The sequence below is a fragment of the Pseudomonas sp. 37 R 15 genome (assembly GCF_900004865.1).
Taxonomy (GTDB): Bacteria; Pseudomonadota; Gammaproteobacteria; order Pseudomonadales; family Pseudomonadaceae; genus Aquipseudomonas; species Aquipseudomonas fluorescens_AM.
The window spans coordinates 81,967-138,596 of record NZ_CVTV01000057.1; the positions used below are offsets into that span (position 1 = coordinate 81,967).

Sequence of the window (56,630 nt, forward strand, 5' to 3'; positions counted from 1 at the left end):
CGAGGTGCCGAGTGGTGGGGCAAGAGCCTTTTTGGTTACTTTTGGGGCTCTTTTCCAAAAGTGACCCGCTGTAAAAGCGGAACCGCCAGCCGCCATTACCGCAGAAACGGATATGTACTCGGGTCCAATCCAACATCCTGGTCGGCCCAGAGGCCGCCATCGGGGGCAAGCCCCCTCCCACATTGGACCGAGGCGTGTCAGTGAGTAGCTGTCGGCTGGGAGGTCGCCATCGGGGGCAAGCCCCCTCCCACATTGGATCGAGGCGTGTCAGGTGGGTAGCTGCCGGCTGGGTTGCCGCCATCGGGGGCAAGCTCCCTCCCACATTGGATCGAGGCGTGTCAGGTGGGTAGCTTCCGGCTGGGTGGCCGCCATCGGGGGCAAGCCCCCTCCTACAGGGATTCAGGCCGCATTGCGGATCTTGTGCAGCGAATCGGCCACCCATTTGCCAAACGCATCCACCGGCCCCTGCAGGTTGCCAAGGAAGTGCGGATAGACCAGCCATAAATCCATCACCGGCTTGAAATCCTTCAGCGGCATCACTGCCAGTTGCTCTCGATGGGCACTGCGCTCGAGCAGCGGACGCGGTACCAGGCCCAGGCCCAGCCCATCCGCCACCAGCCCCAGTTGCAACTCGGTGCCAAAGGTTTCCAGGTTGACCCGCAAGGCCAGCCCCTGATCCGCCAGGGTGCGCTGCAAGCCGGCACGGAAGCCACACCCGTCCGGGTTGAGGATCCAGCCGTTCTGGTACACGTCGGCCAGCTTGCACGGCTTTTTCGGCAGTTGCGCCTTGGCGCACACCACCACCAGTTCCATCTTGCCGATGGACTCACCGACGATAGTGTCCGCAAAGATCTTGCCCGCCGGGAACAACGCCACCGCCGCATCCAGCTCGCCGCGTTCGATCTTGCCCACCAACTGGCTGCCCCAGCCCGTGGCCACCTGGGCGCGCAGGTCGACGTACTCGGTGCGCAGGTGCTTGAGCGCATCGAGCAGCACCACGTCGCCGATGGTCTGCGGCACGCCCAGGCGCAACACGCCGCTAGGCGGTGCATCGGTGGCGACCAACTCGCGCAGCGCGTCCATCTCACGCAGGATCAGCCGGCACTGCTCATACACCCGGGTACCGATCAGCGTGGGCTTGAGGGGTTTGGTGTTGCGGTCGAACAGCTCCACCCCCAGTGCCTGCTCGAAGTTCTGCACGCGGCGGGTGATGGCCGGCTGGGTCAATTGCAACGACTCGGCGGCATGGCTGATGGACTGGCAACGAATCACTTCGACAAAGGCATCGATATCGTCAATTTTCATTTGGGCCGCACATAGAGAACAGTCATTAAGATGTGTCGCAAGCATAGTGGGCGCAACCCGGTCTGGATAGCCCGCGCAGTGATCGATAACGTCTAATGCTATGCAGCGCGGTTCTAAATTACTTGCAGCTATAAGCTAATCATTAAAAAATAGCATATTAACCATCAACATTATGCTTAGATAAACCTATCAAAACCGCCTATGGAATGTTCATGAGCCAGGCCCGACACCCCGAGAGACTGCGCGCCTTTATTGGCGCCTTGGCTGAGCTGATCGACGGCAACCCGCGCGAAGGCGACCTGCTGCACCGTGGCGGCAAGCTGCTGGCGCAACTGGTCAGCCACGACGACTGGCTGCCCGAGGAGTTCGCCCAACCCGACCCCGAGCGCTACCAGCAATTTCTGCTGCACGCCGATTCGCGCCAGCGCTTCAGCATCGTCAGTTTTGTCTGGGGGCCGGGGCAGCGCACGCCGATTCACGATCATCGGGTGTGGGGGCTGATCGGCATGTTGCGCGGTGCGGAGTTTTCCCAGGGGTTTGCCCGGACGGCCGATGGCGCGCTGGTTGCCGAGGGCACGCCGGTGCATCTGCGGCCTGGCCAGGTCGAAGCGGTGTCGCCCAGGATCGGTGATACCCATCAGGTGAGTAATGCTTACGATGACCAGGTGTCCGTCAGCATTCATGTGTACGGCGCCAACATCGGCGCGGTGCGCCGTGCGGTGTATCAAGTCGACGGCAGCGAAAAACTGTTCATCTCCGGTTATTCCAACGCCTACCTCCCGAATATCTGGGACTTGTCCAAAGAAAAGAGCCCTGCCCTATGAGCACCCTATCGACCCGCAGCTTTGCCCAGATTCGCCAGGCCCTGTTGGACCGCGAGGAAGTCGCCCTGGTAGACGTGCGCGAGGAAGCGCCGTTTGCCCAAGGCCATCCGCTGTTTGCCGCGAATATCTCACTGTCCAAGCTGGAACTGGAGGTGTATTCGCGCATTCCACGCCGCGATACCCAGGTCACGCTGTACGACAACGGTGAAGGGTTGGCCGAACGCGCCGCCGAACGCCTGGTTGCCCTGGGCTACACGCGGGTCAGCCTGCTTGAAGGCGGCCTTGAGGGTTGGCGCCAGGCCGGCGGCGAGCTGTTTATCGACGTCAATGTGCCGAGCAAAGCCTTTGGCGAACTGGTGGAAAACCAGCGCCACACGCCGTCCCTGGCGGCCGAAGAGGTCCAGGCGCTGCTCGACAACCAGGCCGATGTGGTGGTGCTCGACGCCCGGCGTTTCGATGAATACCAGACCATGAGCATCCCCACCGGCATCAGCGTGCCGGGTGCCGAGCTGGTGCTGCGCGCCCGTGAACTGGCCCCGGACCCGGCCACGCGCATTATCGTCAACTGCGCCGGGCGTACCCGCAGCATCATCGGCACCCAGTCGCTGATCAATGCCGGCGTGGCCAACCCGGTGTCGGCGCTGCGCAACGGCACCATCGGCTGGACCCTGGCCGGCCAGACACTCGCCCATGGCCAGGCGCGCCGTTTTGCCCCGACCGCTGAGGAACATCGGCGCAGCGCCGCCCAGCAGGCGCGCGGCGTGGCCGACAAGGCTCGCGTCGGCCGTGCAACCCTGGATGATCTGCAACGCTGGCAGCAGGATGGGGCACGCACCACTTACCTGTTCGACGTGCGCACCCCGGAAGAATTCGAAGCCGGCCACCTGCCCGGCGCCCGCTCCACACCGGGCGGGCAACTGGTGCAGGAAACCGACCACGTCGCCAGCGTGCGTGGCGCGCGCCTGGTATTGGTGGACGATGACGGCGTGCGCGCGAACATGTCGGCGTCCTGGCTCGCGCAATTGGGTTGGGAAGTCTTTGTGCTGGACGAGCTGCAAGACGCGCACTTCAGCGCACAGGGCGCCTGGATCGCCCCGGTGCCCGCGCCGCCCCAGGCCGAACTGATCAGCCCGCCGACACTGGCCGACTGGCTCGATCATGGCGACACCGTGGTGCTGGATTTCACCGCCAGCGCCAATTACGTGAAACGCCATATCCCCGGCGCCTGGTGGGTGCTGCGCGCGCAATTGCCCGAGGCCCTGGCCAAGGTGCCCACCGCGCAGCGCTACGTATTGACCTGCGGCAGCAGCCAGTTGGCACGCCTGGCGGTGGCTGAAGTTCAAGCGTTGACCGGCAGGCAGGTGTACCTGTTGCAGGACGGCACCGCCGCCTGGGTCGCTGCGCAACTACCGCTGGAAGCAGGTGAAAGCCATCTTGCCTCACCGCGCATCGACCGCTACCGCCGCCCCTATGAAGGCACCGATAACCCACGCGAAGCCATGCAGGCCTACCTGGACTGGGAATTCGGCCTGGTCGAGCAATTGGCGCGCGACGCCACCCACGGCTTCTACGTGATCTGATCCACCGCTGCACCGTTCCCGGAAATCCGACCCCTTCTCCAGGCGGAGGCATCTTCCCTTACCCAACGCCTGGAGTCTGTCCCATGCTGTCTACTACCCCTTTCAAGCGCCTGTTGCTGGGCGGCGCCCTGGCGCTCGGCCTGCTCGGCAACGTCCATGCCGCCGACCTGCAACCCCTGCGCGTGGCCAACCAGAAGTCGACGATCAAAGCGCTGCTGGAAGCCTCAGGCGAGACCCGAAACGTACCGTACGAAATCAAGTGGTCGGAATTTCCCTCGGCCTCGCCCCTGGGCGAAGCGCTGAATGCCGGTGCGGTGGATGTCGGCGCCTTGGGCGATGCGCCCTATGTGTTCGCCCTCGGCGCCGGTGCGTCGCTCAAAGTGATCAGCATCATCCACGCCGAAGGGCGTAACACCACCGCCCTGCTGGTGCCGCAGGGTTCGCCGATCAAGACCGCCGCCGACCTCAAGGGCAAGAAAATCGTCACCGGACGCGGCTCCATCGGGCACTACCTGGCGATCAAAGCCCTGGCCGGCGCAGGCCTGACCTCACAGGATGTGCAGTTCATCTTCCTGCTGCCCGCCGAATCGCGGCTGGTGCTGGACAACGGCACCGCCGATGCCTGGGCCACCTGGGACCCGTACACCACCGTGGTCACCTCGCAAAGCAACGCCCGTGTGCTGGTCAGCGGCAAAAACCTGTTGAGCAACCACCTGTACTTCGCCGCCACCGACAGCGCCATTGCCGACAAACGCGTGCAACTGGACGACTTTGTCGCCCGCGTTGACCGCGCCTATGCCTGGGCCAACCACCACCCCGACGAATACGCCGCCGCCCAGGCCAGAATCACCGGCCTGCCGCTGGCCGTGCACATCGAAGTGGCCAAGGACACCCGCCTGTCCCCGGTGCTGATCGACGACGCCGTGATCAGCGGCCTGCAAGCCACCGCCGACACCTACCAGAAAGAAGGCCTGCTGAGCCGGCATATCGACGTGTCGCAAGGCTTCGACAAAGCCTTCAACGCCCTGCGCGCCCCCAATTCCCAAGCCTCACGCTAAGGAGCAGCCCATGAGCAAGCCACGTCAATTGAAACTCGGTGCCATGGTGCACGGTGTCGGCCACGGGTGGGGCGAATGGCGTCACCCGCAGGCGCAGCCCGACGCCCGTACGAATTTCGGCTTTTACAAGCAGCAGACCGAATTGGCCGAAGCCGCCCGGTTCGACTTCGTGTTCATCGCCGACAGCCTGCATATCCACGCCAAATCCAGCCCGCACTACCTCAACCGTTTCGAACCGTTGACCACTATCCCCTGTGGGGGGGGGCTTGCCCCCGATGGCGGTGTGTCAGGCGGTACATACCTTGGCTGAACCACCGCTATCGGGGGCAAGCTCCCGCCCACATTTTTAATCGGGTACATGCTTATGACTCAATCGCCTCTACGCGCCGTGGAAGCCGTCGATTTCGACGCCACCCTCGAACGCCTCAGCGCCGAGCTGGCCAGCACCGCACACCTTTACGATGAAAGCGGCGCCTTCCCCCACGCCAACTTCGCGTTGCTGCACGCCCACGGCCTGACCGCGCTCACGGTGCCCAAAACCCTCGGCGGCGGCGGCGCCAACCTGCCCCTGGCGCGCAAAGCCATCAGCGCGATTGCCAGGGGCGAGCCCTCCACCGCGCTGATCCTGGTGATGCAATACCTGCAACACACCCGCCTGCAAGACAGCCAGACCTGGCCCCGGCACTTGCGGGTGCGCGTCGCCGAGGACGCGGTGAAAAAGGGCGCGCTGATCAATGCCCTGCGCGTCGAACCGGACCTGGGCACACCGGCCCGCGGCGGCCTGCCGGCGACCATCGCCGTGCGCAGCGCCGAAGGCTGGCGCATCAGCGGGCGCAAGATCTACTCCACCGGCAGCCATGGCCTGAGCTGGTTCAGCGTCTGGGCGCGCAGTGACGATGCCGACCCGCTGGTGGGCGCCTGGCTGGTGCCCAAGGACAGCCCCGGCGTGAGCATCATCGACACCTGGGATCACCTGGGCATGCGCGCCACCTGCAGCCATGAAGTGGTGCTCGACAATGTGCGGGTGCCGCTGGACCACGCGGTCAGCGTCAGCCCCTGGAGTGCGCCGCAGCCGGAGCTCGATGGCGAGGGATTCCTGTGGATGTCGGTGCTGCTGTCATCGGTGTACGACGCCGTAGCCCAGGCTGCGCGGGACTGGCTGGTGCACTGGCTGGAAGAACGCCAGCCGTCGAATCTCGGTGCAGCGCTGTCGACCTTGCCGCGTTTCCAGGAAACCGTCGGCCATATCGACACCTTGTTGTTTGCCAACCGCAGCCTGCTCGACGCCGCCGCCCACGGCCGTACCCCGGTCGCCAACGCGGCGCAATTGAAGTACCTGGTGACCGGTAACGCCATTCGTGCGGTCGAGTTGGCCATCGAGGCCTCGGGCAACCCCGGCCTGTCACGGCACAGCCCACTGCAACGGCATTATCGCGACGTGCTGTGCAGTCGCGTGCATACCCCACAGAACGACGCCGTGCTGCAAGGCGTCGGCAAAGCGGTGTTCGCCCAACGTCAGAAGGATCGCACATGAGTCAGGTGATTATTGCCAGCCAGTTGGACGAAGACTACAACGACGTGATCCGCGCGCGGCTCGCCACGCTGCATCCCCAGGCCCAGGTGATCGGGGTGCCGGTCGGCGTGCCCAGCGACCTGCCGCCCCAGGCGAATATCCTGCTGCTGCGCCCCATCAACGTGCGCGGTTACACCGCACCCGATACGCCGCCACCGGGCTGGCCCTACGGCGCGCAATGGGTGCATCTGGTGTCATCGGGCATCGACTTCTACCCGCAATGGCTGTTCAACGGCCCGCCGGTGACCACGTCACGGGGCAGCGCCGCCGACAACCTGGCCGAGTTCGCCCTGGCCGCAATCTTTGCCGCGTCCAAGCATCTGCCGGCTATCTGGGTGCAGGATTCGAAGTGGCAGTTCACCGCGTTGCGCCCGCTCAAGGGCACGACCCTGGGCATTCTCGGGTTTGGTGCGATTGGCCAGCGCCTGGCGCAAAAGGCCCTGGCCCTGGGCATCAAGGTCGTAGCGCTGCGCCAAAGCGCGACGCCATTTGGCGTCGACGGTGTGGAGCCGGCCAAGGATATCCACGACCTGTTCGCCCGTGCCGATCATCTGGTGGTGGCGGCACCGCTGACCGACGCGACGCGGCGGATCATCAATCGCGACGTACTGGGCAGCGCCAGGCCGGGGCTGCACCTGATCAATATCGCGCGCGGTGGGTTGCTGGACCAGGAGGCGCTGCTGGAGGCGCTGGATAGCGGCCGTATCGGGCTGGCGTCACTCGACGTGACCGAGCCTGAGCCGTTGCCGGATGGGCATCCGTTGTACACGCATCCGAGGGTGCGGTTGTCGCCGCACACCTCGGCGATCTCCACCCATAGCAAGGAGGAGATTGCCGATACGTTCCTGGCGAATCTGCAGCGGTATGTGGCGGGCCTTGAATTAGCCAACGTCGCCAACGCCTGAGGCCATCCAAACTGTGGGAGGGGGCTTGCCCCCGATAGCGGTGCATCAGTCAAATGATGCATTGGCTGACACTCAGCAATCGGGGGCAAGCCCCCTCCCACAGTTTTATCGGGGTACTGGTGGGTCTCATTTTATGCGGTAGTGAAAGGTGTTGCGCACCGCCGGTACGGCGACGGGCTTGCCGTCGACGATCCTCGGCTGATAGCGAAAGGTATTCGCCGCCGCCAGTGAGGGTCGGATAAACAATGGGTGACAGCCGTCCAGTACCTTGGGGTTTTCCACCCGGCCCTGGGGATTGACGGTGTATTCCACCGAACAGTCGCCTTCAATATTTTTGTCCAGTGCACGCTCCGGGTAGTCCGGGACGGCCTTGCTCAAGGGCTGGTACTGGCGGCTATCGAACGCCGGAGCAGCGGTGGGCGCGGGCACGGCGGCGCGGGCTTTTTCAGCAGCCACACGCTCCTGGTTCAGACGTTGCTGCTCCAGCTCCCGATTGCGTTGCTCGGCGGCCAGGCGCTGCTGTTCGATTTTCTGCGCTTCGACCCGTTTGCGCGCCAGGGCGGCTTTCTCAAGTTTTTGCGCCTGAATCTGCGGGTCAACCGTTGGTTTGGCCGGTACAGGGACAACAACAGGCTCAGGCGCTACGGGAGTAAGCGGGGCTACCGGCTCAGGCGCTGGCGCCGGCATCATCACCAACTGCGTGTGCATCACCCTCGGCGCGTCTGCCTGCGGTTTTTCCGGCGACCAGCCCAGCATCAGCGCCGCCGCTACCGCCACATGCAGCGCCACGGCCAGGCCTGCCGCCAGGCTGTTGCGCCACAGCCCGTCGCTGTCCGGCATCTGCGCCCGCGTCGCACCGTGCATGATCATCGCGGTCATTGGGGGGCCTCGGTCACCAGCCCCAGGTGGGTGACACCCCCCTTTTGCAACACCGCCATGGCGGCCACCACGCGACCGTACCCGGCGTTGTCGTCAGCGCGGATATACACCTGGGTGTCGCTGCGCGCCGCCACCACCTGCATGACCTTGGCGCCCATGTCTTCCAGGCTCACGGCGCTGTCGGTCTGGTGCCGTGTGTCGAGTTCGCCGCCCAGGTTCCAGTAGTAACCGCCGTCCGCCTTCACCGACAGCGTGAGGATTTGCTGGCGGGTGTCGGTGGCCAGCGCCTCGGCGGCGACCTTGGGCAATTCGATCTTCACGCCCTGGGTCAGCATGGGCGCGGTGACCATGAAGATCACCAGCAGCACCAGCATCACATCGATATAGGGCACCACGTTCATCTCGGCCTTGGGCCCGTGTTTGCGTTGCGGCCTGGTCAACATCGGTTCGCTCCTGTTCAGGCGGCCACGGCCAGGTTGATTGAGGTACCGCGCAGGGCGCGATGCAGGCGCACTTGCAGTTCGTTGCCGAAGGCGTAGTAGCGGGTGAGCAGGGTCTGGCTGCGCGCGGCAAAACGGTTATAGGCGATCACGGCCGGAATCGCCGCAAACAGGCCAATGGCCGTGGCGATCAAGGCTTCGGCAATCCCCGGCGCCACCGTGGACAAGGTGGCCTGTTGTACCTGGGACAAGCCCAGGAACGAATTCATGATGCCCCACACGGTGCCGAACAACCCGATATAGGGGCTGACCGAACCCACCGTCGCAAGAAACTGCAGGCCCTTTTCCAGCTCCAGCTCCTGATCGGTGATTGCCACCTGCAGCGCACGTTCCACGCCTTCGAGCACCGCAGGGTCATGGGTGTGCAGGTGCTGGTATTCCTGCATACCGGCGATAAAGATCGGCGCAACACCGTCCTTGCCCGCCTGCACGGCGTCGCGGTACAGCGGCTGTAAGTCCGATGCGACGCGAAAGCGCGCCACGAAATCATTCAATTGCCGCTCCAGGCGCCGCAGCACACTGCCGCGCCGAATGATCAGGTACCAACTGAGCAGGGACGCCAGCAGCAAAGTGATCATCACCGCCTTGACCAACAGGCTGGCATCGCTGATCAAGCTCCAGATCGTCATATGTTCCATCGTCGCGTGCATGGTGAAACTCCTATTCGATTAAAAACGGATGACTGCGTGATGACAGCTCAAGGCAGTTTCAGCGCGCGGGTCACCTCGGCCCAGGGCACGAACTTGAAGTTCTGGGCTTGCTCGGGCATGCGCTTGCGCCCGTCCTGCACCACCAGCATGCCCTGGCTCCACGGTCCGCCCAGGTTGATGGCGGTGGCTTCCAGGCCGTCGGTTTCGGAGGCCCCGTCGATGCCGGCGGCGGCGTTCAAGCCGACGCGAAAGGCACCGTGCACGGCGAACGGCGGTTCGGCATCCAGCACCACGTAGCTGTCATTGCCCTGGCTCGAGATCACCAGGTAATCCCGTGCGACGCTCTGGTACAGCGCCAGGCCTTCGACATCCGCGTGCAGTTGCGCGCCGACCTTGATCACGCTGGTCAGCGTGGCCGGTTGGTCGGCGCGGGCATCCAGCGCCCACACGCCGACGTCCTCCTCCCCCAGGAACAAGCGCTGGCGTTGGTCATCGGCCACACAACCTTCCGGCTGGCTGTCGACCTTGAACTGTCGCACCAGCTCGCCCTGCACACGCCCGGTCGGGGCACTCAGGCGGTATTGCAGGAAGGTGCCGTCCTTGCCGTTGGCTATCGCATACAGCTCGCCGCCGGCGGGCTGGAACAGGCAGATGCCGTAGATCTCTTTGAGCGGCGTCGGCACTTCGCCGGCTTCCTGCAGCTCGCCGCTCTGGCGGTCGATGCTGAACAGGCTCAGGCTGTTGCGATCGCGATTGCTGGCGACGGCGAGGTCGACGGTCTGCGTGCCCAGCTTGAAGTTGGGGCGTACGTCGACATTGTTCAGGCGCCCGACCGCCAGTTCCTGCAGCAGCTTGCCGTTGAGGTCATAGGCGAGCAGGCCGTGCTTCTTGTTGGTGCCCAATACGCGGCTGTGCGTGGGTGTGTGCGGGTGAATCCAGATGGCCGGGTCATCCGCCGCATCGCCCTGGCGACTCACCGGCTCGGTCTGGCGCAGAGCCGTGACCTGCGCCAGCCCCGGGGCGGCCGGTACCGGCGTGGCCTGCCAGTCGAGTTTGCCCTGGTAGAGCTGGCCGCTGTCATCATCGCGTACCAACAGATGCCGGCCGTTGATCGCCAGTTGCTCCGGCTCCTTGAGGCCCGGCAAGGTCAGGCTCGATTGCTCGGCCCAGCGTTCGCCGGTCTGCTGGAACAGATGCAAGCGAGCGGTTTTCGGGTCCAGCGCCACCACCCCACCCGGCATCAGCGCCATGGCGCCAGCTTCGCGCCCGAGATTGTCGAACAGCGCCACGGGCGTGCGTTTCACCTCGGCTTCCGGGTGCGCCGGGTAGGCCCACCAGCCGACGTTTGCTTCGTTCACCAGCAGGCGCTCGGCCCCATCGTCCACCTGACAGAACTGCGCCGACGGCGGCAGCGGCAGGCCGCGCACGCGCTGCGCCTGGGCCAGCAGCGTCGCGCCACTGCCCACCAGCCATTGCTCGCCCTTGCCCTCCTCACCCACCAGGAACACGAACAGATTGCCCGCCGCATCGCGGTACAGGCACAGGCCGTTCACCGGGAAGTCGCGGGTGGGCAGATACAGCGGCTTGCCCCAGGCCTTGCCAGCGACATCAAGGCTGATCAACACGGCCTGCTGGCGGTCGTTGTCGAGGCTGGCGACCAGCGATCGGTTGCCGGCGGTGCGGCTGTCGAGGCTGCTGAAATTGCCGTTGAATCGGGCCAGTTCGGCGCCTTTTTCGTCAAGTAGCAACAGGCCATCGCGGGTACTGGCGACCACAGGGTCGGTGCGGTTGGGCAGGAATGCGACAGCCTCGGCATTCAGGCCCGGCGCCCAGGGGGTCAGGGCCAGGTCAGTGGCGAATGCATTAGCGCTGATGACCAGCGCGATCAGCAGGTACAGCCTGGAAGTTCTCATGAACAGGCAAATCCTTCGAATACGGTGAAGATCCACTGTGGGAGGGGGCTTGCCCCCTCCCACAGTGGGAATGGGTTGAATTCAAAAATGGGTGAAGGTCAGGCCCAGCTTGTAAGTGGGCCCGTACTCTTCGTACTGGCCGTTGTAGCTGCGGTGGCCGGTGTAGACGAAGTACGACTCATCCGTCAGGTTCTGTGCCTCGAAGCTCACTTGCAGGTTTTTGCTCAGCGAATAACGCGCGCTGAAATCGACGAAGGTCTGCGCATCCACATGCAGGTCATGGGCTTTGTCGTTGATCGACGCCAGCTCGTACAGGTAGGCCGACTTGTAGTTGGCGGAGAGGCGCAGGCTGAGTTTCTCGTCTTCCCAGCCCAGCATCAGGTTGCCGACGCTGTCCGACTGGTTGGGCAGGCTGATGTTGCGCTTGCGGTTGCGCCCGCCGGCACTGTCGAAGCCCTCGATGTCCGCGCTGGAGCGGCTGAAGGTGCTGTTGGCGCCGATCAGCAGGCCGTTCCACGGCGCGGGCAGCCAGTCGAATTTTTGTGAGTAGGCCAGTTCCAGGCCATACAGCTTGGCGCTGTCACCGTTGGCAAAGGTGTGGGCCTCGGCGAAGTTGGTCCAGGCGCCCGTGCCAGCGACGTCGGTGTTGTAGACGAAATTCTGGATGTCCTTGTAGAACACGAACGCCGACACGCTACCGGCGCGGCCCATGAAGTGTTCGATGCCCAGGTCCAGGTTGCTCGACTCCAGGGGCTTGAGGTCCGGGTTGCCGAAGGTGGCTTCGTCATCGTCGATCACGAAGCCTGGGGCCAGTTGACCAAAGGTCGGGCGTACCACGGACTTGGTCCAGGCGGCACGCAGCTGGGTGTTCTTGTCGATCTGGTAGCGCGCGTGCAGGCCCGGCAACCAGTGGTGATAACGGCGTTTGGTCTCGGTGGTGCTGAACTGACCGTCCGTGGCGCCGGTGCCCTTGGCGTCGAATTCGGTGCCCTCGTAGCGCATCCCGGCAATGAACCGCCAGTCGTCGATGTCGACGGTGTTCATCAGGTAGCCGGCGTTGATGTCCTCGCGGATTGTGAAGTCGTTGACCCGCGATTCGGTCGGGTCGTAGAAGTCATCACGGTTGAGGCCACCGATCAACTGGCGGATATTGCCCGCGCTGATGCCTGGGCCAAAGCGGCCGAGACGGTAGTCGACGTTGCCCTTCTGGAACTGCGTGAGGTTGAGCTGCTCGTCAGTGAAGCCCTGTTCATCCAGGTCCTTGTAGGCCCAGGCTTGCAGGTCGTTGTCTTTATGACGGCGGCTGACCTTGCCGCCGAACTTGAACTGTGAGGCGTAGCCACTCAGGTCATAGTCACGGGCCAGGTCCAGGCGCAGGTTTTTCTCGGTGTCCTGGGTGTGCTGTTTCTCCCAGTCGACTTTATCGAGGCTGAAATTGCCGGCGTCGTAGAAGCCGCTGCCGATGATCGGGCGTGGCTTGGCCTTGTCGTAGAAACCGCTGCCTGCAAAGTCACCGCCGTCAAAGGTGGCCCCGGCGATATGCACCGGGCTGTCCTCACTGGAGCGGCTGTAACCGGCCTGGCCACTCAAGGTCCACAGGCCGAGCATCCGCTCGCCGCCGAACACGTAGGACTGGATCTGCTGGGTTTCTTCGCGGTTCTTGAGCTTGCGCTTGCCGTCGGCCTCGCCCAGTTCGCCCGGCGCTTGTGGTTCCGCGAATTCGAGGCTGGCGGCGTTGCGCGTTTCGGTGTCCTTGTAGCGGCTGTAGAGGGTGCGCAGGTAGTAGCTGCTCAGGTCATCGGGCTTGTAGTCGAAGTTCAGGCCACCACCGGCGCGTTCGCGGCTGATGTCGTAGTCGCGCTGCTCGAACTCGTTGAGCCTGGCGCCGTTGCGAAAATCCCAGGCGCCGCCGGTTTCGACGTTGTCCGAGCCGAAATCGCGCTTCTGCCAACTGAGGGCCGCAGCCACGCCGAAATTGTCGACACCCTCGCCAAGGCTGAAGCGGTTGCTGGCGGCGCCGGAGAATTTCGGGCTGGTCTGGCGGGTGTTCTTGTCGTAGCTGGCCTCGGTGCTGCCGGTATAGAACAGGCCCTTGTGGTCGAACGCCGACAGGCTTTTTACGTCGACGGTGCCGCCGAGGGAGTTGGCGTCCATGTCCGGCGTCAGCGTCTTGATCACCGACAGCGACTGCACCAGTTCCGAGGGCAGTACGTCGAGAGCCACGGCGCGGCGCTCGCTTTCGGGCGAGGGCACCAGAGTGCCGTTGATGGTCACGCTGTTGAGGTCCGGCCCCAGGCCGCGCACGCTGACAAACCGGCCTTCGCCCTGGTCACGTTCGACGCTGATCCCCGGCAGGCGCTGCACCGCTTCGGCGACGTTTTCATCCGGCAACTGGGCCACACCGTCGGCATGCACCACGCTCTTGATGCTGTCGGAGACGCGTTGCTCCCTGAGGGCGCTGCCAATGGCGGCGGCCTGCCCGACCACATCGACATGCTCGGTGGTGGCCGCTTCGGCGGCGTTGAGCCGCTCGCAGGCGATTGCCAGGGCCAAGGCGGTAAGCGTGAAGCTGACGAGCCCGGTGCGCTTGTACATGAAACCCTCCCCAAGAATCCGTTGGCGCCAGGCAAGGGACCCGGCAACTGGGAGGGCAAGCTAGGGGTGGGGGATGACGGTTCTGTGACAGCGTTGGGTAGCGAGGCCCGTAAACCGGGGCTTTGAACGAACTCTTGGCTCACAATGAGCTGATATGACCGGTGAAAATCCCCTGTGGGAGGGGGCTTGCCCCCGATAGCGGTCTATCAGCCAGCTTATTTGTCGCTGGCACACCGCTATCGGGGGCAAGCCCCCTCCCACATTGTTTGACTTTCATTGCCGGTCAGATGAGCTGATTCGACCCTCCCCCACCGTCATCCAACCGTCACATGCATCTGCTGTGCTGGCGTCCATCGCTTACCTGTCCAAGGACCCGCAGCCATGTTTCGCGTGCTCAAACCCCACCGCTGGAAACTTGCCCTGTTGCTGATCGCGGCCAACCTCGGGCTGATCCTGCACCTGGCCTGCGGCGAGCTCAAAAGCATCAGTGAATGGGTGTGGCTGGATATCGTCGGCGAAGGCGGTTCGGCGCTGCTCGCGCTGATCTGGCTGGGCCTGGTGCTCAAAAGCCGGCCCGCCGGACGGGTCACAAACTACCTGGCACTGGGTTTGTCGTGCATCTTCTTTTCCTGGTGGATCGACAGCCTCGACGAGTTCATCCGCCTGCCCGACAGCATCACCTGGGACCACTGGCTAGAATCGGGGCCGATGCCGGTGGGCATGATTCTGCTGACCATCGGCATCTACCACTGGCACCGCGAACAACTGGCGATCAGCGCGCAGATGGAAAAGCGCGAGCGGCTGTTTCGCGAGCATCGGCTGTTCGACAAACTCACGCCCCTGGCCGGTGCCGACTACCTCAAGCGCCAACTCCAGGAGAGCCTGCACGACAGCCGCGACCAGCAGCAACCGCTGTCGCTGCTGGCCCTGGACCTGGACCGCTTCGCCGCCGTCAACCAGGCCTACGGGCATGCCGAAGGCGATGCGGTGTTGCAGGCGGTCAGCCATGTGCTGCTGCTCAACCTGCGCCGTCAGGATTTGTTATGCCGCCTGGCCGGCGACCGGTTTGTGGTGCTGCTGCCCAACACCGGCGAGCGCCAGGCCCAGGGGCTGGCGCTGGAGTTGCAGCAGGCGGTGCAGAGCCTGGCGCACAAAACCCGGCTACAGGGCGAGCGCCTGCAGCTGGCGGCGACCACGGCGGTGGTGATGGCCCTGGACGAGCCGCCCCACGAACTGCTCAAGCGTCTGAACCTGGCGCTGGCGCGGGCCAAGCAACCCCTGGCGAAAAGCGCCTGAGATGGCGGTGAAAGCCAACTGGTATGAAAGCGACAGCCGCTTCATTCCCGGCCACCACCAACCCGCTACGTTGATCGACCTGGCCTTGTCCCGGGACATCGACAGCCATCGCCTGCTGCGCGGCACCGGGCTGTTCCATGAGGACATCCTGGCCGGCGACGCCCACTTGAGCCCGCAGCAGTTGCTCGGTCTGATCGGCAACAGCCGCAAGCTGCTGGACGCCGATGACAGCAGTTTCCTGTTTGGCCAACGTCTGCTGCCCGGCCACTACGGCGCCGCCAGCCATGCACTGGGACATGCGCAGAACCTGCACCAGGCGCTGGAGATCCTGATCCAGCAGCACGTACTGCTCAGCCCGCTGGTCACGCCGCACCTGGAGCTGGATGAGCACCACGCCTACCTGTACTGGCTGGACAGTTGCGGCGCCGGCGAGCAGTGGCGCTTTTTGCTCGAAGCGAGCATGACCGCGCTGGTTGCCATGAGCCAATGGCTCGGCGGCGAGCGCCTGCCGTGGGTGTGCAGCTTCAGCCATGCCGAGCCGCGGTACGTAGAGCAATACTGGGTGCACCTGGGCGAACAGACGCGCTTCGAACGCCCGCTGGACATGATGTGTCTGCCGCGCGAGTACCTCACCCGCGCCTGGCCCGGCGCCTCGGCCACGGCCGGCCAGGTGGCGCGCCAGCACGCCCGCGGACAGATCGAACAGTTGGGTTTTGCCGCCAGCTTTCTCGACGGCCTTAACGACTACCTGCGCGAGCACGTGCGCCAGCCGCCCAGCCTGGAACAGGCCGCACAGGCCTTCGCCATGAGCCCGGCCACCCTCAAGCGCAAGCTGCACAAGCACGACACCGGCTATCAGCAACAGGTGGACCGGGTGCGCAAGCACATGGCGTTGCACCTGTATCAGGTCAAGGGACTGAGTAACGACGAGGTGGCCGCCTACCTGAACTTCAACGATGCGGCGAACTTTCGGCGCGCGTTCAAACGTTGGACCGGCAGTACGCCCAACCTGATCCGGCAGTTGTTCAGCAGCCGCTAGCCAGGCGTTCGCGCAGGAATTCGACCAACGCCTGCACCGGCCGCGAACTCTGTCGGTGCTGGGGGTACACCGCCGACAACGTCAGGGCTTCGGGGGCGAAGTCGTCCAGTACGCTGACCAGGCGACCATCCTTCAACGCATCGCCGACGATAAAGGTCGGCAGGTAGGTCACGCCCAGGCCGGCAATCGCGGTGTCGCGCAGCAAATCGCCGTTATTGACGCGCATGCGCCCGCTCACATTCAGCGCCTGCAGCTTGCCCTTGAAACGCCATTGCACCTGGCGACCGTGCCCGTAGGGCAGGCAATCGTGATCGGCGAGGTCATCGGGTTTGTGCGGCGTGCCGCGCAGGGCCAGGTAATCGGGGCTGGCGCAGTAGACGCGCGGGATGCTGGCAATACGTCGGGCGATCAAGGTGGAATCTTCCAGGGTGCCGATGCGCAGCACCAGATCGTATCCCTCGCCGATCAGGTCCACCGGGCGGTCGCTGAGGTCGACTTCCACCGCGACGTCCGGATAGCGCTGCAGGAACAGCGGCAGCAGGCAACCCAAATGCGCCATGGCAAACGACAGCGGCGCGCTGAGGCGGATGGTGCCGCGCGGTTCGCTGTTCTGGCCGGCAATGCCCTGCTCCACTTGCTCGACATCACTGAGCAGGCGCAAGGCCGATTCGTAGTAACTCTGGCCCAGCGGCGTGACATCCAGGCGGCGCGTGGAGCGGTTGAGCAGGCGCACGCCCAGGCGGTCTTCCAGCTGGATCAGGCGGCGGCTGACGAACTGCTTGGACAGGCCCAGTTGCTCGGCAGCGGCAGTGAAACTGCCGGACTCCATGACCTGGCAGAACAGGCGCATGTCTTCGAAGGGGTTCATTGTCGCTTCTCGGTGGACGATGGGCTGTTTTATAACCGGTCAGTGGTCACACCACAAACCAAAAGTGTGAGCACAGTCAAATGTGGGAGGGGGCTTGCCCCCGATGGCGGTGGTTCAGACACAGCAACTGTGACTGTTGCACCGCTATCGGGGGCAAGCCCCCTCCCACAGGGATTACCGGTAACGTTGAGACCGGTTTACTTGGCGGTGAACGCCGAGTAGCTGTTCATCAGGTTGCGGTAGTTGGGGATGCGCGGCGACAGCAGGTTGGCCAGGCCTTCCATGTCGTTGCGCCAGTCAACCTGCAGCTCGCAGGCCACGGCGAACCAGTTCACCAGTTGCGCACCGGCGGCGGTCATACGCGCCCAGGCCGCTTGTTGCACGGTTTCGTTGAAGGTACCGGAGGCGTCGGTGACCACGAACACCTCGAAGCCTTCATCGAGGGCACACAGGGTCGGGAACGCGACGCACACATCGGTCACGACACCGGCAATGATGATCTGCTTGCGGCCGGTGGCCTTGACGGCCTTGACGAACTCTTCGTTGTCCCAGGCGTTGATCTGGCCAGGGCGAGCGATGTACGGCGCGTCCGGGAACAGCGCCTTGAGTTCCGGCACCAGTGGGCCGTTGGGGCCGCTTTCAAAGCTGGTGGTGAGGATGGTCGGCAGGTTGAAGAACTTCGCCACGTCGGCCAGGGCCAGCACGTTGTTCTTGAATTCGTTGGGGGAGAAATCCTGCACCAGCGAGATCAGACCGGTCTGGTGATCGACGAGCAGGACAACCGCGTCATCTTTGTTCAAGCGCTTGTAAGTCATGGGTTAACTCCTTGGGTTTTGATTAGAAGGCAAAGCACGAGCAGCCGAACGCACCCCAGAAGCCCTGGAAGTCGCTGACCGGCACGCTGGAAAGACGGGCCTTTTCATGGCTGTGGGCATGCACGCCGCAGGGGCCGCTGCATTGGTGCAACTGGGCCTGCAGTGGCGAGCTTGGGCACCAGTGCCACGGCACCTTGACCACCGGCGACCAGTCCGGCAGTACCGGAACGCGCGGCGGTGCGTAATCGTCGAAGTCGCCGGCGCCATACACCACCTTGCCGCCGACCACGGTCAGTACCGACTCGATCCACTTGATGGCTTCTTCGTCAACGCTGAAGAAATCCGCCGACAACGCCGCAACGTCTGCCAGTTGGCCGACCTTGATCTGGCCTTTCTTGCCCTGCTCGGACGAGAACCAGGCGCTGCCGTGGGTGAACAGCTCCAGCGCGGTGAGGCGCGGCAGGCCCTCGGCGTGCAGTTCCAGGCCACCGACGGTGCGGCCGCTGACCATCCAGTACAGCGACGTCCACGGGTTGTAGCTCGATACCCGCGTGGCATCGGTGCCCGCGCCTACCGGTACGCCTTCGGCGAGCATGCGCTTGATCGGCGGCGTCGCTTCGGCGGCCTTGGCACCGTAGCGCTCAACGAAGTATTCGCCCTGGAACGCCATGCGGTCCTGGATCGCAATACCGCCGCCGAGGGCACGCACGCGCTCGATGTTTTTCGGGGTGATGGTTTCGGCGTGATCGAAAAACCACGGCAGGCCATTGAACGGAATGTCGCGGTTGACCTTCTCGAATACGTCGAGCATGCGCGAGATGGATTCGTCGTAAGTGGCATGCAGGCGGAACGGCCAGCGCTGTTCCACCAAGTGGCGCACCACCGGTTCCAGCTCCTGCTCCATGGTCAGCGGCAGGTCCGGACGCGGTTCGAGGAAGTCTTCGAAGTCGGCGGCGGAAAACACCAGCATCTCGCCGGCACCGTTGTGGCGCAGGTAGTCATCGCCCTGATGCAGGGTGACGCTGCCAGTCCAGTTCTTGAAGTCGCTGAGCTCTTCCTTGGGCTTCTGGGTGAACAGGTTGTAGGCGATGCGCACCGTCAGCTGCTGGTCCCTGGCCAGTTGCTCGATCACCGCATAGTCGTCGGGATAGTTCTGGAAACCGCCGCCGGCGTCGATGGCGCTGGTCAGGCCGAGGCGATTGAGTTCACGCATGAACTGGCGGGTGGAGTTGACCTGATACTCCAACGGCAGTTTCGGGCCTTTGGCCAGGGTCGAGTACAGAATCATCGCGTTGGGCCGCGCCACCAGCATGCCGGTGGGGTTACCGTTGCTGTCACGCACAATTTCGCCGCCCGGTGGGTTCGGCGTGTCCCTGGTGTAACCGGCCACGCGCAACGCCGCACGATTGAGCAAGGCGCGGTCGTACAGGTGCAGCACGAATACCGGGGTATCCGGCGCGGCCTGGTTGAGTTCTTCAAGCGTGGGCATGCGTTTTTCGGCGAACTGGAATTCGTTCCAGCCACCCACCACGCGTACCCATTGCGGCGTGGGAGTACGGTCGGCCTGGTCCTTGAGCATGCGCAGGGCATCGGCCAGGGACGGCACGCCTTCCCAGCGCAACTCGAGGTTGTAGTTCAATCCGCCGCGGATCAGGTGCAGGTGCGAGTCGTTGAGGCCGGGAATCACGGTACGGCCCTTGAGATCGATGACCTGGGTGGCGCTGCCGCGCAGGGCCATGGCTTCACCGTCAGTGCCCACTGCGACGAAGCGCCCGTCACGAATGGCGACGGCGCTGGCGTGTGGGTTTTCCCGGTCCACGGTGTGGAACTGGCCATTGAACAGAATCAGATCGGCGTTCATAGGGTTTCCTTTACAGAGGCTTCGAGCCAGGGAGCGAACAGGCGGGTGGCCGCCGGCATCAGCAGGTAAACCACCAGCAGCACGATGGTCAGGGTGACCAGGAAGGTGGAGACCACGTAGTTGGACAGAAACGGATGCAACCGCAGGATCGGCCCCCAGATAAACGGCAGGAGCAGGGTTTGCGGCAGGATCACAAACAGGCTCACCACCGCCTGCTTCCAGCGCGGCGGCTTGGCGGCGCCGTCGGCCTGGGGGGCGAACCAGAATTCATTGGCACCGCCGATTTCAGTCTGGTCGCCGTCAGCCAGCATCGGCGCGGCTTCGTCGATCAGGGCCTGGCGTTGCGGGGACTCGAGCCACAACTCCAGGGCGGCGGTGGAGCGATAGCGCAGTACGCAGGTAAACAGGGCCATGCCGCTCTGCTGGCTGCGCACGACGTCGACGCCAAGGTGGCCGGGGCGTTCACCGGCGATGCGCACGATGCGGCGCAGCCAGGCTTCGTACTCGGTTTCACGGCCGGGCTTGACCCGGTGCTTGACGACCAGCGTGACGACTTCGTCGGGGCTGGTGTTAGGTGTTGGGTCCATGATGGGTGTTTCCCCCCGGTGCATTGAGCGATGGGGGGAGTTTGCTGGGCAATGGCAGTGGAGAATTGAATGTATGTGCTGTTTGACCCAGCCGTTCGAGGCACGAAAGGAAACCGTTAGGCCCCCTCCCCTGCGACGCTCAGCTTGGCTTTTGGTAGCCGACACCCTGGAATGAGAACTTGAGTTCCTTACTCTCGCCGTTCACTCGAGTCACTTCCAGATCGCCTGTGATCGAATTGCGGAACCGACCATACAAGCCTTCGTTCGTGACGGAGCCCACCGTGATAGTGCCTTTGTCATCCGTCGTAAAGGGCGCGGAAAAACTGCCTGCGGTCGGCGCAATCTGCGAACTGCGATCGATGTCCTTACCGTAGTGTTCAACGAACCCGCTATGCCGTGTGGCCAAGCTGACCTTGCTATCGACGTAAAGGTCTTTGACATGCTGCTTGGGCCCGACTTTATCGGGGTCGGTGACGTCCTGGATATACCCGCTCAGCCGCTGCAGATTCTTCGGGTCTTGCTCCACGGTGAGGTTGTATTTATGACCGAACTTGAAATCCACCGTTGTACTGTTGCTCGCCCCCGGGCCACCATCCGCGTCGGTACTGCCGTGTGGCGCAGTGAAGTGCGACCCGAACCCGGAAAACGGCACCTGCGCCTTGCCATCCGCCCCTGGTTGCAGCCCGATATACCCGTCGCCGAGGGACTTACCCTGTTCGTCATTGATGCCGAACTGCATCGCGTAATAAATCCCCGCAGACTCGCTACTGGTTCTTTGAGCGCCCGCGCCAATACTGATTGGAAAAGTAATGTTGCTCAGCCCCTGGCCTGATCCGGGAACCGAGTAATAAGCGAGGTACATTCCATCGGGCGCTGAAGCCTCCTTCTTAACCTCCAGGCGTGGATCGCTCACCCTGTCCAGCTTTGACGCCTCGACAGTCACCGGGATCGTTCCCTGCGTAGACACAACAGAGCGGGTTGAGCGCGCGAGGCTAGCGCCCGCGGCGGGATGATCATCGCTCGCGGGTAGTTGCACCGGCTGCCGCGACGTCGATGCGGGCGCGTCATGACCCGGCGGCGGTGTAACCGGTGGAATAAACTGTGGCTTCTGAGAGATATACATAGTCGTGACCAGCCCCTGCTTGAAAGTTGACCCATGGTAGGCGGGCCAAACCCAGGCGGGCAGCCGGAAAAAGCGTGCGCACCGTTAGGACTTTGCTGTACATCAAGGCCGGCCAGGTTAAAACGCGTACGGCGCCAGGGCTGAACAGCTAGACCTCCCCGGCCATATGCTGCGCAATCTTTCCCCGCAACCAGCGCTCGGCCGGGTCATTGTCATGCACCCCGCTCCACACCATCGACAGCTCTGCCGCATCAATCGCGAACGGCGGGTCTTCGGCCCGCAGACGGGTGCCCTCGGTCAATGCGCACGCCGCGTAGTCGGGTACGGTCGCGATGATCTGCGAACCCGCCAGTAATGCGCGCAGCCCGCTGAACTGCGGCACCGCCAGCACCACCCGCCGCGACCGTCCGATGCGTGCCAGGTCCAGGTCGATATTGCCGCTCAGGTCGCCCGAGAACGAGACCATGGCATGGGGTCTGGCACAGTAATCGTCCAAGGTCAGTGGCGCCTCGCCATCATCCCCTCGCAGCACCTTGCAGGGAATATCGCGCAGCTTCTTGCGCTTGGCGTTGGCCGGCAGTTCGGTGGTGTAGCTCACGCCTACCGAGATTTCACCACTGGCCAGCAACGACGACATCAACAAGTAATTGGCCCGGCGCACCACCACGATGATGCCTGGCGCCTCTTCGCGCAGGCGACTGAGCAAGGGTGGAAACAGTCCGAACTCCGCGTCGTCGGACAGGCCGATGCGAAACACCGCGCAGCTGGTGGAGGGGTCGAAATCCTTGGCCCGGCTGACGGCGCCCGAAATGGTGTCCATGGCCGGTTGCAGTTCCTTGAGTATCGCCACCGCCCGTGGCGTGGGTTCCATGCCGCGACCGTTGCGCAGCAGCAACGGGTCGTCGAACAAGTCGCGCAGGCGGCCCAGTGCGGCACTCACCGACGGCTGGCCCATAAAGAGTTTCTCGGCGACCCGGGTCAGGTTCTTCTCGAACATCAGGGCTTCGAAAATCACCAGCAGGTTCATGTCGACGCGGCGCAGGTCGTTGCGGTTCATGGCGGTATCCAGACGGTTTGCAGGGGGTCATGGAAGCATGCCCACAACGCGTTGGATTGCATGCCTGTGCTGTCTTTTCCACGCCGGCACCTGGCGAAATTAACAACGATTAACTCGTCAGCCAGGCGGTCCGGCAACAAGATGAACGGCGTCTACACTGCATCCATTCAACGGGAACGCTCCCATCGACTGCGGATATTTGTCATGGCCCGACTCGAGCAATATGCCCCTCGTTTATCCGCCACCGGAGGCCTGTGCCCCCGGCGCGAGCGGATCGCCAAGCAACTGATCCTCGCCAACCTCGGCGAAAGCCTGAGCATCGCCGAGCTGGCCCAGGCTTGCGCGTTGTCGCGCAGCCACTTTTCCCGCGCCTTCAAGTGTTCCACCGGGGTATCGCCCCAGGAGTGGATTCGCCACCAGCGCATCCTGCGCGCCAAGGAACTGATCACCGGCTCTTCCCTGAGCCTCACGCAAATCAGCCTGGAATGCGGCTTTTGCGACCAGGCGCACTTCTGTCATATGTTCACTCGCAGCGAGGGCGTGAACCCGATGACCTGGCGAAACCACCACTCGCGCTCCAAGCCGCAAGTGATCGCGGCCTAGTGGTCTTCAAGCGCCTGGAATATGCTTGCCCATCCGTTACTCTTGAACCTGGGCAGCCATGAATGATTTGAGCGACCAGGCCGTGCACTTCGGCCCCTACCGCATCCATCCGCGCGAGCGCCTGGTGCTGGAGGCCGGTCGCCCGCTGCGCCTGGGACGGCGGGCGGTGGACATTCTGCTGATCCTGCTGGAGCACGCCGGCAATGTGGTGAGCAAGCAGGAACTGATCGCGCGGGTCTGGCCCAAAAGCGTGGTGGAAGACGGCAACCTGCGGGTGCACATGGCCGCGTTGCGCAAGGCCCTGGGCGATGGCCAGGCGGGGCAGCGCTATATCGTCACGGTCGCCCAGCGCGGCTACAGTTTTGTCGCGCCACTGAGCATCGAACCGATGACGCTACCCACCGACGGCGCGCCCCAACGCCCTGGCCACAACCTGCCGCTGCGGCGCACGCGAATGATCGGCCGCCAGGCCCTGATCGATGCGCTGGTGCAGCAACTGCCGCAGCAACGTTTCATCACCCTGACCGGAGCCGGTGGCATCGGCAAGACCACCGTTGCCCTGCGCGTCGCGGAATTGCTGATCGGGCATTACCGCGACGGTATTCACCTGCTCGACCTGGCACCGCTCAGCGCCGCATCGATGATCCTGCCCAACCTCGCCGCCCTGCTGGGCGCCACACCTGGGGAGAATGCGCCGCTGGTCAGCTTCGCCCGCAGCCTGCAGGCACGCCAGCTGCTGCTGGTGATCGACAACTGCGAGCACCTGCTCGACGACATCGCCCTGATCAGCGAAACCCTGTTGCGCCATGCGCCGCACCTGCACATTCTCACCACCAGCCGCGAAGCCCTGCGCGCCGAAGGTGAGTCGGTGCAACGCCTGGAGCCGCTGAGCTGCCCGCCCGCCACCGGCAACCGCGCCCAGGCCCTGGGTTACCCGGCCATGCAATTGCTGATCGAGCGGGCAATGGCCCATCAGGACAGCTTTGCCCTGAGCGATGCTCAATTGCCGCTGGCCATCGATATCTGCCAGCGCCTGGACGGCATTCCCCTGGCGATCGAGCTGGTGGCCGCGCAGATCGAGCGTTTTGGCTTGCCGGGACTGCTGGTGCAGATGGAAGACAACTTCCGCCTGCTGACCCGCGGACGGCGCAACGCCCTGCCCCGCCAGCAAACCCTGCGGGCCACGCTTGACTGGAGCTTTGAGCTGCTCACCGAAGGCGAAAAGATCTGCCTGCGCAGGCTTGCGGTCTTTCGCCGGGGCTTCAGCCTGGTCAGTGCAGCGGCGGTGATCGCCGGGGAACACATCGCCCCGACCGAAGTGCTGGGCTCGATCACGCAACTGGTGGCCAAGTCGCTGCTGAACGTGGACGCCAGCGAGGACGAGATGATCTATCGCCTGCTGGATATCACCCGCACTTACGCCCTGGAAAAGCTCAGCCTGGCGGGCGAGTTGCAGGCCACGCGCGAGCGCCACGCGGCGCGCTGCCTGGCGTTGATGGAACAGGCCCGCGGCGAGTGGGAACTGATCGCCACCCAGCCCTGGATCGAGCGCTACGCACCGCTGCGCGAAGACGTGCGCGCCGCCCTCGACTGGGGGTTTTCCGACCACGCGGGGCATTTGCTGGCGATCCGCCTGACGGTCAGTGCGATGCCGCTGTGGCAAGAACTGTCGTTGCTGCGCGAACATGCCGGTTATGTGGACAAGGCGCTGGCGCTGATCGATCAGGTCGAAGCGCCCTGCACGCAATTGACCCTGCAACTGCAATTGGCCCTGGGCAGCCTCTCCTACCACGCCCTGGGCGCCGCGCCGCAGACCATTGCGGCGTTTGTCGGTGCCGCGCGCCTGGCCGAGGAACGCCAGGACCTGGCCGGCCAGTTGCGTGCGGTCTCCGGGCATATGGCGGTGAACCTGTGTGCCGGGCGCTATGGCCAGGCGCTGCAACAGAGCCTGCAATTCGATCGCCTCGACCCGCGCACCGAGCCACTGCTGGACCTGAGCACCCAGCGCCTGCGCGCCCTGGCCCAGCATTACACCGGCAATCAGGCACTGGCCCGGCACCATGCCGAGCAGGTGCTGCAGCGCATGAGCCACAGCAGCCACGTGAACCGCTTTGCCCAGGGCGTCGGCGTGCAGTACGACCAGAGCGTCGCGTCCCTGACCGTACTGGCACGCATCCTGTGGCTACAGGGCTTCCCCGAGCGTGCCTGGCGCACCGCGAGCCAGGCATTGGACCTGGCGCTGCAGATCAACCACGGCACCTCGATCTGCTACACCCTGGCCCTGGCCGGTGTGGTGATCGCCCGCTACAACGGTGCCGACGACGAGGCACAGGCCATGCAACGCCTGCTGCTTGAGCAGTCGCACAAGCATTCGGTGCAACTGTTCCAGACTTGGGCCGGACACTACGCCGGTATCCTGGGCGACCAGGATCTACAGGGCCTGGGACTGATCGAGGACACCCTGGTCACTTTCGGCATGAGTCAAGTCGATGAGCCGGGTATGCAACGCGCGCGCAGTGGCGCGGCGGGCTGGTGCGCCGCGGAAATCCTGCGGGTGTACGCCGGCCAGGCGGCGCTCCAGGGCGATACCCCCGGCGCTGAAACGCTGCTGCTCGAAGCCCTTGGCCTGGCACGCCAGCAAGGTGCCCTGGCCTGGGAGCTGCGGTGTGCGGGCTGCCTGGCGCAACGGTGGCAGCAACAAGGGCGCAGGCAGGCCGCCAGGGCGTTGCTGGAGCCCATCTACGCTCGATTTACCGAAGGCTTCGCCACCCGCGATCTACTGCGCGTGCGCCGCCTGCTCGACGAGTTGCAGGACAAACGGCCGGCCTGAAAAAGCCCCCAGACACTGCCCGTAGCCGTGCTGCAAACGCTCTACCTGACGCGGATCGCGCAGTTGCGCCAGGGCGTAGCTGCGCACGCAATTGAGCAGGCGATAGCGCGTCGGGCCCAGGCCAGGCTCGGCGGTCAGCAGCGACAGATTGACCAGACGCGCCAGCAGGTAAGACAAATCGGCGTGTTCAAGCTCGGTTCCGGTGACCATTTCACTTAAGGTGGGCAGGGTTACCGCCATCTTGAACAGGCCCAATTGCAGAAACAGCCAGCACTCCGGCAGGCTCAGCCGCTGGTAGCTCCAGTCCAGCGCGGCAGTCAGTGAGTGATGGCGTTCCACCGCCGTGCGACGACCGCGGCTCAGCCCGTGCAGGCCGGTGCGCAATTGCCGCTGCACACCGCCGATACCCAGTGCGTCAACCTGGGCGGCCGCCAGTTCGAGGGCCAACGGGATACCGTCCAGGCGCCGACAAATATCGTGCAGCGGCATCAACTCCTGGGGCCGTAACATAAAACCCTGCTGACTGGCGCGTGCCCGTGTGACGAACAACTGCACCGCGGGACAGGCCATGGCCTGCTCGACACTGCCCAGCGCCGACGGTGACGGCACGCCCAACTGCGGTACGCGCACCAGCCATTCGTCCGGCGCCAGCAAGGCCTCGCGGCTGCTGACCAGCACGCTGACTTCGGGCGCCCTCTGCTGCAGCGCGCGCAGCAGCTTGCGACAGGCACCGAGCAGCAGGTCGGCCCCATCGAGTACCAGCAACAAGCGGCGCGCGGCCAACCGCCGGCACAGCTCATCTAGGCTGTCGCAGCGGTCCAACTGGAAAAGCGTGGCCAGATGCCCGAGCAGTTCGCCCAACGTACGCAGGTTGCCCAGGTCGACCCACCACACCCCGTCGCGATAGCGGGGCAACACACGCTCGGCCAGGGCCAGGGCCAGGGTACTTTTGCCGATACCGGCCACACCGGTCAGGGTCAACAGCCGTTGCCCGGCCATGCGCCGCACCAGCACGCCCACCAGCTCATCGCGACCGACCACCGGGCTGAGCCGCGCCGCCAGGTTGTGCGGTGCCGGCAACGTCGCCAGCGCGCCTTGTACGGGCGCAGCGAAGCAGTAGCCGCGCTGCGGGTGATTGAGGATCAAAGGCTGCACATCAAGGGCGCGACGCAACGCGGCAATGTGCACGCGCAGGTTATTGTCTTCAACGACGCTGTTGGGCCAGACCCGTTCGATCAAGGTTGCCTTGCTGATGAAGTGCCCCGGCGCTTCCAGCAGCACGGCGAGGATATCCAGGGCGCGCCCGCCCAGCGGCACCGGCCAGCCAGCCTTGCTGACCAGACGCTGGTGTCGATGAAATGTGTAGGGGCCGAAGCTCACCGCCGCAGAATGATTCATGTCCGTAACAGCGCTGAAACACCCGTGCTTGAGTGCCTGCGCATCCTTTTTCGTGGGCTCGTCGTTATCTTGCCAGCTAGCGGTGACAGGACAATGCTGGCACGGGGAGCGATACGGACAATCGGGTGCCTCAGACGGACATTGGGTCGTTAACTGAACTGCTGTCGGTATTAGGTAGGGTTCAAGCCGAGCTTTTCACTGAACAGAAAGCGCATATGCCGCACGCTGCCGAAGCCTGAGTGGAACGCCACGGTCTTGAGCGGCAGGTCGGTGGTTTCCAGCAACTGGCGGGCACGGTCGATGCGTGCGCCTTGCAGGAACGCCATGGGCGTCATCTGCACCTCCTTGGCGAACAGTCGCGCAAAGTGTCGCGCACTCATGCCGGCCATTTCGGCCATCGACTCGATCGTAAAAGGTTGGTCGAGATGGGCCAGCACATGGTGCTGCACCCGAGTGACCGCGGTTTCCTGAGGCGCCACGGCGGCGGTCATCGGGCTGAACTGGGCCTGGCCACCCTGGCGTTTCATCACCACCAGCAACACCTTGGCCACGTCCACCGCCACCTGCTTGCCATGGTCCTGGGCGACAATCGAGAGGGCCAGGTCGATACCGGCCGTGACGCCACCCGAGGTGATCAACCGTCGGTCCTGCAGGTAGATGCGATCGGTCTCGACGATGGCGTTTGGGAATGCCTTGATCAAGCGTTCGGTGTAATGCCAGTGGGTGGTCACGCGGTGCCCGTCGAGCAAGCCGGCGTGCCCGAGCACAAAGGCGCCGGTGCAGATCGAACCGAAACGCCGCGCCCGTGGCGCCATCGCCTTCAACCAGGGCAGCAGCGCAGGATGACATTCGTTATAGGCACCCGGACCGCCAGGCACCAGCAGCACATCATAGGCCGCCTGGGCCTGCTCCAGCAGCAGGTCGGTCTGCACCGTGACGCCATTGGACGCGCGCAACGGCCCGGACTCGGTGCCGACAGTCAGGATCCGGTAGTGGTCGGCCACCGGCAGGTAGCGGTTGGCAATCGAAAACACTTCAAGCGGCCCGGCCATGTCGAGCAGCAGGAAGTCCGGGAACAGCGCCATGGCCACGGTTTTCATAAGCGGGAAACGTCCATCGAGAAGGAATGCGACGGGCATTATGGCATGCCTTTTACTGTCAACTCATAGGAGACAGTTATTCAAATTTGATCTTCTTAATGAATTCTCCGCTAACCATTAATCTTCTTCTCAACGCAAGCGCCCTGCCTCTCGCAGCCCGCGCTCACTTGAGGACTGGACCATGCTGACCCTTCGCAAAGCTTCCGAACGCGGCGCCGCCAATCACGGTTGGTTGAAGTCGTTCCACACCTTCTCCTTCGCCAACTACTGGAACCCCAAGGAACAGGGTTTTTCCGACCTGCTGGTGATCAACGATGATCGCGTCGCCGCCGGCAAAGGCTTCGGCCAGCACCCGCACCGCGACATGGAGATTTTCTCCTATGTGCTCGAAGGCGCCCTGGAACACAAGGACACCCTGGGCACCGGCTCGGTGATCCGCCCTGGCGATGTGCAATTGATGAGCGCCGGCAGCGGCGTGGCCCACAGCGAGTTCAACCACAGTCAAAGCCGTGGCGTGCACTTCCTGCAAATCTGGATAGTGCCCAACGAGGCCGGGGCCAAGCCGCGCTATCAGCAGGAGCACTTCAGCGCAGCGCAAAAACGTGGGCGCCTGCAGTTGATCATCTCGCCGGACGGCGCCGACGGTTCGTTGAATGTTCGCCAGGATGCGCGGGTGTATGCCGGGCTGTTCGATGGCGATGAAAGCGCGCAACTGGACTTGCCGCCGGATCGCTACGCCTACATCCATGTGGCGCGCGGCAGCGTCGAGCTCAATGGCCAACGCTTGCAGGAAGGCGACGGCGTGCGCGTACGGGACGAGCGCCAGATTCGCCTGAGCCAGGGCACTGACGCCGAGGTGCTGGTGTTTGACCTGCGCCCCAATGAAGTGCCGCAGATGCCATGACGGTCGCAGTGATGGCCCGTGAGCGGGTCCATCGCTGGCGTCGATAGTCACCATCAGCGCAATGAAGTTCTCTTAAAAACTGCGACGCGTAACATCAAACCCATGCCAAACGGCACCCCACTAAAACACTTGGAGCACACCACCATGAAACGCCAACTCTTGCTTAGCCTCGCTTTTTCGGTACTGGCTGCAAACGCTTTCGCCCACCCGGTAGTCGCTGAAGGCGGCGCCGATCGCATGATTGAAACACGCGTTGCCGAAGGCGGTGCAGATCGCTTGCAGGAACGTGGCCTGGCTGAAGGCGGTGCAGATCGCCTGCAGGAACGTGGCCTGGCTGAAGGCGGTGCAGATCGCCTGCAGGAACGTGGCCTGGCCGAAGGCGGTGCAGATCGCTTGCAGGAACGTGGCCTGGCTGAAGGCGGTGCAGATCGCCTGCTGAGCAACCACGTATAACCCCTGCTGTTGAAGGGAACCCCAAACCGGCCTGATCAGCCGGTTTTTTTTCGTCTTCGATTCAGGCTCTTCAGGCAGGTTTGAAAGGCTGAACGTGCGGGTGTCAGGCACCTCCCTCGCCACAGGCATTCGGGTTGCCCTTACCCTTCGCGCTTGACCTTCAAGTGCCGCGCATACCAGGGTCGTTGCGGCACGCGCTTGAACAGGCCCTTGAGCAGTTCCTCATCGGCGCCAAAGGTGATGCGCAGGGCGAGTTTCATGATTTCCGGGTCCATTTCCATCGAGCGCCCCTGCTGCAACCCCGGCGTGGTGCTGCACCCGTGGGTGTCCGGGCCGAGCCAGGGGTCGCCGACTTCAACCCAGCGTCCCGCTGCAAACCAGGCTACGCCGTTGACCTCAAGCCGGGTGACCTCGCCCGGATGGAACCGCTCGTGGGCGCGAAACCAGTCCTCGATGCGGTCGTCGATCCAGCCGTGGAAGTGCCAGAACACCGGGTTCACGTGGGATGAAAACGGATCGCCGAGGAAGTCGTTCTCCGGGGCGTACCAGCGCGGCGCAAAATCCGCCGGGTCGCGGGCAAACGGCACCGGGGCGCCGTTGGACGGGTCGCGCGGCACCGAGGCCCAACGCATGTGCAGCCAATCGTGCAGGCCCAGCTCCATCTCCGAACCCAATTGGCCCAGGGTCAACCTGGCCAGGTAGCGTGGGTCGCGGTATTGGGATTCCCACACCTGGAAATTACTGTGGTAGGTCTCGGCCGCCTTGATGTCGCTGACCCACTGGGTGTAATCGGCGTCATCCGGCGCCGACCAGCAGGGCGGCAGCGCAAAGCCGTCGTGGTTATCGAAGTAACGCACGAAGCCCGGGCGATCGCGCTCCAGCGCCGGCTGGGGCTCGGGAAAATGCGGCCATGACGGCAGGTCCTGCATGGCGCGGGCAGTGCCGAGCATATGGCGGTGCATGAAGAAAAAGTCGATGCCCGAGCCGTTACGGTCCTTGAGCTTGCCCCGCGCATCGCGCTCCCGACCACGCGGCCCGGGTTGCCAGCCGAGGCCGCGCAGGGCCTCGCGTTTTTCTTCGGACAGCTTGTGCCATTGGTCACGGGTGGCGTGCCAGAGCTGATGAAACAGGCGATGTTCGGGGGCAATCAGCCAGGCCAGCAGGGTCGGGTTGAGGCCGATACGCTGGCGGGCTTCGGGGAACAGCTGTTTGTGGGCGATAAATCGATTGTCGCGCTCGGTCAATGCCAAGGGCCGCTCGAGGTCGAGGACCTGCCCACTGAGGGTGCCGCTGCCGGCATTGCCGAAGTCGGCCCAGACTTCATCGAGGGTCATCTTGAATTCGTAGGCCGGAATGCCCGCCGCCGAATCGCGGTCGATCAGCCGCCAATAGAGCACGGCGCCCTCGCCCGTCACCAGATCGCCCAATACGCGGTAGCGCGGCTCGCCGTCGGCCCGCAGGTTCTCGGCGGTGTCCAGGTAACCGCGCAAGCCGCGGCCACGGGGAGCGATATCCAGCAGCAGCGCCAGGCCCTGCGTCGGCAAGCCCCTGAGGCCGGCATCGCGGCCTTCCAGGCGCAGGCTCCAGACGCCGCGCAAGGTGTTCGCCAGGTGCTGGCCCTGGGTGTCGGCCAGGTCGACCGTGGCTTCGCCGGGGGTGACCGGGAATTCTTCTTCCCGCGTCAACTCGCGATGGGCATAAAAGGCCGCGGGCACCGCCGCGCCGGTCAGCGCCAGGCCTGCGATGAACCCACGTCGAGAGATCGTCATTGTCTACCTTAGGAAACGGCTTAATCAGAGCTAGAACGTTTGCAGCCTGGGGAAATTTACCGCCAGGGCAGCGCCCGCTAAATTTCCCCCGTCATCGCTCGTTCTTCCCTGATAGCAAAGGCCTCAACTGACTGAGATGGCAATGACAAAACCACGTTCGAAAAAGGCGCTGTATATCGGCCTGCCGCTGGCACTGGCGGTCGCTGCCGGGGCCGGCTTTCTGGTCTGGGATCATTGGTTCAAGGGCAACGCCGGCTACCCGCTGGAGGTGATCAAGCAAGCCAATGAAATGCAGGATCGCCTGTTGTCGTTCGACAGCCATATCACCGTGCCCATGGATTTCGGCACCGCCGGCAATGAAGCCGACAAGGATGGCAGCGGCCAGTTCGACCTGGCCAAAGCGGCGCGCGGACGATTATCCGGCGCGGCCCTGACCATTTTCGGCTGGCCGGAAATCTGGAACGGCCCCAACGCCCCGCACAAACCCACCGACGGCTTTGTCGAGGAAGCCCGCCATGAGCAGGAGGTACGCTACAAAATCATCTCCGGCATGGTCCGCGACTTCCCCAACCAGGTGGGCATCGCCTACACCCCGGACGACATGCGCCGTCTGCACGGCGAAGGCAAGTTCGCGATCTTTATCAGCATGCTCAACGCCTACCCGCTGGGTAACGACCTGAACCAGCTGGACCTGTGGGCGGCGCGCGGCATGCGCATGTTCGGCTTCAGCTACATCGGCAATAACGCGTGGTCGGACTCGTCGCGCCCGTTGCCGTTTTTCAATGACACCACCGACGCCCTCGAGGGCCTGTCGCCCATCGGCCAGCAAGCGGTGCAGCGCCTCAATGACCTGGGCGTGATCATCGACGTGTCGCAGATGTCGACCAAGGCCCTGGAACAGGTTGCGCAGTTGAGCCGTACGCCGATGGTAGCGTCCCACTCGGCGCCCCGGGCGTCGGTGGACATCCCGCGCAACCTCAGCGACAAGGAACTGCAACTGATCAAGCACAGCGGCGGCGTGGTGCAGGTGGTGGGCTTTGCTGCCTACCTGCGACCCCTGAGCCAGCCGACCCAGGACAAGCTCAACGCGCTGCGCGCCCGCTTCGATCTGCCGCCGCTGCCTAACCTGGCGATGGCCTTGATGCCGGGCGACGCGATCATCGCCGCGTGGTCCGAACAACGCTTCGGCCAGTACGCCAGCGAGCTGTACGCGATTCTCGAGGAAGAACCCAAGGCGACCCTCAAGGACTGGGGCGATGCCATCGACTATACCGTGCGCAAGATCGGCATCGATCACGTCGGCATCGCTTCGGACTTCAACGACGGCGGCGGCCTGCAGGGCTGGGAGAACGTTGGTGACGCGCGCAACGTCACCGCCGAACTGATCCAGCGCGGTTACTCCGAAGCCGATATCGCCAAGCTGTGGGGAGGCAACTTCCTGCGGGTGTGGGAGCAGGTACAGAAAGCCGCCAAACCCTCGGCGCATCAAGAAGTCAGTCCATGACCGACCGTCGTACATTCCTCAAGCAGGCCGGCGTATTGGCCGCCAGCCTGCCGCTGGGCAACACGCTGATTCCCCAGGCGCTGGCCGCCGCCACGAACGATCCATGGGCGGGATTGAAACAGCTGTTCAACCAGGACCCGGATTACCTGCACTTTTCCAACTTCCTGGTGACGTCGCACCCCAGGCCGGTGCGCGAGGCCATCGAACGCTACCGCGCGCAGATCGACCGCAACCCCGGCCTGGCGATGGACTGGGACCTGCAGGAAACCTGGAAGCGCGAAGGCCAGGTGCGTGAGTGGGCGGGCCGCTACCTGAACGCCACACCGGCGCAGATCGCCCTGACCGGCAGCACCTCCGAAGGGCTGGCGATGATTTATGGCGGGATCAAGGTGCGCGCCGACCAGGAAATCCTCACCACCGAGCATGAGCATTACGCGACGCAGAACGTCCTGGATTTTCGCGTGCGCAGGGAAGGCACCCAGGTACGCCGCATCCGGCTGTTCGACAGCGCCAGCCGCGTGTCCGCCGATGAAGTGCTGGGCAATATACAGCGCAATATCCGCCCCAACACCCGCGTGCTGGGCATGACCTGGGTACAGTCGGGCAGCGGTGTCAAATTGCCCATTGGCGAAATCGGCCAACTGGTCGATGAATACAACCGCAACCGTGACGACAACGACCGTCTCCTCTACGTGGTCGACGGCGTGCACGGCTTCGGTGTGGAAAATCTCGACTTCCCCGCCATGCACTGCGACTTCTTCATCGCCGGCACCCACAAGTGGATGTTCGGCCCGCGCGGCACCGGCCTGGTATGCGCTCGCAGCCCCGAAAACACCTACGTCACGCCGATGGTGCCGACATTCTCCGAAGATACGGATTTCGCCACCACCATGACGCCCGGCGGCTACCACGCGTTCGAGCACCGCTGGGCCGCCGACGAAGCCTTCAAGCTGCACCTGCAGCTGGGCAAGGCGCCGGTGCAAGCGCGTATCCACGCCCTCAACACCGAGCTTAAAGAGCAACTGCTGGCGAATCCGCGGATAGAACTGGTCACGCCGCGCAGTCCAGCACTATCGGCAGGTTTTACCTTCTTTCGGGTCAACGGCCAGAACAGCGATGCCATAGCTGCCTACATGCAGCAAAACCGCGTAGTGATCGACGCGGTGGACCGCGACGTAGGCCCCGTGATCCGCACCTCCCCCGGCCTGCTCAACAGCTCGGATGACATCCAGCGCTTCATGGCGTTGCTGAGCCAGCGGTCGTGACCTTTTTTTCTTTGAACGAGACGCTCACATGACGCCATTTCGACTCAAACCCCTGACAGCCCTGGCGCTGACCGCACTGTGTGGCGCCCTGCTCCCGGGCTTGGCCCAGGCGGCGGCACCACAACCGGGCAAAGTCTTCAAGGACTGCAAGGACTGCCCGGAAATGGTGGTATTGCCTGCCGGCACCTTCACCATGGGCACCCCGGAAGACGAAGTCGGCCGCGAGCCGGACGAAGGCCCGATGCATGAAGTGACCTTCGCCAAACCCTTCGCCATGAGCCGCTTCCACATTACCGCCGGTGAATGGGACAGCTACGTACGCCAGACCGGGGTGAAGATCGCCAATGGCGATGATCGTCCCGGCCGCGAATGCATCGCCAGCAAGCCGCGCTACCCTCAGGGGCCACGCCAGCCAGCGGTGTGCATGGACATGGACGACATCAAAAATTACGTGGCCTGGCTGTCGAAAAAAACCGGCCAGCAGTACCACATGGTCAGTGAAGCCCAGCGCGAATACGCGGCCCGCGCCGGCACCCGCGGGCCGTTCCCCTTCCCGTTCGACGACGGCAAGGGCTACAGCATTGCCAAACACGCCAACACCTACGGCCCGGCGGACGGCTACAGCTATTCGTCACCGGTGGGCAGCTACCCGCCGAACGCGTTTGGCATGTACGACATGCATGGCAATGTGTATGAACGGGTTGCCGATTGTGAACACCCGAACTACATCGGTGCACCAACCGACGGCAGTGCCTGGATGGAACCGAACTGCGAGTCGTACCAGATTCGCGGCAATGACTGGGGCGAGGCGCCAGTGTTTTCCCGTTCCGGCAACCGCAACAACATCTACCCGCAGACCCGCGGTGACTGGATTGGCTTGCGTGTAGTGCGCGACCTCTAAGCCATACACCAACCCAATGTGGGAGGGGGCTTGCCCCCGATGAGGCACTGCCAGTGAATGCATCTGCGCCTGACACACCGCCATCGGGGGCAAGCCCCCTCCCACATTTGAACGCCATGCGTCAGGAGGAATGTATTTACCCGCAGACGCGGCGTGACTGGATTGGCTTCCGGGCAGTGCGCGAGCTCCAAGCCATACACCAACCCAATGTGGGAGGGGGCTTGCCCCCGATGAGGCACTGTCAGTGCATGCATCTAGGCCTGACATACCGCCATCGGGGGCAAGCCCCCTCCCACATTTGAACGCCATGCGTCAGGAGGAATGTATTTACCCGCAGACGCGGCATGACTGGATTGGTTTTCGGGCAGTGCGCGTGCTCCAGGCCATACACCAACCCAATGTGGGAGGGGGCTTGCCCCCGATGAGGCACTGTCAGTGCATGCGTCTGCGCCTGACACACCGCCATCGGGAGCAAGCCCCCTCCCACATTTGAACGCCACGCATCAGGAGGAATGTATTTACCCGCAGACGCGGCATGACTGGATTGGCTTCCGTGTAGTGCGCGACCTCTAAGCCATACACCAACCCAAAGTGGGAGGGGGCTTGCCCCCGATGAGGCACTGTCAGTGCATGCATCTGCGCCTGACACACCGCCATCGGCGGCAAGCCCCCTCCCACATTTGAACGCCATGCATCAGGAGGAATGTATTTACGCGCAGACGCGGCGTGACTGGATTGGTTTTCGGGCAGTGCGCGTGCTCCAGGCCATACACCAAGCCCCTCCCACACTTTGACTTTCATACCACTCGAAGAGTGTACTCAGCCCTTCTGGGCCAACCGCTCGAGGCCTTCATGCAGCGCCGGGAACAGGCTGTTGTTGAAGTTGTTCCAGCGCAGTTCGAGGATGGTGTCTTGCGGCGAAATCTCGGTCTTCAATACGTCGTGGAACACTTCGCCGGAATCAATGCCGTTATCCACATAGTGGAATGACGCACCGGTGAGGTACAGCGGCTCCGAAGGCGTGGTGGCCCTGGTCGCCCAGTCCACCACGGTCTGCCCACGTGCGCCATACAACGCGTTCCAGGTGGCATAGGCACCACGGCGTTCGTAAGGCGATTCGATACGGGTGATACCCGGATGGATGTTCATGATGCGCCGTGCAAACGGCGCGCCTGGGCGCACCAGTTCATCGAGGATCACCAGCAAGCCATCGAGCACCACAATGTCGGCTTTCAACTCGACCAGCACGTCATGCAGGCGTCGTTCGAAATCCTGTTTGCCGGCGATATGCTCGGCGCTGCCCCGAGGCAGGCGACGATAGGTCGACGGCACGTTCAGCAACAGGTCGTTGACCAACTTGCCCTGCACGCGCAGGTCGGCCGGGTACAACCATGGACGGCCAGGCGTGCAGGCGAAACCGTAATCGGCGACCAGCGCCTGATCCCGCGGGTTGTGCTCATCATCGTCGTACACCACCCCGACCAGATTGTAGGCGTCGCCCAGCGCGGTGTCGTTGAGCGAGCCCACCAGAAACTCCAGCACCGACTTCATGTAGCGCTCATGGTCCTTGTAGGCCACCGGCTGCCCGGCCTTGTCGGCGGCGGCATTTCTCAGGGACCAGACATACACCAGGTTCTTTTTCGTCATTGTTTCGCTCTCGCAGAAGGAATACGTACGGCGTGAATACCCGTGCGCCTACACAACAAGAACGAACCAGCCCTCGCGCAATTTATCCAGCGCCGCCACCGCCCGGCACACCGAGCTAAATAGTCGCGCCGACACTTCGTTTGTCATGGGTAAGGGTCTGTGTGCCCAGCCCCTCTTTTCACTCTCCGGGATGTATTTATGACCGACCCCAAACGCGGCGCCTTCAAAGGCTTGCTCGCCCTGCTCCGGCCCTTTCGCACCATTGTGACGGTCTCCGTTGCCCTCGGCATGGTGGGCGGCCTGGCTATTACATTGCTGCTGGCGACCATCAATAACGCGCTGCATTCGGCGGCCGGCATGACCCAGGGCGTGGTCCTGACGTTTGCGGCGCTGTGCGTGGTGGCGCTGCTCAGTTCGATCATTTCCGACATCGGCACCAACTACGTCGGGCAACGGATCATCGCCGCCCTGCGCAAGGACCTGGGCGAGAAGGTGTTATCGGCGCCCATCGGCCAGATCGAACGCTATCGCTCCCACCGCCTGATCCCGGTGCTGACCCACGACGTCGACACCATCAGCGACTTTTCCTTCGCGTTCACGCCGCTGGCCATCGCGGCCACGGTCACCCTTGGTTGCCTGGGCTACCTGGCCTACCTGTCGGTGCCGATGTTCCTGATGATGGTGGTGGCGATCATTATCGGCAGCGCCGTGCAGTTCATCGCCGGCGGCAAAGGCATCCAGGGCTTCGACCTGGCGCGCAGCCATGAAGACGAGTTGCAGCGTTACTACAACGCCATTGCGTCCGGCGCCAAGGAACTGCGCATGCACCGGCCACGGCGGTTTCGCATGAACACCCACCGCATCCAGGAAACCGCTGACCGCATCAGCGATATCCAGGTGCGTTCGGTCAACATCTACATCCTGGCCAAGACGTTTGGCTCGATGCTGTTCTTCGTGGTCATCGGCCTGGCCCTGGCGATGCAGGCGTATAACCCCAACCCGGACCCGACGGTGATCACCGGCTTCGTACTGGTGCTGCTGTACATGAAAGGCCCGTTGGAACATCTGCTGGGTTACCTGCCCGTGGTGGGCAAGGCCAAGATCGCATTTGGCCGCATCAGTGAACTGTCGGAGCGTTTTTCGTCGCCCGAACCGCACCTGCTGATGGACGACAGCGAAGCGCCCAAACCGGTGGTCAACAGCCTCGAACTGCGCGATGTAAGCTACAGCCCGCCAGCGGTCGAAGGCAGCGAGCCGTTCCACCTGGGGCCGATCAACCTGAGTATCCAGCAAGGCGATATCGTGTTTATCGTCGGTGAAAACGGCAGCGGCAAGACCACCCTGATCAAACTGCTGCTGGGTCTTTACCCACCTCAGGGCGGCGAGATTCGCCTGAATGGCGAAGCGGTCACCGACCCTGAGCGCGATGACTATCGCCAGCTGTTCACCACGGTGTTTTCCGACTATTACCTGTTCGACGACCTGGTCCAGGGCAGCGCCACCCAGTCCCTGGACAGCGCCACCAAGTACCTGGAACGCCTGGAAATCGCGCACAAGGTCAGCGTCAAGGACGGCGTGTTCAGCACCACCGACCTGTCCACCGGCCAGCGCAAGCGCCTGGCATTGGTCAACGCCTGGCTGGAAGAACGCCCGGTGCTGGTGTTCGACGAATGGGCCGCCGACCAGGACCCGGCCTTCCGCCGGATCTTCTACACCGAGCTGTTGCCGGACCTCAAGCGCCTGGGCAAGACCATCATCGTGATCAGCCACGACGACCGTTATTTCGACATCGCCGACCAGCTGGTACGCCTGCGCGCCGGTCAGGTGGTACACGAAATGGAGCCCGCGTGAATTTTATTTTCCGGTTTTTCCAGGTAGGAACGTCTCACTAGTGGTAATGAGAATTAACCTCAATAGATACGATAACTGCCCACTTAAAACCTAGAAGAGAAAGCATCCATGCCAGCACGACTCGGTCTGAGCCCCCTGAGCAAAGCGTTATCCATGCGCAGGGCCCTGAACATGAACCTTCTTCCGAGTGCCCTGGCACTGGCAGTGTCGCTGCCGATTGCAGGCTACGTTCAGGCCCAGGAGATCGAGTTGAACATTCCTGCACAGCCGCTGGGGAGCGCGCTGCAGGAATTTGGCCGCCAGACCAATGTGCAAGTGTTGTACAGCCCTGGCGACGTGCAGGGTAAGAACAGTCGCGCAATCAACGGCAAGATGCAGCCGCAGCAGGCCATCGATGCGTTGCTGGCAGGCAGCCAGACCACCTACAGCCTTAACGGCAATACCTTGACGGTGGCCGCCGCCAGCGCAGGTGGCGGGCTGGAACTGAGCCCGACCGAGGTCACCGCCAACTACCTGGGCAACATCACCGAAGGTTCGGGCTCCTACACCCCGGGCACCATCGCCACCGCCACGCGCCTGACCCTGACGCCCCGGCAAACGCCGCAGTCGATCACCGTGGTCACTCGCCAGCACATCGAGGACTTCGGCCTCAACAACATGGATGACGTGATGCGCCACACCCCGGGCATCACGGTGTCTGCCTATGACAGCGACCGTACCAACTACTACTCCCGGGGTTTCTCGGTCAACAGCTTCCAGTACGACGGTATTCCTTCCACCGTGCGCAACGTCGGTTACTCGGCGGGCAATACCTTGAGCGACATGGCGATCTACGACCGTGTCGAAGTGCTCAAGGGCGCTACCGGCCTGCTCAACGGCGCCGGCTCCCTGGGGGCGACCATCAACCTGATCCGCAAGAAACCGACCTCGGATTTCAAAGGGCATGTGCAATTGGGCGCCGGCTCCTGGGACAACTACCGCAGTGAAGTGGATGTCAGCGGGCCCCTGACCGACAGCGGCAATATCCGTGGGCGTGCGGTGGCCGCGTACCAGGACAAGAAGTCGTTCATGGACCACTACTCGCGCAAGACCGAAACCTACTACGGCATTACCGAATTCGACCTGTCCCCCGACACCCTGCTGACCGTGGGCTTCGACTACCAGGACAACGTTCCGCAGGGTTCGAGCTGGTCCGGCTCCTTCCCGCTGGTAAACTCCAACGGCAGCATCAACAAGATGCCGCGCTCCTACAACAACGGCACCACTTGGAGTTCCTGGGAGCAGAACACCCGTACCGCGTTCGCCATGCTCGAGCATGACCTGGGCGACGGCTGGGTGACCAAGTTCCAGCTCGACCACAAGATCAACGGCTACCACGCCGACCTCGGTTCGATTCAGTTCGTCCAGCCGGCAGCCGATGGCACCGCCGAAATCAACGGGCAGAAGTACACCGGCGAAACCAAAAGCACCTCCGCCGACCTCTACGCCACCGGACCTTTCAGCCTGTTCGGCCGTGAACATGAGCTGGTGGTGGGCGGCTCGATCGGCACCTCGCGCTGGCAGGGCAAGGGTTACTGGTCCCCGGAATGGCCGGGCGGCAACAAAGTCGATTTCTATAACTGGAACGGCCACCTCGCCAAGCCTATCTACGGCCCGGCCCAGCAGTACATCGATGACACCATCCGCCAGACGGGTTACTACGTGACCACACGCTTGAACGTGATGGATGACCTGAACGTGATCCTCGGCGGGCGCGTAGCCAACTATCACGTCACCGGTAACAACCCTTCCTACAAGGAAACCGGGCGGTTCATTCCTTATGCCGGGGTGATCTACGACCTCAACGACAACTTCTCGGCGTACGCCAGCTACACCGATATTTTCCAGCCTCAGGAAAGTACCTATAAAGACCGCAACGAAAAACTGCTGGAACCGGACGAAGGACAAAACTACGAGATTGGCCTCAAGGGCGAGTTCTTCGACGGCCGCCTGAACACCAGCATTGCTTACTTCGAAGTGCATGAGACCAACCGTGCGATCTCCGACGATGCGTACAACAACCAGACGCCGACCCCGCAGAACTATGCATTCAAAGGCTCCAAGGCCGTGACCAAGGGCTACGAAGCGGAAATCACCGGTGAGTTGAGCCCGGGCTGGCAAGTGCAAGGTGGCTACACCCACAAAATCGTGCGCGATGACGACGACAAGAAGATCTCCACCTTCGAGCCCGAGCATCAGGTCAACCTGAACACCACCTACAAGCTCAAGGGTGACCTGGACAAGTTCACCATCGGCGGCGGCGTGCGCTGGCAGACCAAGGGCTGGAACGAGATCTGGAACGGGCCACTCGAAACCAATCAGGACATCACCCAGGAATCCTACTGGCTGGTGGACCTGATGACCCGCTACCAGGTCACCAAGAACCTGTCGGCAACGGTCAACTTCAACAACATCTTCGACAAGTCCTACTACACCAACGTCGGTTTCTATAACTCCGCCGCCTACGGCGAGCCGCGTAACGTGATGGTCAGTACGCGTTGGGACTTCTGACGTGATGCCTTGATCACCCCGGTGATCAAAAATAACGCCCGGTGAGCGCAGCACGCGCTCCGGGCGTTTTTATTTGTGCCATGGATGGAGAAGTGTCAGCCACCCACGAGGCGACCGACCCGCAGCCATCGGCGGCATAGGCAGCGACACGGCAGGTGTACTCAACTCGCCTGCACAGCCGGCGTCGCCAATCGATTGCAGCCATACAGCACCATGCCCAGCACAATCAGCGCCCCACCGCGCAACCAGGTATCCAGGCTTTGCTGGCTAAGCAGAATCAGGCACGAAACAATCGCCAGCACCGGCACCCAGCTCGGCACACGAAAATGCTTCTCCTCAATGGTGTCACGCCGCAATACCAGCACCGCCAGGTTGGTACTAAGGAACACGAACAGCAGCAACAAAACCACTGTCTCGTCCAATGCCGCCAGCGTGCCGGTCAATGTCAAGGCGATGGCCACGGCCGTGCTGGCAATGATCGCCAGCCAAGGCGTACGGCGCTTGGCCAGCACGCGCGACAACGGCTCCGGCAACAGGCCCATGCGCGCCATGCCGTAGGTCAGGCGGCTGGCCATGACCATTGTCAACAGCGCGCCATTGGCGACCGCCACCAAGGCGATGAAGGCAAACAATTGCGGTGGAATATTCAGGCCCGAGGCGCTCACCACTTCAAGCAGCGGTGCCGACGTGGCTGTCAGCTTGTCCATCGGCAGCACCACGGAGGCGGCAACACCGACCGCCATATACACGATGCCCGCCACGATCAATGCGGCGAACAGCGCACGCGGATAAACCTTGCGCACACCACGGATTTCTTCCGCCAGATTGGCCGACGTCTCGAAGCCGACGAACGAATAGAACGCCAGTAGCGCAGCGCCGAGCACGGCGAGCATCGGATTGATGCCGGGCTTGAATTCGAACGCTCGCCCCAGGTTGGCTTCGCCGGAGTGGAAACACCAGGCTGCGGCAACCACCACCAACAGCAGCCCGGACAGTTCCACGCACGTCATCACCATATTGGCGCCCAGCGATTCCTTGATCCCGCGGGCATTCAACAGCGCAATCACCAGCAAAAAGACCAGCGCCGCCCAGTGCGGCGGCACGTCAAAGAACGCCGCCAGGTAGTCACCGGCAAACGCCAGGGATAACCCGGCGGCGCTGGTCACGGCGGCTGCAAGCATGCAAAAGCCCACCAGAAACGAAATCAGCGGCGACTTGAACGCCTTTTCGGCGAACACCGACGCGGCGCCTGCATGGGGGTATTTGGTCACCAATTCGGCGTACGAGCCGGCCGTGAGCATGGCGAAGAACAACGCCACCAGCAGCGGCACCCAGATCGCCCCGCCGACCTGGCCGGCGATGGTTCCGGCCAGCGCATACACGCCTGCGCCGAGCACATCGCCCAGGATGAACAGGAACAACATCGGGCCGGTTACGGCGCGGCGCAAGGACGGCTTGGAAGGTTCGGCGTGGCTGAGGCTGGATTCGGTCATGGACGGCTCTGGCGGCGGGTTGCAGTCAGCAATCATCCGGCGCGGGCCGGCTGAAGCGGGGCTATCTGCAATGGAGAATGCCTGCGCGGCCAAAGTTCCGTTATTTGGTCGCGCCTATACCTACCTCTCGGCCGGGGGCTTCGCGAATGGGCTCGTCGATCCGTGCCTGAAGCCCGGGGGCATGTTCCAGCCGCTCCTATTGCCCTTGAGCATGTTCGGGCCTGCTGCTGGGCTCAGCGGAACGTCTGTAAAAATCCCAGGCTGAAACGTGTCAGCCAAGGCATCACCCAAAAATATGCATAAATGCATTTTAGCCCTTGACCCGAGTGAGCCAGTCTTTTAAAGTCGAATCACTGTATATGAATACAGTATTTATCTTACCTTCATGGACGAGGTTTCCTATGAAAAGCACCACTGAAAAATTTGGCAAAACACCCCACCTACCCAGCCTGTGGACCCGCGCCGATGCGCTCAAAGTCCATGCGGACGACCCCACCACCACCCAGCCACTGGTCAGTGCCGACTTCCCGGTGCTGAGCGATAAGGTGTTTATCTGGGACACCATGCCGCTGCGTGACATTGATGGAAATATCACCTCCGTCGATGGCTGGTCGGTGATCTTCACCCTCACCGCGGATCGTCACCCCAACGACCCGCAGTACCTCGATCAGAACGGTAACTACGACATCGCCCGCGACTGGAACGATCGCCATGGTCGGGCAAAGATGTACTACTGGTACTCCCGCACCGGCAAGGACTGGAAACTCGGCGGCCGGGTAATGGCCGAAGGCGTTTCGCCAACGGTGCGCGAATGGGCCGGCACGCCGATCCTGTTGAACGAGCAAGGCGAGGTGGACCTCTACTACACCGCCGTCACACCGGGCGCGACCATCGTCAAGGTGCGTGGCCGCGTGGTGACCACCGAGCATGGCGTCAGCCTGGTGGGCTTCGAGAAGGTCAAGCCGTTGTTCGAGGCCGACGGCAAGATGTACCAGACCGAAGCGCAGAACGCCTTCTGGGGTTTCCGCGATCCATGGCCGTTCCGCGACCCGAAGGACGGCAAGCTGTACATGCTGTTCGAAGGCAACGTGGCCGGCGAGCGCGGCTCGCACAAGGTGGGCAAGGCAGAAATCGGCGATGTGCCGCCCGGTTATGAAGACGTCGGCAACTCGCGCTTCCAGACCGCCTGCGTGGGTATCGCCGTGGCCCGTGACGAAGACGGGGACGACTGGGAAATGCTGCCGCCGCTGCTGACCGCAGTCGGCGTCAACGACCAGACCGAACGTCCGCACTTCGTGTTCCAGGACGGCAAGTATTACCTGTTCACCATCAGCCACACCTTCACCTACGGCGACGGTGTAACAGGGCCGGATGGGGTGTACGGTTTTGTCGCAGACTCGCTGTTCGGCCCTTACGTGCCCTTGATCGGTTCCGGCCTGGTCCTGGGAAATCCGTCCTCCCAGCCCTTCCAGACCTACTCCCACTGCGTAATGCCCAACGGCCTGGTGACTTCCTTCATCGACAGCGTACCCACCGGCGAAAGCGGGACACAGATGCGCATCGGCGGCACCGAGGCACCGACCGTGGGCATCAAGATCAAAGGGCAGCAGACATTCGTGGTCGCCGAGTATGACTACGGTTACATCCCGCCGATGGTTGACGTCACGCTCAAGTAAGCAAGGCAAACGGACGTCGTAGCGTCTATTTCATAAACCACAGGGTAAAAAAGCCACTCGATCGAGTGGCTTTTTTACGCAAGTTACGCACCGGCTACCCGGATAACTCATGCCGGCCGCGACGTGAACGCCAGGCGAACTGCCAGCAATACCAATACGAATGCCAGGCCCCGCGACTGCCACTTTGCGGGCTCGCCTTGGTGGGTAGCGTAACCCCGGATGATTCCCCCCATCAGGCCCAGCACGACGTGAAAAATGATCGCGATCAAGGTTAATACCAACCCCAGGATGACTATTTGCAAGGCGACCGCAGCACTGCCGCGCACAACGAACTGCGGCAAAAACACCATGAAAAACAGCAGCGCTTTCGGGTTGAGCAACGAATTGAGCATCGCACGAATGAACACCGACATCAGCGACATCTGGAGAGTGGCATGCGTTGAACCTCCGGCACGAACCCGCAGGGCGTTCCAGGCCATCCAGAGTAGATAGAACGCGCCGGCCCAGCGGATCAGGTCGAACGAGGGCGGCCACTGAGCTATGGCGGCGGTGAGGCCGGCGGCGGTGAGCGCGGTCAGTACGAGGTCGGCCGCGCCGATGCCCAATGCGGCAGCGACGCCGCCACGCCAGCCGTAGCTCGCGCCGTGCGCAATCACAAAGGCCATATTGGGGCCAGGAGACATCAGTAACAGCAACACGGCCCCTGCGAACAGCAACAGCGTCGATGGCTCTACCATGAGCGCTCCAGATCGCCGTAATAGACGTTGTGAGGCGCGCTGCCATGGGGGGTCGCTGCGTGTTGGATCAGCCAGAGTGGCGCAATCACAGCGTCATGAAAAGCCGCTGCTCGTTCAAGGTCGGTGCACCTGAGCGTAACGTGACTGAACATGCCTCAATCGATTCGACGCCGCTGGAACTGTTGCCTCCTGCGCGCCGGGTTCGCCTCCTTGCTGTATGTGAATGGGAGCCTACGCTCGCCCATCGATACACACAAAGAATTGTCCTGGATACATTCAACCGGACCATTGTCCACGCGCCAGGATCGAGTTGGCGACAGTCCTTTTCGGCTCAAGCGACAGTGCGGTGTTGCGCGGCACCTTGTGGCTGACCAGCCGCGGCCAACCGAGCTGCGCGCGGACAATGACCACGGCTTCCAGGACTTTCTGCGCCCAGCGTACATCCTGCGGATTAACCACGACCACGCGGAACCCATGATCAGCCCCTTCAATCTGCACGCCCTCGGAATCATCAACGTGCAAGTCGATATCGAATGCCGGCGGATACTTCGAAGGCGCATTCGACAACCCATGCCCGGTCAGGGCGCGGTTGTGCAGCACACTGTTAACGACCCCATCGACGCGGATTCCATAGAGCAACAGCCAGCGGCGGATGTAGGACGGTGTGCGGCCGGACGAGGTATAGACCCAGACGCTGCACCCCTGGCGACGCAAATCGCGGATCAGGGAACGTGTACCGATGCGCAACGGCTCACCCAGCCAACGATGCACACAGGCCGGCAGCCAGCTGGTTTCGACAGCGCAGTGGTGGAGCTGGCAGGCCAGCGTGTCATCGATATCAAATGAAATACGCAGGCGTTGACGCTTGAATCTGCGCATCAGTGGCCTCCCTGTCGTTTGGGCAGCGGCGTGCCGCTGAGGAAAAATTTGTTGGGATCAGGCGCCTGGTTCTCCAGGAACGCGGCGTACTTCTTCTTGATTTTGGGCAACTCGTACAACGCCTTGACGCCATGTTTGGCAGAGTTGCGTATCACCGAGGACGGGTTGAAGTAGCCCTCGGCATTTTCAAGCGTCAGCACGAACGGCGGCAAACCTGCACGCATGAGCAGATAGCTGACGATAAGCGACCCACTGCGGTTGTTGCCTTCAATAAACAACTGCGGCTTGCTGAGGATGCGCACATAAACGCCGGCCGCCCGCTTCCAGACCGATTCGCTGCGATACGCGCAGTACCAGTTGAACAGGTCCTTGATGCCGCCTTCGACGTTATTGAAGAAATGCTCCTCGGTGGCCGCAAGGTGCTGCGCGTATTCCACGCGCCGCGCCGGGTCTCGACCGCACAGCACGGTGGCGTTGATTTCCAGCATCAGGTTCAACTGATGAAGATCAAACAGGTCAACGCCGCGTGCGACATAGTCGTCAATCAACGCATAGCCTTCAAGCACATTGAGCAGCACTTCGTCGGTCAAGGGGTCACGCGGCTCGGTGAAGTGACGGCTAAGCTCGGCGAAGCGCTCCTGCACTTCGCGCAATGCGCGTTCGATGGCTGGCAGATCCAGGCGATGCGTTGCAGACATTGAAACTCCTTGGAAACACGAGGTAAAAAATCTACCGGTTCACGCCACATCCATTTGGCGTTTGCACATAGGCGGCGCAGGCCGGACGGTGTTGCTCAGCTGAACTTGCCGCTGATGTAATCTTCGGTCATTTGCTCGCGCGGCTTGCCGAAAATCTGCGCGGTCGGGCCCATCTCGACCAGATACCCCGTGCGCGTGCCCTGAGAAATATCCACCGAGAAAAACGCCGTGGTGTCCGCCACACGGATCGCCTGCTGCATGTTGTGGGTCACCAGCGCGATGGTGTAATCCTTCTTCAGCTCGACCATCAGTTCCTCGACGCGACGGGTGGCAATCGGGTCGAGCGCCGAGCACGGTTCATCCAGCAGCAACACTTCCGGCTCGGTGGCGATAGCACGTGCGATACACAGACGTTGCTGCTGGCCGCCGGAGAGCGACAAACCGCTGACCTTCAACTTGTCCTTGACCTCGTCCCACAGGGCGGCGCCTTGCAGCGCGTGTTTGACGCGGTCGCCCAGGTCGCCCTTGTAACGATTGAGGCGCAGGCCAAAGGCGACGTTGTCGAAGATGCTCATCGAGAACGGGTTCGGCTGCTGGAACACCATGCCGATGTAACGACGCACGACCACAGGATCGACGCCCTTGCCGTACACGTCCTGGCCGAGAAAATGCACATGCCCTTCGAAACGAAAGCCCTTGACCAGGTCATTCATGCGGTTGAGGCTGCGCAGCACGGTGCTTTTGCCACAGCCGGAAGGCCCGATGAAACCGGTGATCTTGTTTTTTTCGATCGGCACGTGGCTGTCACGCACGGCCATGAAGTTGCCGTAGAAAATCTTGTCCAGCTTGCAGTCCATGACCACAGGCGACTGGGTCACAAACGGAGCGGCTATTTGCGCAGTGGATACGTTCAAAATTCAGGTGCTCCCGCTCTTAGTACTTGGGTTTGCCGAAAATACGGCTCACGACATTCACGACCAGCACGATCATCACCAGCACCAGCGAAGCCGCCCACGCGAGTTCAAGCTGATTGTCGAAGGGCATGCCGGAGAAGTTGTAGATCAGCACGGCCAACGAGGCTGTCGGGTTCATGACGGCCAGGTTGCCGTCGTGGTAGATCCAGTAGTTGCTGAACAGCGCGGTGAACAGCAATGGCGCGGTTTCGCCGGCAGCGCGCGCCACGGCCAGCATGACGCCGGTCAGGATCGCCGGCAGGCCGGTGGGCAAGACGATTTTCCAGATCACCTGCGAACGGGTGCAACCCATGCCGTAGGCAGCGTCCTTCATGATCTTGGGCACCATGCGCATCGACTCTTCAGCCGTCAGCACCACGATCGGCAGCATCAGCACGGCCAGCGCCACGCCACCTGCCGGTGCCGAGTAGGTCCCGGTGGTCATCACCACCAGCGCGTAGGCAAACACCCCGGCCAGAATGGACGGCAAGCCGGTGAGCATCTTGGCGGCAAAGCGCGCAGCGTTCGCCAGCTTGCTGTCAGGCCCCAGCTCCGCGAGAAACACCGCGGCCAGGATACCGACCGGCACGGCGATGGCCGCCGCAATGCCGACCATGACCAAGGTGCCGGCCATGGCGTTGCCGAAGCCACCGCCAGTCTCGAAACCGGTCGGCGGCAGCTCGGTGAAGAGCTCCAGGCTCAGGCGCGCACCGCCTCGGGTGATCAGCATATAGAGCACGGAGATCAGCGGTACGCTGGCCAGCAGCGCGCCGAACCAGACCAGCGTGGTCAAGACCAGGCTGCGCAGGGCGCGGCCTTCGAAGCGACGCTGCAGGCTGGGCAGCGCGGCGGCAGGCGTGGTGAGGTTGGTCATTGGCGAGTCCCCCGCTGGGCGTAGAGCATGATCATCGAACCCGCGACGTTGACCAGCAGCGTGATGAACATCAGCACCAGCGCCGCGTACATCAACACCTCGATCTCGTTCGGCCCGGCCTCGGGAAAGTTCAGCGCCAACAAGGCCGCCAGGGTATTGGCCGGTGCAAACAGGGACAGGGAAATGTTGTTTGCGTTACCCACCAGCATCGCCAGGGCCATGGTTTCCCCCAGGGCGCGGCCCAGGCCCAGCACCAGGGAGCCGAAGATACCGGTGGCGGCCGACGGCACCATCACCTTGAGAATCGCTTCCCAGTGCGTCGTGCCCATGCCGTAGGCAGCCTGTTTGGTTTTCATCGGCACTGCGGTGAGCGCGTCCTGGGACACCGCGGCAATGGTCGGCAGGATCATGATCGCCAATACCAGCGCGGCCGGCAGCAGGCCCGGCCCGCTCAGGGACGTACCGAAAAAGGGAATCCAGCCCAGTTCTGTATTGAGCCACGCCGTCAGCGGCCGGATGGCGGGAATGACCACGTAGATGCCCCACAGGCCGTACACCACACTGGGGATTGCCGCGAGCAATTCGACGATGGTGCGAAACACCGCAGCCAGCTTGGCGGGAAGGAAATCCTGGGTGAGGAAAATCGCCATGCTGACGCCAAAAAAGCCGGCGATCAGCAACGCGATGAAGGCACTGTACAGCGTGCCCCAAATCGCCGGCAGAATGCCGTACTTGCCTTGGTTGACATCCCAGACACTGCCCAGCAGCACGTCAAAACCGTGCTTTTCCATGCCTGGAAGGGCCTTGCGCCCTACTTCGAACACCAGCGCGAAGACCAGCGCCAGCACCAGCACCACGCCGATGCGTGCAAGCGCACGGAAGGTGCGATCCATCACGAAGTCCTTGGTGGACGGCGGCTGGCACGCAGAGTCCGGGTTACCCGGTACGACAAAAGGTGTGTTCATGGATTAATTCCGAAACAGGGAGGAAACGCTTCCGACAGGGCTGACCGCCCACGCCGGAAGCGACCTGACACGCCTTACTGGATGTTGGCGGACGCCTTGCGAACCTGCTCGACTACCGAAGGCGGCAGCGGGATGTAGCCCATGGAGTCAGCGATTTTCTGACCTTCGGTCAGGCTGTACTCGACCATTTCACGCATGGCCTTGGCCTTGGCCGGGTTGCCGTTGTCCTTGCGGAAAATCATCCAGGTGTAGGACGTGATCGGGTAGGACTTGGCGCCGTCCGGGTCCGGCAGCCAGGCCACCAGGCTTTCCGGCATCTTCACCGCGGCCAGTGCTTCTGCACCGCTTTCGGCATTGGGCACAACATACTGGCCGGCCTTGTTCTGCAACTGGGCGAAGTCAACCTTGGCCAGTTTGGCGAAACCGTATTCGATGTAGCCAATCGCGCCTGGCGTCTGGCGTACGGTGGCGGTCACACCGTCGTTCTTGGGCGACTTGATGAACTTGTCGGTGGCCGGCCAGTTGACGGTGTTGCCTTCACCCAATGCCTCTTTGAAGCCAGGGTTGATCGCCGCCAGGTGCTTGGTGAATACCGCGGTGGTGCCACTGGAGTCGGCACGCACCACGACGGTGATAGGCGTAGCCGGCAGCTTCAGGTCCGGGTTGGCGGCAACGATCTTCGGATCGTTCCACTGGGTGATCTTGCCCAGGAAGATATCGGAGTACACGTCGCGCGGCAGCTTCAGACCCTTCGGGTTGCCCGGCAGGTTGTAGGCCAGCACGATTTCGCCGGCGGTCATCGGCAGCAGTTGTACACCTTCGGCAACCTTGGCGATGTCTTCGTCTTTCATCGCGGAGTCACTGGCGGCGAAGTCGACGGTTTTGTTCAGGAAGTCCTGTACCCCCGCCCCGCTGCCCTTGGACTGGTAGTCAACCGTGACGCCCGCACTTTTCTTGCTGAAATCCTTGAACCAGGTGAGGTAGATCGGGGCCGGGAAACTGGCCCCGGAACCGGTCAGGCGGATGCTTTCGGCAGCAAACACCGAAGTGGCGCTCAGAGAAACCGCGACGGCGAGTGCAGCAGACTTCATCAAGCTTTTCATTCAGGAACTCCGTGGTGTAATTTCGGGCTCCCGGGACTGTGCAGCAGCTTTGTTACGATTTTATGAAAAATCCATGGCAGACGTGTTTTTGCCCCCTTTTGCCGGTGCAAACTGGCATTTTGCCGTGATTGATTCGTAACAAATTGCGACTAACAGGCGTATTCGTCCCTTTCGGGCGCGAAACGAGACGAAGACGCCCGCCGGCTTACTTGCCGCCCGTCACGTCAAGGAATGTGCCGGTCACAAACGACGCTTCGGCGCCGGCCAGCCAGAGAATGGCCTGCGCCACTTCCTCCGGTTGGCCGCCGCGCCCCATGGGAATCGAGTCCTTGACGCGATCCACGCGGCCCGGCTCGCCGCCGCTGGCGTGCATCTCGGTGTAGATGTGCCCGGGGCGAACACAGTTGACGCGTATGCCCTCGCGCGCCACTTCCTTGGCAAACCCGATGGTAAATGTCTCCAGGGCGCCCTTTGACGCCGCATAGTCGATGTATTCGTTGGGGCTGCCCAGGCGTGCCGCGCCGGAAGACACATTGATCACCACCCCGCCCGGCCCGTTGTGCCGGTAAGCCATGCGCTTGACCGCCTGCTGGGCACAGAGCATCGGGCCGATGGCATTGACCGCGAAGATACGTTGCATGCGTTCAAAGCCAAGATCCTCCAGGCGCGACTGGGTCTGCAGCACCCCGGCGTTATTGACCAGTACATCAATGCGCCCGAACGTGCGGTCGATGGCCGCGAACAACTGCGCAACCTGTTCGGGGTCTGCGCTGTCGGCCCGCACGGCCAGGGCCCTGCGCCCCACTGCCTGCACATCCGCCACCACCGCCAACGCCGCCGCTTCACTGGCCACGTAGCTGATAGCGACGTCATAACCCTTGGCGGCGGCCAGCCGAGCGGTGGCTGCCCCCACGCCGCGACTGCCTCCGGTGATCAGGATCAGGGGTGCCTGTGTGACCTTTTCCATTTCAATGACCTCCTGCGTTATTGGCTGTATCAGCCGATGATAAGCGTGCCGGCTACGATCACGACACACGCCAGGATCCGGCGCACGGTAAGCGTCTCGCCGAGAAACAGGTAGCCGATCAACAGCGCAAACAGCACGCTGGTTTCGCGCAATGCCGATACCGCGCCCAGGGGCGCTTCGTTCATGGCGTAGATAACGATTGCGTAGGCCAGCAAGGAGACCAGCCCGCCGAGCACAGCGGTCAACAGGCCGGGCCGCACGCAGAACAGGCTGCGGGCATCGCGCAGGCCGATGTACACCACCGGCATCAGCACGCCCCACAAGGCGCACATCCATGCAGTGTAAGCCAGCGGCGCGCCGGAGAGCCTGGCACCGATACCGTCGACGACGCTGTAGGCCGCGATGAAGCAGCCGGTGCCCAGCGCATAGGGCAGGCTGGGAACCGACAGGCTGCGCCCCTTGAACGCCAGCGAAATGATCCCGCCAGAGACCAGCGTGATACCCAGCAACTGGCCGGGCGCGATGCGCTCGCCGGCAAACACGGCGGCACCCAGGGTGATCAGGGCCGGCGACGACCCACGCGAAATCGGATAGATCTGCCCCAGGTCACCGACCCGATAGCTGCGCACCAGAAACAGGTTGTAGCCCACATGCAGTAACGCTGAGAGCAGCGCATACCCCCAGCTCTCAGTCGCGGGTATTGGCATGAACGCTGCGGCGACGCTGCAGGTGATGGCGATGGCAATACACATCACCGTCATCGACCACAGCCGGTCGGCACCGCCACGCAGCAGCGCATTCCAGCTGGCGTGCAGGAGCGCGGCGAAAAGAACCAGGCAAACAAGATGGATAGGCATGCGCCATCTTAGGCAGCCCGGCACCGGAACGACAGCGAAGTTTCCTCATCGCGCCATGAACGAATACTCATACCGCTAGTGAGCGGCGTGTTGCACTTTCAGCGCCTCGGCCATCAACCACTGTCGCAAGTCGAGGATGTGCGGCTGTGCCTCGACGCCCTTGGGGCAGACGAAATAGTAGGCCAGCGGCGATGGGAACGGCACATCGAACAGCCGTACCAGACGGCCATCGCTGATTTCGTTTTCCACGTGGCCGCTGCGCACCAAGGCTACGCCCTGGCCGAGCAAGGCGGCCTCGACCGTCATATTGCTGTCACCGAACCTGACACTTTCCCTGAGCGGTGAAAACCCAAGCCCCACGGCTTGAAACCAGGCCTCCCATTTCGGCACCAGTTCGGCGCCATCGCGGGTCAGCAGCGGCAAACGCAACAACTCGGCCGGATCGCGCGGTGTTCCGAGGCGCTGCAGCAAGTCGGGGCTGGCCACCGGAAACACCTGCTCGCCGAACAGGAACTGCGAATACAGGCCGGGATAACTGCCCTTGCCCAGCCGAATCGCGACATCGGCCTGGCCCCCCGAGAAGTGGATGATCTTGTCGGTGGTGTCCAGCGACACCAGCAGCTCGGGGTGCTGACGGGCCAGGCTCGGCAAGCGCGGCAGCAGCCATTTGAGTGCGAACGAATAGGTGGTGCTGACGCTGAGTCGAACCCGGCCTTTTTGCTCGCGCAGATCGCCCAGGGTCGCCTCCAGGCTGATGAAGAATTCGCGCACGATGGGCGCCAGCGTAGCCCCCGCTGCCGTGAGGCGTAGCGGTTGACCGCGTTCAAACAGCTGCAGCCCCCACAGCGTTTCCAGATGCTTGAGCTGGTGGCTGACCGCGCTCTGGCTCACATGCAGTTCCTGGGCGGCGGCTGTAAAGGTCGGATGCCGCGTGGCGGCTTCAAACGCGCGCAATGTGGCGGTCGGCGGCAGGTCTCTCATCGTCAGGGTCTCCGAGCGGACGGGAACAGACTGGGCATGAACTCAGGCTCATGTTACGCCGATCGCCGGGTAATTGTTTCAAACAGGAGGATGGGTGACCGACCGATGCGCGCTCCAGGCCGCTGGCTTTACGCGGGAGCCGGCGCAGTACCTGCGCAACACCCGACTGCGCTAATAAATGGGTGATAGAGTTACGCCAATGCCCAACGATAGAAATGTGCCTGGATATGGAACTGTACATCCGCCCCGCCACACTCGACGACGTGCATGCACTCCTCGCACTGGACGACTACGCCACCGCCCACGCCAGTCGTCGCGTATTTATCCATGACGCCGTGGTGCTCCAGCAATGCCTGGTCGCCGAGGCAGGCGGCCAGTGCACTGGCTACCTGGTGCTGACCGATGATTTCTTCAATCACGACTTTGTGGCGCTGGTGGTCGTGGCGCCGATGCACCAACGCCAGGGAATTGCGCTGCAGCTACTGGCAGGCGCCGAAAAGCTGTGCAAAACGCCCAAGCTGTTTTCCTCGACCAACCTCTCCAATATTGCTTCCCAGGCGATGCTGGCCAAGGCCGGGTTCATACCGAGCGGTCGAATCGAGAACCTTGATGAAGACGACCCGGAGCTGGTGTACGTCAAATTCGTCTGCCGAACCGGGCCGGTCAGCCCTGCACCTGAAACTGCGCCCTGATCAGCGTGCCACCCTCGGCCAGGTTGCTGGCCGTCATGGCGCCGCCATGGGCCTGGCAGATCGCCCTGGCGATGGACAAGCCTAGCCCGCTGCCGCCCGAGTAACGTGCCCTGGAGCGTTCCGCCCGCCAGAAGCGATCAAATACGCGGTATCTACACAACTCTGCAGCGGTCGACGTAACCACGATGCGAAGCGAGCCGCTCTTGATCCTGTCTGCTTTTGATCTCAAGCGCCCCGTTAAACCACGCTGGCCGAACGCAGGCTTGAATCCGTGGGCCGCCGTCAGGGCGGAACCCTAAGTGGCCGTGACCGCAGAAACGGATATGTACTCGGTCTGATCCAGCATCCTGGTCGGCTGTGAGGCCGCCATCGGGGGCAAGCCCCCTCCCACATTTAGGCCAGGATCGACACAAAATCCCGGTCAGCTCCAAGGCCGCAACCGGGAGCAAGCTCCCTCACCACAGATCCGGCGTCGCACCAGAGTTGTGTAGATACCTAGGGTGCTAAGGGCGATCAAGGCAACCTGAAACTCAGTTTCATTTATGCAAAATCGCCCGGTGAATATCCTCCAGCGCCATGATGCGCTGGGCGGCGTTGAGCTTGATCGCCTCCTTGGGCATGCCGAACACCACGCAACTGGCCTCGTCCTGGGCCACCGTGGCGGCGCCGGCGTCCAGCATCTCCTTGAGCCCGCGCGCGCCATCGTCGCCCATACCGGTCATGATGATGCCCGTGGCGTTCCTGCCGGCGAACCTGGCCACCGAGCGAAACAGCACATCCACTGAAGGCCGGTGCCGGTTGACCAGCGGCCCATCGATGACCTGAGCGTGATAATAGGCGCCGCTGCGGGTGACCATCAGGTGCTTGCCGCCAGGGGCGATCAGGGCCAGGCCGGGCAGGATACGGTCATTGTTGCGCGCTTCGCGCACCTCGATTTCGCAAACGCTGTTGAGACGCTCGGCAAACGAGGCGGTGAATTTTTCCGGCATGTGCTGCACGATCACCATGCCCGGGCACACCCGCGGCAGGGCCGTCAGCACCGCCTCCAGCGCTTGGGTGCCGCCGGTGGAGGTGCCGATGGCGACAATACGTTCGGTGGTGTGCGCCATGGCCTGGCCATTGGCGGCGGGCAGGATCGCATCCGCACTGAGCTTGCCGGCCGGTGCCGGTGCCGGGCTGACGCTGCGCCTTCCCAGGTTCCTCACGTTGGAGTTGGCCGCGGCGCGGATCGCCGTCACCAACTCGGCCGCCGATTCGATCAGGAAATTCTTCAAGCCGCTCGTGGGCTTGGTAATGATCTCCACAGCACCCGCCGCCAGCGCCTGCAGGGAGGTTTCCGCGCCTTTCTGGGTCAGCGACGAGCAGATCACCACGGGTGTCGGCCGCTCGCTCATGATTTTCTTGAGAAAGGTGATGCCGTCCATGCGCGGCATTTCTACATCCAGCACGATCACATCCGGCCATTCCCGGGCGAGTTTGTCCATGGCGAAAATCGGGTCGGAGGCGGCCCCCATCACATGGATATCCGGCGTGTCAGCGAAAATCGCCAGCAGTACCTGACGCACGACGGCCGAGTCATCGACCAGCAGCACACTGATTTTTTTGGTAGGCATCTTGTTGAAGTGTTCCCATAGGTTGGTGCCGGACCCAGACGTTGCCGTTCCACAGGTCGAACATGATCGTGCGGTAACCAGTACTGCCCATGTCCTGGGCCGTCAGGTGCAATTGATAGCGCTCGGCCAGGGCCAGCGCCGCGCGAATATTCAGGCTGGCCACGTCGTGGGTCGGCAGGCGGCGCTGGTGATCGGGAAACATCTCGCCGCCGCCGAACAACTTGACCTGGTAATCCTGTGCACCCGTGCCATTGGCCTGGGCGTGGCGCAGCAGCAGTTCCATGGCTTCGTCGCCATATCGGCCGTCCAGGGGCTGATGATTGCGCGCTCGCCCCGGCAGCATGAAATGACACATGCCGCCGATCCGCCGTTGCGGGTGCCAAAAGGTGATCGCCACGCAGGAACCGAGCAAGGTGCGCAGGCGCGTCGGCCGCGTCGCAAAGCTGACCTGGCCAGGCGCCAACACCACTTCCCCCGCATCGGCTGGTTTTTTCATGGCTTGCGGTAAATCGACGGCGCCACCAGCTTCAAGGTGTCGTTGACACCGTTGAGGCTTTCCGAGTGGCTGATGATGAAATAACCGCCGGGCTTGAGCAGCGGCAACAGACGCGCGACCACCTGGCTCTTGGTCTGCTGGTCGAAATAGATCATCACGTTGCGCAGGAAGATCACCTCGAACTCGCCCAGGGCCGGCAGCGCTTCGTTAAGGTTGACCTGCACAAAACTGACGCGGTTGCGCAAGGTCTTGTCGATCAGGAAGGTACCCTCCTGGTGGCCAATGCCCTTGAGGCAGTATTTGGTCAGCAGCGGCTGGGGCAGCGTCCCGGCGCGCTCCATGGCGTAGTGGCCGTTGCGCGCCTTGGCCAGCACCTGGGTGCTGATATCCGAGCCGATCACTTCCCAAGGCGTGGTGCCCAGGCTCTCGGCCAGGGTCATCGC

At 62.9% G+C, this 56,630-nt stretch carries 48 protein-coding genes and 2 pseudogenes (1 of these 50 running past the window's edge); 18 read left to right on the top strand and 32 right to left on the bottom strand.

Annotated features, from left to right (window positions below; translation table 11 throughout):
* Window positions 1–399: 399 nt before the first annotated feature.
* On the bottom strand, window positions 400–1,305 hold the full coding sequence (locus BFQ04_RS23085) for a LysR family transcriptional regulator (RefSeq protein WP_065952804.1): 906 nt from the start codon (window positions 1,303–1,305) through the stop codon (window positions 400–402).
* Window positions 1,306–1,517: 212 nt separating this feature from the next.
* On the opposite strand from BFQ04_RS23085, the gene BFQ04_RS23090 reads away from it, so the two are divergent.
* From BFQ04_RS23090 to BFQ04_RS23115, 6 genes and pseudogenes are all read left to right on the top strand, one after another.
* Complete coding sequence (locus BFQ04_RS23090; RefSeq protein ID WP_065952805.1) at window positions 1,518–2,129, top strand: cysteine dioxygenase family protein; 612 nt, start codon at window positions 1,518–1,520, stop codon at window positions 2,127–2,129.
* Window positions 2,126–3,709, top strand: coding sequence for a rhodanese homology domain-containing protein (locus tag BFQ04_RS23095; RefSeq protein ID WP_065952806.1), 1,584 nt, complete (start codon window positions 2,126–2,128; stop codon window positions 3,707–3,709). The genes BFQ04_RS23090 and BFQ04_RS23095 overlap by 4 nt, the downstream gene beginning before the upstream one ends.
* Before the next feature lie 83 nt (window positions 3,710–3,792).
* On the top strand, window positions 3,793–4,767 hold the full coding sequence (locus BFQ04_RS23100) for an ABC transporter substrate-binding protein (RefSeq protein ID WP_065952807.1): 975 nt from the start codon (window positions 3,793–3,795) through the stop codon (window positions 4,765–4,767).
* Window positions 4,768–4,777: 10 nt separating this feature from the next.
* Window positions 4,778–5,017 (top strand): annotated as a pseudogene (locus BFQ04_RS23105) (LLM class flavin-dependent oxidoreductase); the annotation flags it as partial.
* Between the two features lie 114 nt (window positions 5,018–5,131).
* Complete coding sequence (locus BFQ04_RS23110) at window positions 5,132–6,301, top strand: acyl-CoA dehydrogenase family protein (RefSeq protein WP_065952809.1); 1,170 nt, start codon at window positions 5,132–5,134, stop codon at window positions 6,299–6,301.
* A complete protein-coding gene (locus BFQ04_RS23115; protein ID WP_065952810.1) occupies window positions 6,298–7,245 on the top strand; it encodes a D-isomer specific 2-hydroxyacid dehydrogenase family protein in 948 nt (315 codons plus the stop codon). The genes BFQ04_RS23110 and BFQ04_RS23115 overlap by 4 nt, the downstream gene beginning before the upstream one ends.
* A gap of 126 nt (window positions 7,246–7,371) precedes the next feature.
* Here the strand turns inward: BFQ04_RS23115 and BFQ04_RS23120 are convergent, their stop codons facing one another.
* The 5 genes from BFQ04_RS23120 to BFQ04_RS23140 all read right to left on the bottom strand — a co-directional run bounded on the left by BFQ04_RS23120 (window position 7,372) and on the right by BFQ04_RS23140 (window position 13,782).
* Entirely contained in the window at window positions 7,372–8,124 is a 753-nt protein-coding gene (locus tag BFQ04_RS23120) for an energy transducer TonB (protein ID WP_065952811.1), read from the bottom strand.
* Entirely contained in the window at window positions 8,121–8,567 is a 447-nt protein-coding gene (gene tolR, locus BFQ04_RS23125; protein WP_065952812.1) for a protein TolR, read from the bottom strand. Before tolR ends, BFQ04_RS23120 begins: the two co-directional genes overlap by 4 nt.
* A 14-nt stretch (window positions 8,568–8,581) precedes the next feature.
* Complete coding sequence (gene tolQ / locus BFQ04_RS23130; protein WP_065952813.1) at window positions 8,582–9,274, bottom strand: protein TolQ; 693 nt, start codon at window positions 9,272–9,274, stop codon at window positions 8,582–8,584.
* Window positions 9,275–9,321: 47 nt separating this feature from the next.
* Window positions 9,322–11,187, bottom strand: a complete 1,866-nt coding sequence (locus BFQ04_RS23135) for a phytase (RefSeq protein WP_065952814.1) — start codon at window positions 11,185–11,187, stop codon at window positions 9,322–9,324.
* A gap of 81 nt (window positions 11,188–11,268) precedes the next feature.
* Window positions 11,269–13,782, bottom strand: a complete 2,514-nt coding sequence (locus BFQ04_RS23140; protein WP_065952815.1) for a TonB-dependent receptor — start codon at window positions 13,780–13,782, stop codon at window positions 11,269–11,271.
* A gap of 381 nt (window positions 13,783–14,163) precedes the next feature.
* Between BFQ04_RS23140 and BFQ04_RS23145 the strand changes: the two genes are divergently transcribed.
* Both BFQ04_RS23145 and BFQ04_RS23150 read left to right on the top strand, forming a co-directional pair.
* Window positions 14,164–15,078 carry a GGDEF domain-containing protein gene (locus BFQ04_RS23145; RefSeq protein ID WP_065952816.1) on the top strand — a complete coding sequence of 305 codons (915 nt, stop codon included), beginning with the start codon at window positions 14,164–14,166 and terminating at the stop codon, window positions 15,076–15,078.
* A 1-nt stretch (window position 15,079) separates the two neighbouring features.
* Window positions 15,080–16,117, top strand: coding sequence for an AraC family transcriptional regulator (locus tag BFQ04_RS23150; protein WP_065952817.1), 1,038 nt, complete (start codon window positions 15,080–15,082; stop codon window positions 16,115–16,117).
* Here the strand turns inward: BFQ04_RS23150 and BFQ04_RS23155 are convergent.
* The 6 genes from BFQ04_RS23155 to BFQ04_RS23180 all read right to left on the bottom strand — a co-directional run bounded on the left by BFQ04_RS23155 (window position 16,104) and on the right by BFQ04_RS23180 (window position 22,428).
* Window positions 16,104–16,985, bottom strand: a complete 882-nt coding sequence (locus BFQ04_RS23155) for a LysR family transcriptional regulator (RefSeq protein ID WP_065952818.1) — start codon at window positions 16,983–16,985, stop codon at window positions 16,104–16,106. The two genes, BFQ04_RS23150 and BFQ04_RS23155, sit on opposite strands and share 14 nt — an antisense overlap.
* Before the next feature lie 197 nt (window positions 16,986–17,182).
* Complete coding sequence (gene ycaC / locus BFQ04_RS23160) at window positions 17,183–17,800, bottom strand: isochorismate family cysteine hydrolase YcaC (RefSeq protein WP_065952819.1); 618 nt, start codon at window positions 17,798–17,800, stop codon at window positions 17,183–17,185.
* A 22-nt stretch (window positions 17,801–17,822) separates the two neighbouring features.
* Window positions 17,823–19,661, bottom strand: a complete 1,839-nt coding sequence (locus BFQ04_RS23165) for an amidohydrolase (RefSeq protein WP_065952820.1) — start codon at window positions 19,659–19,661, stop codon at window positions 17,823–17,825.
* A complete protein-coding gene (locus BFQ04_RS23170; RefSeq protein ID WP_065952821.1) occupies window positions 19,658–20,248 on the bottom strand; it encodes an antibiotic biosynthesis monooxygenase in 591 nt (196 codons plus the stop codon). The genes BFQ04_RS23165 and BFQ04_RS23170 overlap by 4 nt, the downstream gene beginning before the upstream one ends.
* Before the next feature lie 139 nt (window positions 20,249–20,387).
* Entirely contained in the window at window positions 20,388–21,371 is a 984-nt protein-coding gene (locus BFQ04_RS30145; RefSeq protein WP_256544613.1) for a hypothetical protein, read from the bottom strand.
* A gap of 148 nt (window positions 21,372–21,519) precedes the next feature.
* Window positions 21,520–22,428 (bottom strand): LysR family transcriptional regulator, encoded by a 909-nt coding sequence (locus BFQ04_RS23180; RefSeq protein WP_065952822.1) that lies wholly within the window; start codon window positions 22,426–22,428, stop codon window positions 21,520–21,522.
* A 204-nt stretch (window positions 22,429–22,632) separates the two neighbouring features.
* Between BFQ04_RS23180 and BFQ04_RS23185 the strand changes: the two genes are divergently transcribed.
* Complete coding sequence (locus BFQ04_RS23185) at window positions 22,633–23,031, top strand: helix-turn-helix domain-containing protein (protein WP_065952823.1); 399 nt, start codon at window positions 22,633–22,635, stop codon at window positions 23,029–23,031.
* 58 nt (window positions 23,032–23,089) lie between these two features.
* Entirely contained in the window at window positions 23,090–25,861 is a 2,772-nt protein-coding gene (locus BFQ04_RS23190; protein ID WP_065952824.1) for an ATP-binding protein, read from the top strand.
* Here BFQ04_RS23190 and BFQ04_RS23195 read toward each other — a convergent pair.
* Window positions 25,808–27,259, bottom strand: a complete 1,452-nt coding sequence (locus BFQ04_RS23195; protein WP_065952825.1) for a winged helix-turn-helix domain-containing protein — start codon at window positions 27,257–27,259, stop codon at window positions 25,808–25,810. The genes BFQ04_RS23190 and BFQ04_RS23195 overlap by 54 nt on opposite strands.
* A gap of 170 nt (window positions 27,260–27,429) precedes the next feature.
* On the bottom strand, window positions 27,430–28,359 hold the full coding sequence (locus BFQ04_RS23200; RefSeq protein WP_065952826.1) for a GlxA family transcriptional regulator: 930 nt from the start codon (window positions 28,357–28,359) through the stop codon (window positions 27,430–27,432).
* Window positions 28,360–28,540: 181 nt separating this feature from the next.
* Between BFQ04_RS23200 and BFQ04_RS23205 the strand changes: the two genes are divergently transcribed.
* On the top strand, window positions 28,541–29,263 hold the full coding sequence (locus tag BFQ04_RS23205; RefSeq protein ID WP_065952827.1) for a pirin family protein: 723 nt from the start codon (window positions 28,541–28,543) through the stop codon (window positions 29,261–29,263).
* A gap of 120 nt (window positions 29,264–29,383) precedes the next feature.
* Here the strand turns inward: BFQ04_RS23205 and BFQ04_RS29785 are convergent, their stop codons facing one another.
* Both BFQ04_RS29785 and BFQ04_RS23215 read right to left on the bottom strand, forming a co-directional pair.
* Window positions 29,384–29,710 carry a hypothetical protein gene (locus BFQ04_RS29785; protein WP_175413312.1) on the bottom strand — a complete coding sequence of 109 codons (327 nt, stop codon included), beginning with the start codon at window positions 29,708–29,710 and terminating at the stop codon, window positions 29,384–29,386.
* A 146-nt stretch (window positions 29,711–29,856) separates the two neighbouring features.
* On the bottom strand, window positions 29,857–31,485 hold the full coding sequence (locus BFQ04_RS23215) for a pyoverdine maturation tyrosinase PvdP (protein WP_065952828.1): 1,629 nt from the start codon (window positions 31,483–31,485) through the stop codon (window positions 29,857–29,859).
* Window positions 31,486–31,627: 142 nt separating this feature from the next.
* Here BFQ04_RS23215 and pvdM point away from each other — a divergent pair, with 142 nt between their 5' ends.
* From pvdM to BFQ04_RS23230, 3 genes are read left to right on the top strand one after another with little or no spacing between them, the layout of a single operon-like run.
* On the top strand, window positions 31,628–32,989 hold the full coding sequence (gene pvdM, locus BFQ04_RS23220) for a pyoverdine-tailoring dipeptidase-like protein PvdM (protein WP_065952829.1): 1,362 nt from the start codon (window positions 31,628–31,630) through the stop codon (window positions 32,987–32,989).
* Complete coding sequence (locus BFQ04_RS23225) at window positions 32,986–34,254, top strand: pyoverdine-tailoring periplasmic protein PvdN (RefSeq protein WP_065952830.1); 1,269 nt, start codon at window positions 32,986–32,988, stop codon at window positions 34,252–34,254. The genes pvdM and BFQ04_RS23225 overlap by 4 nt, the downstream gene beginning before the upstream one ends.
* 28 nt (window positions 34,255–34,282) lie before the next feature.
* Window positions 34,283–35,155, top strand: coding sequence for a dihydropyoverdine dehydrogenase (locus BFQ04_RS23230; protein ID WP_065952831.1), 873 nt, complete (start codon window positions 34,283–34,285; stop codon window positions 35,153–35,155).
* A gap of 819 nt (window positions 35,156–35,974) precedes the next feature.
* Here the strand turns inward: BFQ04_RS23230 and BFQ04_RS23235 are convergent.
* Complete coding sequence (locus BFQ04_RS23235) at window positions 35,975–36,802, bottom strand: N(5)-hydroxyornithine transformylase PvdF (RefSeq protein ID WP_065952832.1); 828 nt, start codon at window positions 36,800–36,802, stop codon at window positions 35,975–35,977.
* A gap of 198 nt (window positions 36,803–37,000) precedes the next feature.
* On the opposite strand from BFQ04_RS23235, the gene BFQ04_RS23240 reads away from it, so the two are divergent.
* Both BFQ04_RS23240 and BFQ04_RS23245 read left to right on the top strand, forming a co-directional pair.
* Window positions 37,001–38,653 (top strand): cyclic peptide export ABC transporter, encoded by a 1,653-nt coding sequence (locus BFQ04_RS23240; RefSeq protein WP_065952833.1) that lies wholly within the window; start codon window positions 37,001–37,003, stop codon window positions 38,651–38,653.
* A gap of 108 nt (window positions 38,654–38,761) precedes the next feature.
* Entirely contained in the window at window positions 38,762–41,203 is a 2,442-nt protein-coding gene (locus BFQ04_RS23245) for a TonB-dependent siderophore receptor (RefSeq protein WP_083218052.1), read from the top strand.
* 161 nt (window positions 41,204–41,364) lie between these two features.
* Here the strand turns inward: BFQ04_RS23245 and BFQ04_RS23250 are convergent, their stop codons facing one another.
* On the bottom strand, window positions 41,365–42,696 hold the full coding sequence (locus tag BFQ04_RS23250; RefSeq protein ID WP_065952835.1) for an APC family permease: 1,332 nt from the start codon (window positions 42,694–42,696) through the stop codon (window positions 41,365–41,367).
* Window positions 42,697–43,097: 401 nt separating this feature from the next.
* Between BFQ04_RS23250 and BFQ04_RS23260 the strand changes: the two genes are divergently transcribed.
* Complete coding sequence (locus tag BFQ04_RS23260; protein ID WP_065952837.1) at window positions 43,098–44,372, top strand: glycoside hydrolase family 68 protein; 1,275 nt, start codon at window positions 43,098–43,100, stop codon at window positions 44,370–44,372.
* 107 nt (window positions 44,373–44,479) lie between these two features.
* Here the strand turns inward: BFQ04_RS23260 and BFQ04_RS23265 are convergent, their stop codons facing one another.
* From BFQ04_RS23265 to BFQ04_RS23310, 10 genes are all read right to left on the bottom strand, one after another.
* Window positions 44,480–45,109, bottom strand: a complete 630-nt coding sequence (locus BFQ04_RS23265; RefSeq protein WP_065952838.1) for a LysE family translocator — start codon at window positions 45,107–45,109, stop codon at window positions 44,480–44,482.
* A gap of 276 nt (window positions 45,110–45,385) precedes the next feature.
* The gene (locus tag BFQ04_RS23270) at window positions 45,386–45,988 is read right to left on the bottom strand and encodes a hypothetical protein (RefSeq protein WP_256544614.1); all 603 of its coding nucleotides are present in this window, start codon (window positions 45,986–45,988) and stop codon (window positions 45,386–45,388) included.
* Window positions 45,988–46,686 carry a hypothetical protein gene (locus BFQ04_RS23275; RefSeq protein WP_065952840.1) on the bottom strand — a complete coding sequence of 233 codons (699 nt, stop codon included), beginning with the start codon at window positions 46,684–46,686 and terminating at the stop codon, window positions 45,988–45,990. The genes BFQ04_RS23270 and BFQ04_RS23275 overlap by 1 nt, the downstream gene beginning before the upstream one ends.
* A gap of 95 nt (window positions 46,687–46,781) precedes the next feature.
* A complete protein-coding gene (gene pstB / locus BFQ04_RS23280) occupies window positions 46,782–47,543 on the bottom strand; it encodes a phosphate ABC transporter ATP-binding protein PstB (protein ID WP_065888298.1) in 762 nt (253 codons plus the stop codon).
* 76 nt (window positions 47,544–47,619) lie between these two features.
* Window positions 47,620–48,513: a phosphate ABC transporter permease PstA gene (gene pstA, locus BFQ04_RS23285; protein ID WP_065952842.1), complete on the bottom strand. Its 894-nt coding sequence runs from the start codon at window positions 48,511–48,513 to the stop codon at window positions 47,620–47,622.
* Window positions 48,510–49,478: a phosphate ABC transporter permease subunit PstC gene (pstC, locus tag BFQ04_RS23290; RefSeq protein WP_065952843.1), complete on the bottom strand. Its 969-nt coding sequence runs from the start codon at window positions 49,476–49,478 to the stop codon at window positions 48,510–48,512. Before pstC ends, pstA begins: the two co-directional genes overlap by 4 nt.
* Before the next feature lie 74 nt (window positions 49,479–49,552).
* Entirely contained in the window at window positions 49,553–50,581 is a 1,029-nt protein-coding gene (gene pstS / locus BFQ04_RS23295; RefSeq protein ID WP_057725519.1) for a phosphate ABC transporter substrate-binding protein PstS, read from the bottom strand.
* A gap of 205 nt (window positions 50,582–50,786) precedes the next feature.
* On the bottom strand, window positions 50,787–51,548 hold the full coding sequence (locus tag BFQ04_RS23300) for an SDR family oxidoreductase (RefSeq protein ID WP_065952844.1): 762 nt from the start codon (window positions 51,546–51,548) through the stop codon (window positions 50,787–50,789).
* A gap of 29 nt (window positions 51,549–51,577) precedes the next feature.
* Complete coding sequence (locus tag BFQ04_RS23305; protein ID WP_065952845.1) at window positions 51,578–52,405, bottom strand: DMT family transporter; 828 nt, start codon at window positions 52,403–52,405, stop codon at window positions 51,578–51,580.
* Window positions 52,406–52,480: 75 nt separating this feature from the next.
* Complete coding sequence (locus BFQ04_RS23310; RefSeq protein WP_065952846.1) at window positions 52,481–53,386, bottom strand: LysR substrate-binding domain-containing protein; 906 nt, start codon at window positions 53,384–53,386, stop codon at window positions 52,481–52,483.
* Window positions 53,387–53,613: 227 nt separating this feature from the next.
* Here BFQ04_RS23310 and BFQ04_RS23315 point away from each other — a divergent pair, with 227 nt between their 5' ends.
* Entirely contained in the window at window positions 53,614–54,078 is a 465-nt protein-coding gene (locus BFQ04_RS23315; RefSeq protein WP_256544615.1) for a GNAT family N-acetyltransferase, read from the top strand.
* On the opposite strand, the pseudogene BFQ04_RS28955 reads toward BFQ04_RS23315, so the two are convergent.
* From BFQ04_RS28955 to BFQ04_RS23330, 4 genes and pseudogenes are all read right to left on the bottom strand, one after another.
* A pseudogene (locus BFQ04_RS28955) lies at window positions 54,050–54,223 on the bottom strand (ATP-binding protein); the annotation flags it as partial. The gene BFQ04_RS23315 and the pseudogene BFQ04_RS28955 overlap by 29 nt on opposite strands.
* 391 nt (window positions 54,224–54,614) lie before the next feature.
* Entirely contained in the window at window positions 54,615–55,691 is a 1,077-nt protein-coding gene (locus BFQ04_RS23320; protein ID WP_065952848.1) for a protein-glutamate methylesterase/protein-glutamine glutaminase, read from the bottom strand.
* Window positions 55,654–56,187, bottom strand: a complete 534-nt coding sequence (cheD, locus tag BFQ04_RS23325) for a chemoreceptor glutamine deamidase CheD (protein WP_065952849.1) — start codon at window positions 56,185–56,187, stop codon at window positions 55,654–55,656. Before cheD ends, BFQ04_RS23320 begins: the two co-directional genes overlap by 38 nt.
* Window positions 56,184–56,630: the 3' portion of a CheR family methyltransferase gene (locus BFQ04_RS23330; RefSeq protein WP_065952850.1), read on the bottom strand. 363 nt of this gene lie beyond the right edge of the window; 447 of the gene's 810 nt are visible here — the last part of the coding sequence; its start codon lies off the right edge, out of view; it ends in the stop codon at window positions 56,184–56,186. The genes cheD and BFQ04_RS23330 overlap by 4 nt, the downstream gene beginning before the upstream one ends.

Excerpts from the sequence above, each read along its gene's own strand:
- BFQ04_RS23085 (WP_065952804.1), bottom strand. The coding sequence starts at position 1,305 with ATGAAAATTGACGATATCGATGCCTTTGTCGAAGTGATTCGTTGCCAG.
- BFQ04_RS23090 (WP_065952805.1), top strand. The coding sequence starts at position 1,518 with ATGAGCCAGGCCCGACACCCCGAGAGACTGCGCGCCTTTATTGGCGCC.
- BFQ04_RS23095 (WP_065952806.1), top strand. The coding sequence starts at position 2,126 with ATGAGCACCCTATCGACCCGCAGCTTTGCCCAGATTCGCCAGGCCCTG.
- BFQ04_RS23100 (WP_065952807.1), top strand. The coding sequence starts at position 3,793 with ATGCTGTCTACTACCCCTTTCAAGCGCCTGTTGCTGGGCGGCGCCCTG.
- BFQ04_RS23110 (WP_065952809.1), top strand. The coding sequence starts at position 5,132 with ATGACTCAATCGCCTCTACGCGCCGTGGAAGCCGTCGATTTCGACGCC.
- BFQ04_RS23115 (WP_065952810.1), top strand. The coding sequence starts at position 6,298 with ATGAGTCAGGTGATTATTGCCAGCCAGTTGGACGAAGACTACAACGAC.
- BFQ04_RS23120 (WP_065952811.1), bottom strand. The coding sequence starts at position 8,124 with ATGACCGCGATGATCATGCACGGTGCGACGCGGGCGCAGATGCCGGAC.
- tolR (WP_065952812.1), bottom strand. The coding sequence starts at position 8,567 with ATGTTGACCAGGCCGCAACGCAAACACGGGCCCAAGGCCGAGATGAAC.
- tolQ (WP_065952813.1), bottom strand. The coding sequence starts at position 9,274 with ATGCACGCGACGATGGAACATATGACGATCTGGAGCTTGATCAGCGAT.
- BFQ04_RS23135 (WP_065952814.1), bottom strand. The coding sequence starts at position 11,187 with ATGAGAACTTCCAGGCTGTACCTGCTGATCGCGCTGGTCATCAGCGCT.
- BFQ04_RS23140 (WP_065952815.1), bottom strand. The coding sequence starts at position 13,782 with ATGTACAAGCGCACCGGGCTCGTCAGCTTCACGCTTACCGCCTTGGCC.
- BFQ04_RS23145 (WP_065952816.1), top strand. The coding sequence starts at position 14,164 with ATGTTTCGCGTGCTCAAACCCCACCGCTGGAAACTTGCCCTGTTGCTG.
- BFQ04_RS23150 (WP_065952817.1), top strand. The coding sequence starts at position 15,080 with ATGGCGGTGAAAGCCAACTGGTATGAAAGCGACAGCCGCTTCATTCCC.
- BFQ04_RS23155 (WP_065952818.1), bottom strand. The coding sequence starts at position 16,985 with ATGAACCCCTTCGAAGACATGCGCCTGTTCTGCCAGGTCATGGAGTCC.
- ycaC (WP_065952819.1), bottom strand. The coding sequence starts at position 17,800 with ATGACTTACAAGCGCTTGAACAAAGATGACGCGGTTGTCCTGCTCGTC.
- BFQ04_RS23165 (WP_065952820.1), bottom strand. The coding sequence starts at position 19,661 with ATGAACGCCGATCTGATTCTGTTCAATGGCCAGTTCCACACCGTGGAC.
- BFQ04_RS23170 (WP_065952821.1), bottom strand. The coding sequence starts at position 20,248 with ATGGACCCAACACCTAACACCAGCCCCGACGAAGTCGTCACGCTGGTC.
- BFQ04_RS30145 (WP_256544613.1), bottom strand. The coding sequence starts at position 21,371 with ATGTATATCTCTCAGAAGCCACAGTTTATTCCACCGGTTACACCGCCG.
- BFQ04_RS23180 (WP_065952822.1), bottom strand. The coding sequence starts at position 22,428 with ATGAACCGCAACGACCTGCGCCGCGTCGACATGAACCTGCTGGTGATT.
- BFQ04_RS23185 (WP_065952823.1), top strand. The coding sequence starts at position 22,633 with ATGGCCCGACTCGAGCAATATGCCCCTCGTTTATCCGCCACCGGAGGC.
- BFQ04_RS23190 (WP_065952824.1), top strand. The coding sequence starts at position 23,090 with ATGAATGATTTGAGCGACCAGGCCGTGCACTTCGGCCCCTACCGCATC.
- BFQ04_RS23195 (WP_065952825.1), bottom strand. The coding sequence starts at position 27,259 with ATGAATCATTCTGCGGCGGTGAGCTTCGGCCCCTACACATTTCATCGA.
- BFQ04_RS23200 (WP_065952826.1), bottom strand. The coding sequence starts at position 28,359 with ATGAAAACCGTGGCCATGGCGCTGTTCCCGGACTTCCTGCTGCTCGAC.
- BFQ04_RS23205 (WP_065952827.1), top strand. The coding sequence starts at position 28,541 with ATGCTGACCCTTCGCAAAGCTTCCGAACGCGGCGCCGCCAATCACGGT.
- BFQ04_RS23215 (WP_065952828.1), bottom strand. The coding sequence starts at position 31,485 with ATGACGATCTCTCGACGTGGGTTCATCGCAGGCCTGGCGCTGACCGGC.
- pvdM (WP_065952829.1), top strand. The coding sequence starts at position 31,628 with ATGACAAAACCACGTTCGAAAAAGGCGCTGTATATCGGCCTGCCGCTG.
- BFQ04_RS23225 (WP_065952830.1), top strand. The coding sequence starts at position 32,986 with ATGACCGACCGTCGTACATTCCTCAAGCAGGCCGGCGTATTGGCCGCC.
- BFQ04_RS23230 (WP_065952831.1), top strand. The coding sequence starts at position 34,283 with ATGACGCCATTTCGACTCAAACCCCTGACAGCCCTGGCGCTGACCGCA.
- BFQ04_RS23235 (WP_065952832.1), bottom strand. The coding sequence starts at position 36,802 with ATGACGAAAAAGAACCTGGTGTATGTCTGGTCCCTGAGAAATGCCGCC.
- BFQ04_RS23240 (WP_065952833.1), top strand. The coding sequence starts at position 37,001 with ATGACCGACCCCAAACGCGGCGCCTTCAAAGGCTTGCTCGCCCTGCTC.
- BFQ04_RS23245 (WP_083218052.1), top strand. The coding sequence starts at position 38,762 with ATGCCAGCACGACTCGGTCTGAGCCCCCTGAGCAAAGCGTTATCCATG.
- BFQ04_RS23250 (WP_065952835.1), bottom strand. The coding sequence starts at position 42,696 with ATGACCGAATCCAGCCTCAGCCACGCCGAACCTTCCAAGCCGTCCTTG.
- BFQ04_RS23260 (WP_065952837.1), top strand. The coding sequence starts at position 43,098 with ATGAAAAGCACCACTGAAAAATTTGGCAAAACACCCCACCTACCCAGC.
- BFQ04_RS23265 (WP_065952838.1), bottom strand. The coding sequence starts at position 45,109 with ATGGTAGAGCCATCGACGCTGTTGCTGTTCGCAGGGGCCGTGTTGCTG.
- BFQ04_RS23270 (WP_256544614.1), bottom strand. The coding sequence starts at position 45,988 with ATGCGCAGATTCAAGCGTCAACGCCTGCGTATTTCATTTGATATCGAT.
- BFQ04_RS23275 (WP_065952840.1), bottom strand. The coding sequence starts at position 46,686 with ATGTCTGCAACGCATCGCCTGGATCTGCCAGCCATCGAACGCGCATTG.
- pstB (WP_065888298.1), bottom strand. The coding sequence starts at position 47,543 with ATGGACTGCAAGCTGGACAAGATTTTCTACGGCAACTTCATGGCCGTG.
- pstA (WP_065952842.1), bottom strand. The coding sequence starts at position 48,513 with ATGACCAACCTCACCACGCCTGCCGCCGCGCTGCCCAGCCTGCAGCGT.
- pstC (WP_065952843.1), bottom strand. The coding sequence starts at position 49,478 with ATGAACACACCTTTTGTCGTACCGGGTAACCCGGACTCTGCGTGCCAG.
- pstS (WP_057725519.1), bottom strand. The coding sequence starts at position 50,581 with ATGAAAAGCTTGATGAAGTCTGCTGCACTCGCCGTCGCGGTTTCTCTG.
- BFQ04_RS23300 (WP_065952844.1), bottom strand. The coding sequence starts at position 51,548 with ATGGAAAAGGTCACACAGGCACCCCTGATCCTGATCACCGGAGGCAGT.
- BFQ04_RS23305 (WP_065952845.1), bottom strand. The coding sequence starts at position 52,405 with ATGCCTATCCATCTTGTTTGCCTGGTTCTTTTCGCCGCGCTCCTGCAC.
- BFQ04_RS23310 (WP_065952846.1), bottom strand. The coding sequence starts at position 53,386 with ATGAGAGACCTGCCGCCGACCGCCACATTGCGCGCGTTTGAAGCCGCC.
- BFQ04_RS23315 (WP_256544615.1), top strand. The coding sequence starts at position 53,614 with ATGGAACTGTACATCCGCCCCGCCACACTCGACGACGTGCATGCACTC.
- BFQ04_RS23320 (WP_065952848.1), bottom strand. The coding sequence starts at position 55,691 with ATGCCTACCAAAAAAATCAGTGTGCTGCTGGTCGATGACTCGGCCGTC.
- cheD (WP_065952849.1), bottom strand. The coding sequence starts at position 56,187 with ATGAAAAAACCAGCCGATGCGGGGGAAGTGGTGTTGGCGCCTGGCCAG.